This window comes from Litoribacter populi (genome assembly GCF_007483685.1).
GTDB lineage: Bacteria > Bacteroidota > Bacteroidia > Cytophagales > Cyclobacteriaceae > Litoribacter > Litoribacter populi.
Genome location: NZ_VMKN01000001.1, coordinates 1307639 through 1365309, shown reverse-complemented (window position 1 = coordinate 1365309; position 57671 = coordinate 1307639). Strand labels below are relative to the sequence as shown.

57 protein-coding genes (2 of these 57 running past the window's edge) are annotated in these 57671 nt (G+C 40.1%); 22 read left to right on the top strand and 35 right to left on the bottom strand.

What is annotated here, in order from left to right; translation table 11 throughout:
* From FPL27_RS05910 to FPL27_RS05895, 4 genes are all read right to left on the bottom strand, one after another.
* Positions 1 to 538, bottom strand: partial view of a DUF6266 family protein gene (locus FPL27_RS05910; RefSeq protein ID WP_143960205.1) — the 5' portion only. It extends 113 nt beyond the left edge of the window; the window shows 538 of its 651 coding nt (coding positions 1-538); the start codon lies at positions 536 to 538; its stop codon lies off the left edge, out of view.
* Between the two features lie 257 nt (positions 539 to 795).
* Positions 796 to 1005 carry a hypothetical protein gene (locus FPL27_RS05905; RefSeq protein ID WP_143960204.1) on the bottom strand — a complete coding sequence of 70 codons (210 nt, stop codon included), beginning with the start codon at positions 1003 to 1005 and terminating at the stop codon, positions 796 to 798.
* Between the two features lie 45 nt (positions 1006 to 1050).
* Positions 1051 to 1989 (bottom strand): terpene synthase family protein, encoded by a 939-nt coding sequence (locus tag FPL27_RS05900; RefSeq protein ID WP_143960203.1) that lies wholly within the window; start codon positions 1987 to 1989, stop codon positions 1051 to 1053.
* A gap of 71 nt (positions 1990 to 2060) precedes the next feature.
* Positions 2061 to 2666 (bottom strand): cyclic nucleotide-binding domain-containing protein, encoded by a 606-nt coding sequence (locus tag FPL27_RS05895; RefSeq protein WP_143960202.1) that lies wholly within the window; start codon positions 2664 to 2666, stop codon positions 2061 to 2063.
* A gap of 211 nt (positions 2667 to 2877) precedes the next feature.
* On the opposite strand from FPL27_RS05895, the gene FPL27_RS05890 reads away from it, so the two are divergent.
* Both FPL27_RS05890 and FPL27_RS05885 read left to right on the top strand, forming a co-directional pair.
* Positions 2878 to 3381, top strand: a complete 504-nt coding sequence (locus tag FPL27_RS05890) for a MauE/DoxX family redox-associated membrane protein (protein WP_185974309.1) — start codon at positions 2878 to 2880, stop codon at positions 3379 to 3381.
* 359 nt (positions 3382 to 3740) lie between these two features.
* Positions 3741 to 3992: a hypothetical protein gene (locus FPL27_RS05885; RefSeq protein ID WP_143960201.1), complete on the top strand. Its 252-nt coding sequence runs from the start codon at positions 3741 to 3743 to the stop codon at positions 3990 to 3992.
* A 43-nt stretch (positions 3993 to 4035) separates the two neighbouring features.
* Here the strand turns inward: FPL27_RS05885 and FPL27_RS05880 are convergent, their stop codons facing one another.
* From FPL27_RS05880 to FPL27_RS05865, 4 genes are all read right to left on the bottom strand, one after another.
* Entirely contained in the window at positions 4036 to 5370 is a 1335-nt protein-coding gene (locus tag FPL27_RS05880) for a RagB/SusD family nutrient uptake outer membrane protein (RefSeq protein ID WP_143960200.1), read from the bottom strand.
* 125 nt (positions 5371 to 5495) lie between these two features.
* A complete protein-coding gene (locus FPL27_RS05875; RefSeq protein WP_143960199.1) occupies positions 5496 to 8678 on the bottom strand; it encodes a SusC/RagA family TonB-linked outer membrane protein in 3183 nt (1060 codons plus the stop codon).
* A 47-nt stretch (positions 8679 to 8725) separates the two neighbouring features.
* The gene (locus tag FPL27_RS05870; protein WP_143960198.1) at positions 8726 to 10351 is read right to left on the bottom strand and encodes a TlpA family protein disulfide reductase; all 1626 of its coding nucleotides are present in this window, start codon (positions 10349 to 10351) and stop codon (positions 8726 to 8728) included.
* Between the two features lie 362 nt (positions 10352 to 10713).
* On the bottom strand, positions 10714 to 11007 hold the full coding sequence (locus FPL27_RS05865; RefSeq protein ID WP_143960197.1) for a hypothetical protein: 294 nt from the start codon (positions 11005 to 11007) through the stop codon (positions 10714 to 10716).
* A gap of 1043 nt (positions 11008 to 12050) precedes the next feature.
* Between FPL27_RS05865 and FPL27_RS05860 the strand changes: the two genes are divergently transcribed.
* Positions 12051 to 12332, top strand: a complete 282-nt coding sequence (locus FPL27_RS05860) for a helix-turn-helix domain-containing protein (protein WP_394348488.1) — start codon at positions 12051 to 12053, stop codon at positions 12330 to 12332.
* Between the two features lie 878 nt (positions 12333 to 13210).
* On the opposite strand, the gene FPL27_RS05850 is transcribed toward FPL27_RS05860, so the two are convergent.
* A complete protein-coding gene (locus FPL27_RS05850) occupies positions 13211 to 14992 on the bottom strand; it encodes an ATP-dependent nuclease (RefSeq protein WP_143960195.1) in 1782 nt (593 codons plus the stop codon).
* A 1010-nt stretch (positions 14993 to 16002) separates the two neighbouring features.
* Here FPL27_RS05850 and FPL27_RS05845 point away from each other — a divergent pair.
* The 5 genes from FPL27_RS05845 (at position 16003) to FPL27_RS05825 (ending at position 19549) form a co-directional block, all read left to right on the top strand.
* A complete protein-coding gene (locus FPL27_RS05845; protein WP_143960194.1) occupies positions 16003 to 16668 on the top strand; it encodes a hypothetical protein in 666 nt (221 codons plus the stop codon).
* Positions 16669 to 17025: 357 nt separating this feature from the next.
* Positions 17026 to 17379 carry a hypothetical protein gene (locus tag FPL27_RS05840; protein ID WP_143960193.1) on the top strand — a complete coding sequence of 118 codons (354 nt, stop codon included), beginning with the start codon at positions 17026 to 17028 and terminating at the stop codon, positions 17377 to 17379.
* Complete coding sequence (locus FPL27_RS05835; protein WP_143960192.1) at positions 17376 to 17759, top strand: hypothetical protein; 384 nt, start codon at positions 17376 to 17378, stop codon at positions 17757 to 17759. The genes FPL27_RS05840 and FPL27_RS05835 overlap by 4 nt, the downstream gene beginning before the upstream one ends.
* Before the next feature lie 240 nt (positions 17760 to 17999).
* On the top strand, positions 18000 to 18398 hold the full coding sequence (locus FPL27_RS05830) for a protein kinase family protein (protein WP_143960191.1): 399 nt from the start codon (positions 18000 to 18002) through the stop codon (positions 18396 to 18398).
* A gap of 479 nt (positions 18399 to 18877) precedes the next feature.
* Positions 18878 to 19549, top strand: a complete 672-nt coding sequence (locus FPL27_RS05825; RefSeq protein ID WP_143960190.1) for a DUF6932 family protein — start codon at positions 18878 to 18880, stop codon at positions 19547 to 19549.
* Between the two features lie 61 nt (positions 19550 to 19610).
* Here FPL27_RS05825 and FPL27_RS05820 read toward each other — a convergent pair whose 3' ends face one another.
* The 4 genes from FPL27_RS05820 to FPL27_RS05805 all read right to left on the bottom strand — a co-directional run bounded on the left by FPL27_RS05820 (position 19611) and on the right by FPL27_RS05805 (position 22338).
* Positions 19611 to 19955, bottom strand: coding sequence for a hypothetical protein (locus tag FPL27_RS05820; RefSeq protein ID WP_143960189.1), 345 nt, complete (start codon positions 19953 to 19955; stop codon positions 19611 to 19613).
* A 414-nt stretch (positions 19956 to 20369) separates the two neighbouring features.
* Positions 20370 to 20498, bottom strand: coding sequence for a DUF5131 family protein (locus FPL27_RS20110; RefSeq protein WP_262712070.1), 129 nt, complete (start codon positions 20496 to 20498; stop codon positions 20370 to 20372).
* Between the two features lie 226 nt (positions 20499 to 20724).
* Complete coding sequence (locus FPL27_RS05810) at positions 20725 to 20988, bottom strand: hypothetical protein (protein ID WP_143960188.1); 264 nt, start codon at positions 20986 to 20988, stop codon at positions 20725 to 20727.
* A gap of 36 nt (positions 20989 to 21024) precedes the next feature.
* Positions 21025 to 22338 (bottom strand): protein kinase domain-containing protein, encoded by a 1314-nt coding sequence (locus FPL27_RS05805; protein ID WP_143960187.1) that lies wholly within the window; start codon positions 22336 to 22338, stop codon positions 21025 to 21027.
* A gap of 864 nt (positions 22339 to 23202) precedes the next feature.
* Between FPL27_RS05805 and hxpB the strand changes: the two genes are divergently transcribed.
* The 4 genes from hxpB to FPL27_RS05785 all read left to right on the top strand — a co-directional run bounded on the left by hxpB (position 23203) and on the right by FPL27_RS05785 (position 26317).
* A complete protein-coding gene (hxpB, locus tag FPL27_RS05800; protein WP_143960186.1) occupies positions 23203 to 23859 on the top strand; it encodes a hexitol phosphatase HxpB in 657 nt (218 codons plus the stop codon).
* A gap of 188 nt (positions 23860 to 24047) precedes the next feature.
* Complete coding sequence (locus FPL27_RS05795) at positions 24048 to 24389, top strand: RDD family protein (protein WP_143960185.1); 342 nt, start codon at positions 24048 to 24050, stop codon at positions 24387 to 24389.
* A 555-nt stretch (positions 24390 to 24944) separates the two neighbouring features.
* On the top strand, positions 24945 to 25319 hold the full coding sequence (locus FPL27_RS05790; RefSeq protein WP_143960184.1) for a DUF3703 domain-containing protein: 375 nt from the start codon (positions 24945 to 24947) through the stop codon (positions 25317 to 25319).
* 179 nt (positions 25320 to 25498) lie between these two features.
* Positions 25499 to 26317 carry a KilA-N domain-containing protein gene (locus tag FPL27_RS05785; RefSeq protein ID WP_143960183.1) on the top strand — a complete coding sequence of 273 codons (819 nt, stop codon included), beginning with the start codon at positions 25499 to 25501 and terminating at the stop codon, positions 26315 to 26317.
* Positions 26318 to 26895: 578 nt separating this feature from the next.
* Here the strand turns inward: FPL27_RS05785 and FPL27_RS05780 are convergent.
* Positions 26896 to 27738, bottom strand: coding sequence for a DUF5694 domain-containing protein (locus FPL27_RS05780; protein WP_143960182.1), 843 nt, complete (start codon positions 27736 to 27738; stop codon positions 26896 to 26898).
* An 89-nt stretch (positions 27739 to 27827) separates the two neighbouring features.
* Complete coding sequence (locus tag FPL27_RS05775) at positions 27828 to 28793, bottom strand: HNH endonuclease (RefSeq protein WP_143960181.1); 966 nt, start codon at positions 28791 to 28793, stop codon at positions 27828 to 27830.
* Between the two features lie 186 nt (positions 28794 to 28979).
* On the opposite strand from FPL27_RS05775, the gene FPL27_RS05770 reads away from it, so the two are divergent.
* The 5 genes from FPL27_RS05770 (at position 28980) to FPL27_RS05745 (ending at position 34938) form a co-directional block, all read left to right on the top strand.
* Entirely contained in the window at positions 28980 to 29849 is an 870-nt protein-coding gene (locus FPL27_RS05770; protein ID WP_185974308.1) for a hypothetical protein, read from the top strand.
* A 38-nt stretch (positions 29850 to 29887) separates the two neighbouring features.
* A complete protein-coding gene (locus tag FPL27_RS05765; RefSeq protein ID WP_143960180.1) occupies positions 29888 to 33028 on the top strand; it encodes a DEAD/DEAH box helicase in 3141 nt (1046 codons plus the stop codon).
* A gap of 120 nt (positions 33029 to 33148) precedes the next feature.
* A complete protein-coding gene (locus FPL27_RS05760; RefSeq protein ID WP_185974307.1) occupies positions 33149 to 33529 on the top strand; it encodes a transposase in 381 nt (126 codons plus the stop codon).
* Positions 33530 to 33954: 425 nt separating this feature from the next.
* Positions 33955 to 34521, top strand: a complete 567-nt coding sequence (locus FPL27_RS05750; protein WP_143960179.1) for a transposase — start codon at positions 33955 to 33957, stop codon at positions 34519 to 34521.
* Positions 34522 to 34614: 93 nt separating this feature from the next.
* The gene (locus FPL27_RS05745; protein ID WP_185974306.1) at positions 34615 to 34938 is read left to right on the top strand and encodes a hypothetical protein; all 324 of its coding nucleotides are present in this window, start codon (positions 34615 to 34617) and stop codon (positions 34936 to 34938) included.
* Here the strand turns inward: FPL27_RS05745 and FPL27_RS05740 are convergent.
* Together FPL27_RS05740 and FPL27_RS19980 are read right to left on the bottom strand one after the other, a co-directional pair.
* A complete protein-coding gene (locus FPL27_RS05740; RefSeq protein WP_143960178.1) occupies positions 34935 to 35138 on the bottom strand; it encodes a hypothetical protein in 204 nt (67 codons plus the stop codon). The genes FPL27_RS05745 and FPL27_RS05740 overlap by 4 nt on opposite strands.
* Before the next feature lie 3 nt (positions 35139 to 35141).
* Entirely contained in the window at positions 35142 to 35393 is a 252-nt protein-coding gene (locus FPL27_RS19980) for a hypothetical protein (RefSeq protein ID WP_235893376.1), read from the bottom strand.
* Here FPL27_RS19980 and FPL27_RS05735 point away from each other — a divergent pair.
* The gene (locus FPL27_RS05735) at positions 35289 to 35600 is read left to right on the top strand and encodes an NUDIX hydrolase (RefSeq protein WP_235893467.1); all 312 of its coding nucleotides are present in this window, start codon (positions 35289 to 35291) and stop codon (positions 35598 to 35600) included. The genes FPL27_RS19980 and FPL27_RS05735 overlap by 105 nt on opposite strands.
* A 236-nt stretch (positions 35601 to 35836) precedes the next feature.
* On the opposite strand, the gene FPL27_RS05730 is transcribed toward FPL27_RS05735, so the two are convergent.
* The 8 genes from FPL27_RS05730 to FPL27_RS05695 form a co-directional block, all read right to left on the bottom strand.
* A complete protein-coding gene (locus FPL27_RS05730; RefSeq protein ID WP_143960176.1) occupies positions 35837 to 36406 on the bottom strand; it encodes a hypothetical protein in 570 nt (189 codons plus the stop codon).
* Positions 36390 to 36947, bottom strand: coding sequence for a hypothetical protein (locus FPL27_RS05725; RefSeq protein ID WP_143960175.1), 558 nt, complete (start codon positions 36945 to 36947; stop codon positions 36390 to 36392). The genes FPL27_RS05730 and FPL27_RS05725 overlap by 17 nt, the downstream gene beginning before the upstream one ends.
* Positions 36948 to 37535: 588 nt before the next feature.
* Positions 37536 to 37928, bottom strand: a complete 393-nt coding sequence (locus FPL27_RS05720; protein WP_143960174.1) for a hypothetical protein — start codon at positions 37926 to 37928, stop codon at positions 37536 to 37538.
* A complete protein-coding gene (locus tag FPL27_RS05715) occupies positions 37906 to 39438 on the bottom strand; it encodes a PIN domain-containing protein (protein WP_143960173.1) in 1533 nt (510 codons plus the stop codon). The genes FPL27_RS05720 and FPL27_RS05715 overlap by 23 nt, the downstream gene beginning before the upstream one ends.
* Complete coding sequence (locus tag FPL27_RS05710; protein ID WP_143960172.1) at positions 39435 to 40553, bottom strand: hypothetical protein; 1119 nt, start codon at positions 40551 to 40553, stop codon at positions 39435 to 39437. Before FPL27_RS05710 ends, FPL27_RS05715 begins: the two co-directional genes overlap by 4 nt.
* A gap of 469 nt (positions 40554 to 41022) precedes the next feature.
* Entirely contained in the window at positions 41023 to 41484 is a 462-nt protein-coding gene (locus tag FPL27_RS05705; protein WP_143960171.1) for a hypothetical protein, read from the bottom strand.
* Positions 41474 to 41881: a helix-turn-helix domain-containing protein gene (locus FPL27_RS05700; RefSeq protein WP_143960170.1), complete on the bottom strand. Its 408-nt coding sequence runs from the start codon at positions 41879 to 41881 to the stop codon at positions 41474 to 41476. The genes FPL27_RS05705 and FPL27_RS05700 overlap by 11 nt, the downstream gene beginning before the upstream one ends.
* 4 nt (positions 41882 to 41885) lie before the next feature.
* Positions 41886 to 42437: a hypothetical protein gene (locus tag FPL27_RS05695; RefSeq protein WP_143960169.1), complete on the bottom strand. Its 552-nt coding sequence runs from the start codon at positions 42435 to 42437 to the stop codon at positions 41886 to 41888.
* Between the two features lie 1250 nt (positions 42438 to 43687).
* Between FPL27_RS05695 and FPL27_RS05690 the strand changes: the two genes are divergently transcribed.
* Both FPL27_RS05690 and FPL27_RS05685 read left to right on the top strand, forming a co-directional pair.
* Complete coding sequence (locus FPL27_RS05690; RefSeq protein ID WP_143960168.1) at positions 43688 to 44179, top strand: hypothetical protein; 492 nt, start codon at positions 43688 to 43690, stop codon at positions 44177 to 44179.
* Between the two features lie 241 nt (positions 44180 to 44420).
* Positions 44421 to 45377 (top strand): hypothetical protein, encoded by a 957-nt coding sequence (locus FPL27_RS05685; RefSeq protein WP_143960167.1) that lies wholly within the window; start codon positions 44421 to 44423, stop codon positions 45375 to 45377.
* A gap of 169 nt (positions 45378 to 45546) precedes the next feature.
* Here the strand turns inward: FPL27_RS05685 and FPL27_RS05680 are convergent, their stop codons facing one another.
* Positions 45547 to 46014, bottom strand: coding sequence for a cyclic nucleotide-binding domain-containing protein (locus tag FPL27_RS05680; RefSeq protein ID WP_143960166.1), 468 nt, complete (start codon positions 46012 to 46014; stop codon positions 45547 to 45549).
* A 611-nt stretch (positions 46015 to 46625) separates the two neighbouring features.
* Between FPL27_RS05680 and FPL27_RS05675 the strand changes: the two genes are divergently transcribed.
* Complete coding sequence (locus FPL27_RS05675) at positions 46626 to 47072, top strand: transposase (protein WP_143960165.1); 447 nt, start codon at positions 46626 to 46628, stop codon at positions 47070 to 47072.
* A gap of 11 nt (positions 47073 to 47083) precedes the next feature.
* Here the strand turns inward: FPL27_RS05675 and FPL27_RS05670 are convergent, their stop codons facing one another.
* A complete protein-coding gene (locus FPL27_RS05670) occupies positions 47084 to 47947 on the bottom strand; it encodes a hypothetical protein (RefSeq protein ID WP_143960164.1) in 864 nt (287 codons plus the stop codon).
* Positions 47948 to 48209: 262 nt separating this feature from the next.
* Between FPL27_RS05670 and FPL27_RS05665 the strand changes: the two genes are divergently transcribed.
* Positions 48210 to 48401 (top strand): hypothetical protein, encoded by a 192-nt coding sequence (locus FPL27_RS05665; RefSeq protein WP_143960163.1) that lies wholly within the window; start codon positions 48210 to 48212, stop codon positions 48399 to 48401.
* Positions 48402 to 48704: 303 nt separating this feature from the next.
* On the opposite strand, the gene FPL27_RS05655 is transcribed toward FPL27_RS05665, so the two are convergent.
* The 8 genes from FPL27_RS05655 to FPL27_RS05620 all read right to left on the bottom strand — a co-directional run.
* Positions 48705 to 48920, bottom strand: a complete 216-nt coding sequence (locus tag FPL27_RS05655) for a hypothetical protein (RefSeq protein ID WP_143960162.1) — start codon at positions 48918 to 48920, stop codon at positions 48705 to 48707.
* A complete protein-coding gene (locus FPL27_RS05650; protein WP_143960161.1) occupies positions 48910 to 49749 on the bottom strand; it encodes a class I SAM-dependent methyltransferase in 840 nt (279 codons plus the stop codon). Before FPL27_RS05650 ends, FPL27_RS05655 begins: the two co-directional genes overlap by 11 nt.
* Before the next feature lie 860 nt (positions 49750 to 50609).
* The gene (locus tag FPL27_RS05645; RefSeq protein ID WP_143960160.1) at positions 50610 to 51338 is read right to left on the bottom strand and encodes a DUF4386 domain-containing protein; all 729 of its coding nucleotides are present in this window, start codon (positions 51336 to 51338) and stop codon (positions 50610 to 50612) included.
* Positions 51339 to 51937: 599 nt separating this feature from the next.
* Positions 51938 to 52705, bottom strand: a complete 768-nt coding sequence (locus tag FPL27_RS05640; protein ID WP_185974305.1) for a VOC family protein — start codon at positions 52703 to 52705, stop codon at positions 51938 to 51940.
* Positions 52706 to 52707: 2 nt separating this feature from the next.
* Entirely contained in the window at positions 52708 to 53385 is a 678-nt protein-coding gene (locus tag FPL27_RS05635; RefSeq protein WP_143960158.1) for a carboxylesterase family protein, read from the bottom strand.
* Positions 53386 to 53869: 484 nt separating this feature from the next.
* Positions 53870 to 54628 carry an ankyrin repeat domain-containing protein gene (locus FPL27_RS05630; RefSeq protein ID WP_143960157.1) on the bottom strand — a complete coding sequence of 253 codons (759 nt, stop codon included), beginning with the start codon at positions 54626 to 54628 and terminating at the stop codon, positions 53870 to 53872.
* A gap of 57 nt (positions 54629 to 54685) precedes the next feature.
* A complete protein-coding gene (locus FPL27_RS05625; protein ID WP_143960156.1) occupies positions 54686 to 57454 on the bottom strand; it encodes an ABC transporter permease/M1 family aminopeptidase in 2769 nt (922 codons plus the stop codon).
* Positions 57441 to 57671 carry the 3' portion of an ABC transporter permease gene (locus FPL27_RS05620; protein WP_143960155.1) on the bottom strand. It continues 609 nt past the right edge of the window, so the window shows 231 of its 840 coding nt (coding positions 610-840); the start codon falls outside the window, past its right edge; the stop codon is at positions 57441 to 57443. Before FPL27_RS05620 ends, FPL27_RS05625 begins: the two co-directional genes overlap by 14 nt.

Genomic DNA, 57671 nt, shown 5'->3' with positions numbered 1-57671 from the left:
AAATGGAGACAAGCTGTTGCTTTTCCCATCTGAAATTGCCCTCCAGGACAAAAAATACGGCTTTGTCCTCCACGTTGTAAAGGGTCACCATGACCTGGTCATCCCGCCGGGCACTGCCAAGGTTGGAATTGTCCTCCCATTCAAAGAGGACCTTCCCATCCCCGGCCCAGTGGACAGTGGGAGAAAGTGCGCCTGTGAGTGTTCCCCCGCTCACTTTGATCAATGATGGATCCAGCGTGCTGTCTTCAAGGCTACCCTTAAACCCGTTTTTGATGGCCCAGCCACAGGCAAGGTGGGTGCCCGTCCTCATGCCTGTGGCCTGTTGCTGAAAACCGAATTCCACGGGAATTTTAAGGGGTTTGAAAAATTCTCCTGCCAGCCGGAATTTCCGTTGCCCATATTCCTGCAATTTGGTGGGAGGTTTTGAAGCAATTTTTTCAACATGCTTTCTTACATAGGTCACCCCCTTCACCCGGTAGTAGACCCATGATCCTTTTTTGCCCCGGTAGTGTTTTTCGGGACCTTCTGATTTTGCCATTTTTTTGTCGTTAAAAGTGAATAAAAAATTGAAATGAATGCCATTCCGTAAGACCCAAGGCAGCCCTATATGTCCCTTTACCCTAGTCCCGTTTTGAAATTCTTTCGGAACAGGCACGGAGCACTTACAAGCCGGCTGTTTTGCGAATCTGATGGGCCCCTGAAGCGGACCTGATCGGGAGGAGGTCGGGAGTATATAGCCCTTTGGGTCGGCGGAGATACGGCCCCACAAAAACTCCCATGACCTCCTGGATTTTTTTATAAATACTCTTCAATTTCCTCCACGGGTATCCCGGAAAATTTTGAAAACTCCTTGACGGTCACAAACTGGTGCTTCCCCTTTTTGTAGTATTTTTTGATCCTGCACAGCAGGTCCTGTCCATAGCGCTCACTCATGTTGGTAATCCTGAGGATGTCATTGGCGGAAATGACGCACTTCTTCTTGATCTTTTGATTTTTCTTGTACATAAAAAGATGGGTTAAAAAGTAATACATGGATTGGCAACTTTGGGATCAATTGCCGTTTTGGGCCGAACGGTAACGCTGCGTATCGGCTTTTGACCATTCCGTGCTTCCGGAGATCAAAAATCTTAAGGCCATCAGAAATTCATGGCTGAATCCATCGGATCCCTCCGCACAGTTGCGGATTTCTTCTTCCATCCTGTGGAATCTTGCCACTTCCTCGTAATGCAGCTCAAAGACTTTTTTTAGGGCAGCCTCCGGCGGCACTTGATGATGGTGCGTGATCAGCAGGACAAGGTTATGACAGTCCTTCTCCAGTTTTTCCTTTTCATAGGACATCAGATCGTTAGCGATGTAAATAATCTTCCCGGCTACCTCCTGGATAGCTTCGTATTTTGATTTTTGGGTTAATTCAAAGGGAATGTCCCACACCGGAGGGATGAGTATAAATGCTATCTTCGCCCCGGAGAATTCCACTCTTTGCCTCATATACTCGCCAATAGCGGGAATCCTGTTTTTCTGACGGTTTCGTGCCTCCCATGATCCTGCTTGAAGAAATCTTTCAAAAAGTGTCTGTGCTTCCTTTTGCCAGAGGTGGCCGGTCCAGGAACTGATTTCCTCCCATACTTCCTGAAAAGCCCTGGAAAAGAAAAGTTCCAACTTCCCCTCCTCCCCCTTTATGGCCTTCATCATATCCCGCGAAAGTATTATCCAAAACTCATTTTTGTCCACGATCATATCCGTATAATCGTCCAATATAAAAAGCAGGCAAAAAAGCTTGGCCACTGCAGTAAGTTTACGCTGGGATGCTTCCGGATAAAGCCGCGCCGCAAACCAGGTGATTTTCATCTTCCGGTACTGGGTTACTTCAAAAGGCCCCTTCAATATCTTTTTTCTCTGCGCCCATTGGATCACCTCGGCATCCACAGCTTCCACATATGGATTGAGATAAGAGGGAAAGGCGTAGACCAGGTTAGTTTTCTTTTTCATTTTTTTGTGAAGTGGTTAAAAAATCATGATCGATCACTCTAGATAAGCGGGCATGATCTGCAGCATAATCCTTAAAATTGGTCTGGGCGGATTTTTTTTAAAGTGGTAGGCTTATATCGCAACAGTTGGCATACATCTTTCCTCAACATTTCACGACACATCCCTGGGTAAAAGGTGATAAATGCTCCCAGCCTATCGTCATGTGGCTCACTAATCAGTTCAATCCATCGTTCATCTTCATATTTGAGATAATCACTGACTAAAGTCGAGAATTTATTCATAATGGGGAAATCAGTCAGTATCCTGTTCTCAGATTTCCTGCTTAGCTCTGCTACTCGTAGCTTACTATATGCCATTATTATCTTGGAGGTCGGTTCCTTAGCGCGATATGAATATAGGTCTACCAACACATCGCCTGCCCCAAATACCCTTTTTAGCTGTAAATCCCCCTCTTCCCCTAGCGTATATACGGCACCTACACCCTCTAAAATTAACCTAGCGGTATTTTCAATTTCGCCTTCAGGTTTCAAAATTGTTTTGGGGGCTATTTCCCTGTCCTGCAAAAAGCTACTTAAATCCTCCATTACCTTTTCGGGAATGGGGAAATTTAAAGCTGGAAATCTGTTCAACAGAGTTCCGCAGAATGTTTTTACCATTCTGTCAAAATCATTATTCATAAAATCCTCCTAGCTAAAAAATAAAACTAATATCAAAGTAACTAAACGATAAACATTTGTCAAGTCCCAAATGAAAAAAGGCCAAAAACGACCTTTTTAAATCCTTCCAGTACTAAGGCCGAAATTGACAGCCTTTAGACTTTTCCTTTCCCTAAATTTGAAATAATACGATTAAGATTATTGCTGGTATTTAACTAAGAAAATTGACAGAATGGAGAAAAGAATAAAAATAACCCCGATTAAAAAGAGCATCATACAGGAAGCTACTTCACTCATTCTTGTTCTGCTCCTCACCTATACAGCATTCAGCAAATGGATCGATTGGACCGGAACCAAGAATGCACTATACAATCAGGTGTTCCCCACCAGGATGGCAGAAGGCCTCCTATGGGGATTGCCCGTCGTAGAACTGGCAGTGGCGGCCATGCTGGTGTGCAACAAATGGCGCTACTATGGCCTCTGGATCAGCGTCTTATTAATGTTGTGCTTTACAATCTATGTAGGCTTAGTCATGACCGGTATCTTCGGCCGCATTCCATGCAGCTGCGGTGGCGTGATGGGAAGTTTGGGATGGGGAGAGCATTTGGCAGTTAATATTGGATTTCTATTGATAGCCATGATTGGTCTCCATTTTCATAGGAAAATTGACAATGAATTTGGCCAGCCATCCCTAGAGGGAGGTAAACCTGCCAAGGAGGCGGGATTGGAGAAGTAATAGATTGGTTCTCGCAGCGAACGCAAGGATTAAAAACGCAATGGGCGCTACGTGGTCCTGTACAAAGATGTACAAAGAAGTCTAAAAGACTTCAACTATCAGTAACCCCGGGTGTCAACCCGGGGAAGAAACGACAGAATAATCAACAACTCTGAAGGGGTTGAACTATAACCGTAATCTTAATTATAGCCTATGAATCCATAAAATTACGTCAGTCTGGGATGCTGCCAGGCAGCTACCAGGCACCAGAAGGGGGCACAAAAAATCCGGCCGCCCCTCTCAAAAGATTCCTTCTCCCCAGCACGGGAGGAAGATCGAAGCGACCGGAATATTGTAATTATAACTATAACAACAAATTTATGAAAAATTCAGTAAAGAACCTCCTACGCGGAGGTGTGTTTGCCCTCGGGGCAACATTCGCTTTTGCTTTTACGCAGCCTATGGACAATGTTCAAACAGTTTGGGGTGAAGACCAAATTAATGGAGTTGTACCTGTCACCCTCAACAGCAATGAATATATTTGCGATCCGGGGACTATCCAATGCTTGTATTACGATGAGGCTATGGAGCAACCAGTTCCAAACAGCAGAGGACAGTTTAAGCTACAATAACAAGTAGGTAAATTTGAGCCCGGCGGTGACCGGGCTCTTCCAATTACCTGTGCAAAAATTCTTCTACAGGAAAAGGGAATGCATAATATGGGGACTCAAATCTAAAAATTTCACCATGTACTTCACGTACAAGCTTTGCGTTTGAGGCAGCCCCCCTTTTTATATCTGACCACCTCATACCTCTGAATAATAGCTCCTTTCTTCTTTCTTCCAAAACCAGTTCTAAGGTATTGGCTTCATCCTCAAGAAAAATAGGCTCAAATTCCCCGGCAGCAAATCTGGAGGACAATAATCGGTTAAGATCCTCAATAGCACCTTCGGCGTCTCCTAATCTTGCCCGGCATTCAGCCCTTATCAAATACAGTTCACCTACAGTTAGTCCAGAAAAGAACTCCGCATTTCCCGAAAAGCTACCACGGAAATTGATCGCCCCTGTTGGCCTTATTATGAAATAAAGCTGTTTTCTTAGGTCATTTTCAACATAACTTTGATAAAGTACAGAATCTATTCTCACTTCCTGATTCCGTTCAAAACCCCCAGTGGATAGAGAAAGGGCATGATAAATTACCTCATCATTTATTAAGGGAATAGGGAACATAGCAGAGGATTCCAGATTATTGAAATCCAATAAATTATCATACATCCCCAAAGCTTCAGTGCTATGTTTAGCAGCAAGACTAAATTCATTCATGCTTAAATAGACCCTAGCAAGAAGTGCGTGGGCAGATGTTATGTTCGGCTGGCTTTTATATTTTACTGAAGAAGGGAGATCTCTCAAGGCTTCCAACAAATCTGATAGAATAAAATTGTAGGTTTCTTCCAAACTCACCACCTCTGCAGGGTTATTCACGTCTGGCACTTTTGGCAGTGGCAATCCTTGAAGAGAACTAGCCTCTCCTTGCCTATATTGCTCAGCAAAAGTTTGAACTAAGTGATAAATTGAAAATGCTCTGGCAAACTTGGCCCATCCGGTCAATTGCTTTTTCTTTTGGGTTTGTGCCTCATTTGCAGGAACAATTTCATTGAGCCTCTCCAGGCAAACATTGGCATAAAACACCTGTTCATACGGCCAAGTCCAAGCACTGGGAAAGACCTCGTCTTCAAAAACGTTTTCAAGTTCACGAGTATAGGCCTTTTGGGTCATGTTTCTACCCAAGGAAACCCAGCCCGCATCCGTTAGGTAATAATCATCGGACGAAAGATTTTGAATCCCGGGAGTAAGATTAAAAACACCCACATTGTTCAATATAGCCTCCAGATCTTGCAAGGTATCAGCAGAGGATATACCTTTATTTGGAATAGCTTCCAAGAAGCTCTCACACCCTATCAGCACTCCGGCCGCTAAGATGGTTAATAGTATGTTTTTATATATTTTCATGATTAGTAAATTTTTAATTAAATGGGTTAACTTAACTGTGAACCGTGAACACTAAAATGCCCCGCCCACCGGAACCGTATAACTAAACCTTATGAAGAAAGTGGTGGAACGGGGCATTGAGATGGTTAAAAATCTATGCGGATTCCTGCAGCTATACTGGTCAGTGGCCTCATCGACCTAAAGTCAGGATCCAGCGGGTCATTTGAAGCCTTCCAAAGAATACCCAAATTGTTGGCATACGTATATACTTCAGCATTCTGGAAAGGAAGTCCAGGGAAACGTGAACGTTCAAATAGATAACTTAGCCTGATATCCTGCAACCTAACGTGATCTCCCCTTTCAACCAGATGTTCTGCATACCTGTAAAAATTGTTGCGCAAATTGTTATTGGTCAGAGGCAGACTAGGAACGGAAGTAAAAAGTTCATCACCTGGCTGCTGCCACCTTTGTGCGAAATCGGCATGTCCGCCATTGCCCGCGAATACCGTAGCATAGTTGATCGACTCTCTTCTGTAGAAATACCCAAGCCTATATGAGATGTTAAAGGAAAGTGAAAAACCGCCATAGGAAAAAGTATTTCTCAGCGACCCAAACGATGTAGGCCTCCTTGGACCATGATACTTGAGGGTTTCAGGGCTTGTGTTGTTGAAAATTGCAGAATAATTACTGCTGACTTCCCCATCCACATAACCTAGTGGATTGCCGTTGTCAGGATCAAGTCCAGCCCAAGGCAAGCTGTAGATAGCAAACAGGGGTCGGCCTTCCAAGGGCACCATTACACCATCGGATTGTGCTAGGTAATTTAGAACTGATCCTTGATAAAAGTAATCTGTCACTTTTTCGGAAATATGACTGTAAAGGAAATTTGTATTCCATTTCAATGCTCCTGTGAGGTTCCTGGTTTGTAGATCCAAATCCAGCCCCTTTCCTATTGTTCCAGAAGTGTTTCCCCTAAACCTCACCAATCCGGTGGATGGAGGTAAGGGAGCATCCCCGATTAAATCTACCCCGTTCTTGGAATAATATTCCAAGGAACCGGAGATCCTTCCGTTTCGGCTTTCAAAATCAGCTCCCAAGTTCCAGATCCTGATTTGCTCCCATCTGAGCATAGGATTTGCCGGATTGATGATCTGACCTCCCAATTCTCCCGCAGGAATATCAAACTGCCAGTTGGTATAATATTGTACGGTTGTTAGAGCAGAAAGCGACTTATCTATATTCCCGTTGACACCATAAGATGTCCTGAATTTTAGGTAAGGCAAAAGTCCCGAGTTATAAAAATCCTCTCCACTGATGACCCAACCTGCTCCTGCTGACCACAGCGGTACCCCCTTTTGGTTGGTATCCACTCCAAAAATATTGGAAGCATCTCTCCTCGCACTGATCGAAAGATTATATTTCTTGCTAAAGGAGTACCCTCCATTGAAATAATAAGATACAAACCTGTCAATATTGCCTGCATGCAGGATGTTTGAAGATATATTGGATTGTAACCCGTTATGAAACAATCTGAATCGGGTGACATGATCCACAGGCCGGCTTATCGCTAATTGGTCATTATAACCATAATAACGCATTGAATTTCTCTCCGCTTGCAAGTCTTTCAGCTCATATCCGCCCAATAAATGGAGTTCATGGCCAGATTCCCATTCTTTGTTATAATTAAGCTGACCTCGAAAGCTATGGCTATATGCTGAGGCAATACTCAGATCCAGGATATCCCCTTCAGGGATCGGTCTTTCAATAGAGCCATCACTGCCCACCTGCGTGAATTGATTAATTAAATCTCTTGTAAAAAACAAGTCACTGGATCTTAGGTTGTTGCCAACGGTTTTGTTTTGCCAGTATTGGTACAAAATTTCTCCTTTCAGCCCAGGAAGAAACTGGTACCCCAAGGAAAGGTTTATCCTATAATCATCTTGCTCATTCGTGTTCCTATGCCTTCCCAGTTCATTGAGTGGTATATATCTCCAATCCAACAGGTCTTCCACTATTTCGCTGTTAACAAAACGTTGATTATACCGATGGATAATCGGCATTGGATTCCCCATCTGATCTGTCAATGATTCAAACTGATAATATTCCCGAGGCATCTCGGTCCTTACATCCCTGTTGATTTTCGTAAAATATAGATTGGCATTCACATCCAACTTATCTCCCAACAGCTTCCATTGGTTTTGAGCCCCTATGGTTACCCTTTCATTGCTGTTAGCCTGTAGGTTTTCATTATTCCGGTCCATACCCAGGGAATAATTGTATCGATGAACCTTTGTCCCACCGGATACGCTTAGGGAATGTTGCTGATTCAGCTGGGGCCTATAAAAATGCTCCATGAAATCCCGCCTGATATCCTGATTGCGGTAACCCTCTAGTCGGGCGTTTGACTCAGCAGCATCTATCAACCCATTCCTTTCTGCAATGAAGGTTTCTAATACAGGGGATAGAACTGGCCTGTTTACGGAATTTTCCAAGCTGAGAAAGCTTCCCCTCTCAAACAGTGTCCGTTCTGCCCAAATCCTATCCTCATTGGACATGATTGGCTCATAGAATAAATCGGGCTTTTCGATGAGGTTGACATTGGAATTAAAGCTAACCCGTGGAGCAGAAACCCCTCCTTTTTTTGTGGTTATCACAATTACCCCATTGCCTGCCCTGGCGCCCCAAATCGAAGCTGCCGCAGCATCCCTCAGCACCGTGATGGACTCCACATCATTGGGATTGATGCTTTCCAAGGGACCGTCATAAGGGAAATTGTCAATCACGATCAATGGCTGGGTATTGGCAAACAAGGTATTCCGCCCCCTTATACTAATGGCATCTGAAGCAGGGCCTGTCCTGTTAAAGATTAGCCCGGAGGTAACATCCTCCAGCCTGTCCATGAGGTTGGTGCTTACCCTTCTGTTGACCAATTCCCGGTCAACTTTTACAAAAGATCCCGTGGCCCTTTCCTTCGGCAGCTTTTGGTAGCCGGTCGAGACCACTTCTATCTCACCCATGGATAGACCTGAAGGAATAAGCTTAAATTCCTCCTCCAGCTGCTCCGGAATCGAAACGCTACGAAGCAGGGAGTCATAGCCCAAATAGCTTGTTACAATGGTGTGAATGCCCGCTTCAAGATGAAGGGTAAATACTCCATCCCTATCGGAAATGGCATAAGTTTCTGAATCCTTTACCTTGATCAGAGCCCCTTGCAAGGACTCTCCAGAAATATCATCTCGGACCTTCCCTTGAAAAGGATACGTGTCCGATTGGGCTTGGACCTCACCCACCATGGCAAGGAACAGCCCCAAGAGTACAATTGCTCTCATACGTTTTTGATTTTAATGTTGAAATTGGCTTGTGAAATTTGGATGCATTAGAATAGCCCTGTCACATCCATTTTGAGTTGTTCGTAAATAAGCTTCTGATAGCCAGGGTTGACAATCCTACCCTCTTTGTCTATCAGCATGACATGGGGAAAACCAGATATATTGTACTTTTGAAGCAGGTCGTTCTTCACCTCCTCAGTGCCCGTATTTAGATGGATAGCTCCAGGTGGCGAATACTTTCCGCTTGCCAAGCTTTTTTTCCAAAGTGAATGATCCCGGTCAATGGAAATGGAAACCATGGCATAATCAGACCTTTCTGAGAATTCCTCCGCAAGCGGTCGGAGAATATTCGAATTCAGCGAAATACAGGCACTACACCCTGTAAACCAATAATCCACCAACACTACCTTCCCTCTTAAATCACTTAAGGCAATGGTATCGCCTTTGTCATTAGGCAATCTGAAATCAACAGCCAATTTACCAGTTCCAACACGCTCATACATGTCATTTAGAATATCCCAAATAACCGGGTCCTCGATCAAATCCAACCCATCCAATAAAGCCTCAGATGATTGAAGCCGACGATCCAACAGATGCCCTGCGACTACCCTGTCCCTCAGTTCAGGAGACAGTTGGGAATCTGCAAGTTCAAAGAAGGATTTGCCCTCCAATAGCTCTCCTATTTCAATTACTGCCATTTGCATCCGGATATATTGATAGGAATTTTTCCTTTCCGGATTCTCTGCTTCAAGCATCAAATAGCCCTGTACATACTTTGTAAAAATGTGCTCAATTCTGTCTTTTACAGATTCCATATCCTCCAATTTGGAAACCTGTTTCCATGCAAACGCAAGTCTTCGCGCAATCCTTTCTCTTTCGAAAGACAGGTAATTGGCCTTTAATATTTGATATGTCTGCCTGTCAATTTTATCCCCATAATAATCCAGGATTCCTAAGTAATGCCTATCCATCAATTCAGAGGCTTTTTTTTCAATTGAATTGACCATGTCAGTCATAGTCAAATGCACAATAGGCTGTCTTCCAAATGATTTTCTAGCCTCATCCAACATATTTTGCTGCTTTTCATTAAGCACTCCTACCTTCTGAAAATTGAAAATTTGGGGCTGGCTGAATTCTTGTTGAATCCTTATTTGCTCAAGATCATATTGACATTTGAACAGATCAGCGGATGGCCCGGAGAATACCATGCTATTGGTTAATTTGTCAATCCGGATCATGACACTATCCCCCGGTCTGACCAAGTAAGAATTGAGAAACTCATTATAGCCACTTGAAATGTCTATATGTCCAGGCCTCTCTACGTCCTCAATAATCAATTCAAACAGACGGTCTACACCAGGCTGACTGTTGGTGAAGAAATTGCCAGGATGGGTGTCCAAGTCAAACCTGATTGGTTTGGGGTTTGGACTCCCCGGTCGAAAGAGAATTGGACTAAACTTCACCTGCATCTTTTCCACAGGATCATAATCCCTAATCTCCCCATATATCACCACCGGAGCCGGCTCCCCGGAGGACCCGGGGAAGGCGGCATCAGAGCCGGAGGGGCCTGACTGGTGGGAATCAGGGTGGGCAACTCTCTCGCCGTATAGGTATATTCCACTCCCGACAAGGCATAGCAGTGCCAGGAAGAAAAAGATCGTTCTTTTTTTCATCAAATTATTAGTTAAGGTTAATTGTTAAATATTCAGGGTTCAATGTTCAGCCAACCGTGAACCCTGAACCATGAACTGTGAACTGTGAACCATCTTTCCTCGCCCCTTCCCTCCTGCCCGGCTTTGTTTATCGAGTTTAGCTAGGTTAGACATACATTGTCGCCAGACAGGAAGTTGGGGGAAAGAAGTTTAATGGTTTATAGGATTAATGGATTAAGGTCGAGAACTATTCCCCCTTTGAAGGGGGTTAGGGGGATGACAAGATTACAAATACCCTCCCCTGCAGCCTGGCTCCAAGCCAAAAAGCTCTTAATGAGCTTTTTTTAACGCTCGGCCCTCCCCTGCCCCTCCCGTTTCGTTCCTCACGGGACAGGCTCTTCGAAGGAGGATTTGTTTCCGTCCGGCGGCTCATCTCCTATCGGCCTTATCCTAACTTGGACCTGGAGCTGATTCCTCATCCCCTCCTCCTTCAAAATCACCCCTATCGCCTTGCATAGCAATATCGCCTCCTGCTGCTCCCGGCTCAGCAGCTTCGGTTTGGGATCAGGTACGTAGGTGCAGTTGGGTTTAGCTTTGCTGTGGAATCCCTCCTCCAGCCCCCTATCCCCCACCAGCAGCCATAGTATCCCATCAAATAGTTTCTTTATCTGTTTCATAGTTGTTGTTGTTTAAAGTTTACTTTTTCCCCTTGCTCAATTCCCCCTTTGAAGCGCTAGTCCCGATAAGAGTAGCGTTCGGGAGGGGGTCAGGGGGATGTCGCTACGCATTAACCCTTAACCGGCGAAGCCAATAACCAGCGCAGCCTGCGAAGCCCTTAGACATACCGCTCCCCCGAAGAATTGATGCATTCTTTTTTTTTAGTCAATACCGTTTTGGTTTAAAGCTTATTTTTCCCCTTCGGGAAAAGTTTATGGTTTAAAAATCCGGAATTCCTTAAACCATAAACCTTAACCGGCGAAGCCAAATAAACAGCGTAGCTATTCCTCCGCGATGCAGCTTGGTGCTACTTCTTTTGAACTTTGTGCTCCTTCGTGACCCATTTTCTTCTCCGCGAAGCAGCTTGGTGCCCTTATTTTTCCTTCGTGAAACTTTGTGGCCCATTTTGTCCCATTTCGTTTTCCGCGATGCAGCTTGGAGCTACTTCTTTTTAACTTCGTGAAACTTTGTGACCCATTTAATTTCTCCGCGAAGCAGCTTTGTCCCTGATCCTCATCGGTCATCCGACATCGGACATCCGACACATTGCTCAATCCGGAGATTTAATCAGATTTCTCTGTAGTTGCTTCAAGGTTTGATAGAAATTTTGGGAGCATGAGGAAACAGCACAGCAGCAGGCGGCCCATGCAGGAGAGCCGTAGCGCAGATATGAAGGTTTGAATTGTTGCTGTTCCATAATTATTATATAGGAACGCCTCTGCAAAAAATATAGCCATTGGAGTGGACCCTCTTTCTTGCTAGATACTGAGGCACGGCCAAGCGCCCTAGAAATGAGCAAGCGAGTAGCCCACGCCAATGGCGTGAGCATTCTCACTTTTAGTCTCATTTCATTGGTGAAAATTGGCCGTTTTCAGTATCGAGACGTAAAGTGCGATGCTTTATAACAATCGCTTTTAATATAAGTTGGTGTAAATATAAGAAGCTATTTTCAAAAGGACAAGTGTGTCCGAGAAAATAATTTCAATTAGTTCCATTTTCGAATGTGCAACAATACAAAAGCCAATATTTCATTGACAAGGTGAGTAAAAAAATTTCCAAGATAATGGATGATAAAAACCTTGACGACACCATAGTAGGTGATAGAATTGGGGTGGACCCAAGACACGTTCGAAGAGTTAAAGGAGGTGAGAGAAATTTTAGCATTAGTGAAATCGAACGTTTTGCAATAGGTTTAGGAGTACATCCAAAAGAGCTTATGGATTTTGATTTCGAACTCAACCCAGAATTTATTCCCCCATTACCAAAGAAAAAAGGTAAGAAATGATATAAGTTGAAAAGTTTTTGGTTTCAATTTATAGTAGAGGAATTTCTCTATTTTTACTCCTAAATTTAAAAAGTATGGATTTTATTTTATTCTGAAGTCATTTGTAAAATTGTGAATTAGTTGTATACCACCCTCCAGTGAGTAATTTGAGCCCTCGAGAGATCGAGGGCTTTTTAAATCAATTCACAACCAAAACTTTTTGTATGACAAATCCGCTAAATTAAAATCATTAATATGGATAAAACAAAACATATACAGGTAAAGGAAGTAGCCGTCCGTACCCTCCCTGTAAACGGAGAAGATTTTATCAGCATCACAGATATTGCACGTTAGAAAACCCCATTGAGCCAAAGGGTGTGGTCAAAAACTGGATGCGACTTAAAAATACATTGGAGTATCTGGGTCTCTGGGAGCAACTTAACAACCCTGATTTTAAAGGGGACGAATTCGACCCGCTTTTGAAAGATGCCGGAAGTTGTTTATTCCGGCGTTGATGGGCCAGTGATTCCGGAGCATACTGGGCCAGTGATAATGGGAATCATTGGGCAATTTTCCAATTGCAATTTTAGGATTGAAATTAAATCGACATCAGTGTTTCCACTTAATACAGCGCAGAGCGGTTTGATGGCTGTTCTCCCGATGCATCGGGACAATCGAAGGGCCTATATATTTATTTCTCAATAGTCCTCCATCCATCTCAGAGATTTCAGGCTCAAGAGGCTGATTCAAAGTTACACCCGTTTTGGCGCTTGTCTCAATGTGGGATGTAGGAATACGTCACGGTAAGCAAGCATACCTTGTCCCCCAACAGGGTGATAGCTTGATTTAACTACTGAACTGTCTCTTTTGAGTAGGTGCTGTGGCAGGTGGCATTCTTGTCATTCGTTAAGTGCATCTGTTAATTTTGCTTCTAAATCTTCAATGCTATTCCACTCCACACAATTTCCAGGAGGTTTAGAGTTATGGTCAATTAATGCTTTCAATAACTTTTCGAGTTTCTCAAACTTTTCATTGTCGTTAGATATAGTTCTAAGGGCATTGTAAGGTTTTTCAGTCTTAATCTCATCACCAAAATAAGCTTCTTCAAAATTTGGAAGTGAAGCTAGCAAGCGTGTGTCAGCACCATTTGGCTTGGAATTAACTGCCGCTAAAATATTTGGATTATTACCCCAAGCAGGATTTCTGTTTCCTGCTGCTGTTAACGGCCTATCACTGTCGTGAAGAACTGAATAACTTGAACCAAAATGATTTAGAATTTTCACTAATGAGACTATTGTTGCCTTACCCCTTGCTCTTATCATATGAACGTCTTTATATAAGCCGGGCTTTTTACTTTTAACATAGTTGAAAGCTGTATACTCAGTATCACCTTCAACAATTATTACTTTACCACCAAAGAAAAATTCAGCAACATACGGGTCACAGTGATTAAGTAACTTCAAATTTTGCTTGTCGTCTTCACTTAGTTGTACTTTATCTGGTCTAAAAACTGTTGTACCCTGGATTGTCCCGTTTTCTTTTCTTTCAACTCTTACAATTGTTGTGTTGTCTCGTGAAAAGTCAATAAATACAGGCGAATGAGTTGTAACCATTACTTGCCAATTACCCGAAGTGGGGAGTTCGTATAATACATTACAAGCGTCTCGAATTGCATTTGGATGTAAGCAGATTTCAGGTTCATCAATTAGTAGGAGGTGAGGTCTAACCTTTGCTAAATCTTTTCCTTTTTGGTTGTTTTCAGAAATGAATTTTAAAGCTGTCCAAAGTAAGGTTCTTCTAGCACCACTACCTTGTTTTTCAACTGACCCGAAATAACCACCTTCAGGTCCCATCAGTAATTGAGGATCAGATTTAAAGAGGTTTATGGTCTTATCAAGATTGTCTTCTGGTTTAGCGTCAAAGTCAATTCTATAGTTTGGAAAAACTTTATTTATCAAATCCGAAAGCTCTGTGTTAACTTCATCTATTTGCCCCTGCGCTTCTTGAACAATCTTATTCTGCAACTCTTTGACTTTGCCTAACAACTTATGATATTCGTTCTCCTCTTCTTCTTGATTGGCGGTTTTTAGATTTTTCACCCTTTCGTTAAGAGCGTTCATTAAAAGTTTTTTAATCTCGTCAGCCTGATCTTCGGGCGAGTCAAAAGCATCAACTCGGTGAGGCTCTGGTCTTCTTGAATTTGCAACATTTGGTGCTCCCCAAGGAACTTGCTCACTCCAATTATTTTCTTGTGCATTCCATCCTTGTCTTGTTGGTGCTCCTACACCTTTCCAAACCCAACGTTCTTTTACTAACCTCTCTCCATTAGGTAAATTGGTGAACCATTGCTCTCCTGGACTATTGTCATAAACAATTGTATGTAGCTCAATTTCAGGTAAATTGTCAGGGTCAATTTTGTTGTTGGGAAAATCATCTAGCTTAAGATTGGCTTTGGCAGAACCTTGAGACATTGCAACTTCATAGGCTTTAAGTATTGAACTTTTACCAACATTATTTGCTCCAACAAGAACTACAATTTCATCAAGGTCTATGTTTACAGGAGTAGAACCTATGCACCTAAAATTCTTTATGAGTAATTTAGTAAGCCTTGGTTTAGGAATTTCTGGGTTGTCTGAAACTAACGCAACTGCTGGTTCTGCTTTCTTTCTTGTCTTTGCCATTTTTTTATTTTCAAAATTCTGTTTTTGTTTTTGGTTTCGTTGTCTATGCTTGCAGCCAAGGTTATTCAGCTTTGAAACAACGGGCTATCCAAGCCCTGCCTTTTAAGTTTCATGGTTCCGCCGTTATCCGTAGGCATTCCCGCTGCCCGTGAAACTATGAATACCCCTTTCCTCTCTGATGGCCCAAAAGCCGTTTTAATAACTCCTTCAAGATTAAAGAATTAATTTATATAAAAAAATACCCTGATCGGGGTATTTTTTAATGAGATTGGTGGAAAGTGTCGGACGCAAATATGTCGGATGCCACATGTATGTTATGGAGATGTAGACTAATTAATGTGAAATGTAATATACCGGCTTTGAAAAATAAAGCGGCTTACCCCGCTCTACGATTTTTACCGAAACAGCTGGCACTGATTGAAATGGAAAACCTTGTAGTAATTGGGATTTAAAATTAAGGATTTGCTTCATTGAATGATGTTACCACCCTGGCACCCAAGGGATCGGGGACATTTTTTACATCCCGACTCAAGCCAGTGGCACCCTAAATCTCAGCCCCTCCTCCTCCAACCTCCTGACCACATATCCTGCCCGGAAAAGATTATCCTCCTTTATGGCCCATAGAGCCTCCTCAAGCAGCTTTATTGCTTGCTCGTGACTGTTAAAGGAAAAGGATCCTAATTTCAACTTTCCCCTACAGATCCCCCTTCAAGCAGCATTAGGACTTTCCTCTCAATTAAACTACTTACTCAGCAAAAAGTAAAAACAAAGGGAGAATACTATTTATACCCCTGGACCACAAGCTCAATAGCACTGTTCTAAAAAAAAGAAAATTATTTTTTTGGACTATTAAATGTTCAAAATTAACTGATCCTCAAATTAATTTTTAAAATTAAAGATTTCTCAGATATTTTTCGACATCCAAAATATGTCGTTCAAAACCAGAAAAAACGCCTTTGTGTAAATATTAAGAAAGTCTATTATATTGCATAAAACCAAACATCCATAAAATGAAAACAATTTCAATTAACCAATTCGTAAAATATCAAGCGGCTACAGAGCGCGGAAGACAAAGCATTATTAAGGCGCAAACGAACCCAAATCCTTACCGTACCCCATGGTATCAACTAGCCAAAGCTAGGATAAAAAAATATCTTCAAAATCCTATAGACGTGAGTCCCATAACTGCTGGAATTGAAGAATTAAAATCTCGAACTCCCCAAAATAAAAGGCAAAAGTCAGATTTTCCTTTTTCTATTGAAGCTTTGAAAAGGGTTGCCTCCATGAAATTACCCAAGCTTCTTTATGAGCACCCTTATGAAGTTATCATTCCTGAGGATAAGGCCATTAAATTGAATGGCCTTCAGATAAACATCAATCCTGAAGTTATTGTCAAAGCTACAATCAATGGTCAAATTGTTTATGGTGGAGTTAAAATCTACTTAGCAAAATCAAAAGCACTCACACTAACTCAATCAAAAACTCAGTCTACTCTCCTCTATCACTACCTGACAGAAAAAATAGCGATGAAAGGAGAAATAGTTCTACCAGAATTATGCTTCAGCCTTGATGTGTTCAACAATAGGTGGGTTGCTGCTTACGGAGATGATCAAGCCGCATTTGATGAAATAGAAAGACAATGCGAAGAGATTGTTAGAGGGTGGGATGTTCTGTAATAAACTCGAGAGTTATTAGTGAAAAAAATTAAAATTATATCCTGGTCATTATAAGGAAGGTTGGGATAGCCTACGCCATCAAATAATAGGCTTCCTCTCTTTTCCTTCAAAGAAATTAACAACTAACATATCCGAATCAACCAAATAAAACAAAATAAGTTATCATGGCTAAAAAGACAGTTCCTGTAGAAAAGCACCGACGATCAACTCCTTCTCCAACTCCAAGAAAAAATCCGAACTCACCTAAGCCGGGCCCCAAAACAGTACCGGTAAGAGAGCATAAACGAACTCCACCAAAATAAAGAGATTTTTGAATCCCCTTTAAAATTTCATTTTCACAACCTTAAATAATATCAAATGAGCAGTTACATAGAATCAATGGACTATGAGATATTTATCAGAAGAGCTTTCAATTGCGGCTACGATAAGCATAACTCCAAGAATGCAAACTTTAAAAACCTAATTGACACTGAAAGAGGTTCAACACATACCCGAATTTTGGGAAGCTTTGAAAAGCAATTGGCCCAAATAAAAAATAACATAGAAAAGGCAATTTTGAGGTTTTTAAAGCGAAGCCCAACTTCAGAAGAAAAGTCCCAACTGGATTATCTTCAAACGCATCTAAACCAAGCGCAGTCAACTGAGGAGCTAAAGCATCTACTTAAATTTGGCGTTGAGGTTACTGCAAGATATAAGGACTTAATTAAATGAAAACATTTAAATGGCTCGTTATAATAATAATTCCCTTACTATTTCTACTTGCGCCGACCCTGGCCTATGGTGTAGAAGGTATTGATATGAGTATGGCAACTAATGTGGGGATGTTCTTCCTAACATATTTTATGGTCATTTTTACTTGGGAAACACTCCAAAAGTCACGACAAGAATCATATTTGGAATCCAGACCTTACTTAATTGCTGATTTTGAAGCAGAAGAAGGTCTTCTATATTTTTATGTTCGGAATATAGGAAAAACACCTGCTCTAAATGTTAATTTACATATAAATCCTGACATCAAATTATTTGACAAAATCTCTTTTAACGAAAAGGTTTTTAGTAAAGAAATTAAGTATTCCCCCCAAATAAAATAATTAAAACAGATATTAACACAACTTCTCGATTCCTTCAAAGAAATGATGGTTACACCCTAAAAATATCATATACTGATTACCAGGGCAAGATCCTTGACGAGGTATTAGTTCTGGACCAAAACTACAGAAATGGTTTAGTTTACCATAAAAAGAAAAAGATAGATGATGTGGTACGCAGCTTGGATAAGCTAAATAAAACTATAGAACAGGTTATCCCCAATCAATATTAATTTAATTCTAATGGCTGATAATTTAGAGGATAATGAACGGGAAAAATCGCGGTACGAATTTCACCTGAAAGTTAGAGAATACGCTGGAAGAGAGTATGACAGGCTAATTGTGATTTTATCTGGAGGAGCCTTGACTTTATCAATTGGCTTTTTGGAACATTTTAAGGATGGCATTAACACCTGCACCAAATGGTTAATTATAGGAAGTTGGTCCTCTTTATTTCTATCATTAATTTCAATCTTAATATCTCAACTTACTTCCCTAAAATCTATTGATGCGGAGTTAGAGGAGAAAGAAATGTTGAGCAATATTTACAACAATTTCACAACAAAGCTGAATGTTATTTCTCTATTTTTTCTTATATTAGGAGTGATGTTATTCATAGTATTTATCTCCTGGAACCTTTAAAACAATATGACTAAGCAAAAAATCCATCCTACAAAACCGTTTGAAAGAGGAATCACAAAACTTCCTCAAAAACCTTCAACCACACCTCCACCGACGAAAAAATGACAAAGCCATCAACAACGCTTCCGAATTCAGAGCCCGCTCAACATGGCGGCCAACCTAAGCTTCCTTCTGTAAAACCAAGAAAAAGTCTTGCCTGATATTAGTGTTAGCAGTCCCCGATAGTGACCCACCTGCTACAGGTCCATTTGATTCTTCTATATTTCAGGGGAGCCGCCCTGTAAAATAGTCCTTTATAGCCTCAAAACGGGCTTTGGAATATTGGGGCCGAGGGATTGGGATGTTGGATGATTTTTCCAAATCATCCAACTTCGCCCCATCTTTATTAAAAAGAAAAACAAAATACTGACAGGTTTAACTCAGGCACTGAGAATACCAAACGCACATTTGGATCACCCTAGAGGGAATTTACCTAAAAAATGGACTTAGAACAATTAGAATTAATCAGCAAATTCAGGGTATTACCTGAGGCAGAGGTCTTATTAAAAAAAGAGATCAACAATTACTTTCAGAATTATGAACATGAAGAAGACATCCAATTTTTAAAAATCGCTTTTGATTATTTAAGAGAAAAGAAAGGTTTTTTACCGATTGAATACAGGTTCCTCTGTTGGTTATCAGAGTTTTACTCAAAAAATATTTCCATTAACAAACCACATATTGGCCAACCTCAAACAATTGATTTTGGTGATTTTGTTAAGGTTTTTTTAGTACAGGAAAGACGAAAAGAACTATTTAGCTCATTACAGGTTTTTGCTGAACAAATAAAAAACAAGCTTAAAGTTAACGAGTTAGAAGTTTTAATAGGAGGAAGTTTTACTGAAGTAGAAAACCCTCACCCAAATGACCTGGATGTAGTTATTCTTGTTGGTGAAAATTCCGATAGCGTGATACATGAAAACTATCTATATGCCTCTCAACAAGTACCTCCGGGGATTGATTTAAAAATATTACCAAAGAATTATAGCATTAAGACATACAAAGCCTATTCTAACATTACTCATCTTGGAAACAAGGCAGAAAATAAATCAAAAGACCCTTTAATAAATAATCGGTTTGAAAGAAGAAAGATATTCAAGCTAATCTTATAACTTTAAATATCAATATTAATTCAAGCAATTAGAACCAAAACCTACTTCAAACTGGCACGGTTTAATCCGAGACAAGTGGCAAAGTCGCGGAGTCTTCAGTAATTTGTTCCTTTTCAAACTTATACCATAATCTTTCGTAATCCAGATGAAGATCTTGCATTTTTAATGCACTTTCGCTTAATTCTTTTATATACTTGGAATAGGGAAAGTAAGGTTTTAGTATTGTAACAACATTGGCAGCTGCAATGATAATTGCCCAAACCATTTGAAATTCCTGCCAAATAGCCCAAGCAGCAATACTCCCTGAGGATGTTAGAGCAAGGAAAATATTAATAGTTCGATCATATTTTTGAAATTTTGTGACAGCATAGTCAAGATACAGGGCTTGAAACTTGCTATCGATCATGTAATACCAAATTTTCTCTCTCATCAATTATCATTTTTCTGCAAAAGGACTTCTGTGTCACCTACAGGCTACCCCCTTACCTCCTCCAAGATTAAGGAATTAATTACAGATAAAAAATACCTAAATCGGGGTATTTTTGACTGTCCGATGTATGGATGACCGATGCCTGCCGTCCCTTTGGGGAGGTAAACCTGACCGGCAGAGGCAGGTCCGATGTAGGGGTGCCGGATGTTGGATGTCGGTGTCAGATGGTGGGATGTCCGAGGCTAAAAATTTAGTATACTGGCTTTGCTTTGAAAAATTAAACGGCTTAACCGGCTCTTCGACCAATACCTGCACAGTTTAAACCGAAACAGGCTGAACCTCCGAGAATGCGGGGCTTTTTTAGGTTTTTGGAGCTCATGAGGCAAAACACTAAACACTCCTCTGCAGCTCCATCTCAGGCATCTCATCGACCGTCCTGCCCTTGAGCTCCCTTCCTGCCTTCTTTTTGTTTTTACCGCCCCACTGCTTGAAGAAGAATGCTACTCCGGACGCTCGCATTGGACCTTTATATCCAGTAGTCTGTCCGCATCCAACGGCCTAATGTGTCCGCTCTCCCCTCCTCCTATCACCCAGAATTGGTGTCATTATCCATAAACCCATCGTAAATCCAAATTAGTAACCTTATAGCAATCCAATAACTAAAAATTAAAATTAGGCAAGTTGCTACCGCGCTATCCAAAGCATAAAAGATTCCTGTCCTTCTTCTCTTGGAACAATATTTATTCTAATCATACCACCCATCCACGCCTTCATCTTGATTCTTGCTCTTACGATTTCTTCTATTTGATTTGTTTAAAAGCATTTCAAAAACTGGTCTTTTTTCATCCTCCCCTTTGAAGCGGTCAACACTACGTTGTATATAATCTCTAAATTCATCGGTAGTCATTTTGTTATGTCGACCATCATAGGTCGATGGATTTCTGTTGTAAATCGAACGCTTACAAAAAATAACAAAACTTCCCCTAAACCACCTTGTAACGTTTTTCATTTCTTTGGGTCGTTCATACTCGTAATCATCTTGTTCTCAGTATGAAGAATTCTCTAAGTAGTTATAGTCTTCGTATTGACCTGGGTAGATTTGAGTTACCTCCTCTCTGTCATTAGTTTTTTCATATGGTTCTTCACCCGGCTCAACTTCATAAACTCCAGATGGTTCAAGTTCATCGGCTTCAAGGCGGAAATAATTCCACTCATGGTCATAACCGAAAGATTCAAATAAAAGTCGCTTTGGTTTTACAATATGAATAAACTGAAAATCTAATTCTATACATCCGTCTTCATGGGAAATTCGAACATCTTCCAAGTCAAGGCCTCCGCTTCTCGGCATGAACAGATGATTTAAGTTGTCGTAAGTGCAAACAACTTTTAAAATTTTTATTATGTCATTAATGTCCTCCCAAACAACTCTCTTCGGTATTGACGTGGGGAAAAGGTTAGTTTGGATTTCAAACCATTGCTCTTGATTTCTTTCATGAAAATCTTCTGAAAGTTGTTTCCATTTACGAAGTGTAAATATAAATTCATCTATTGTTGGTCGTTTTATTGGATCATTATCGGTGGAGAGTAAAAGCAAGTTATCGAGTGGTGAGGTATAGCTTTTGGGGTAAAATTTCTTCAAATGAATAATTGATTCGGTAGAGTATTGACCATCAAACCCCTTATTGTTGCCAGTGAGATATATCCAAAGCGTTTTTGCTAAAGAATATACGTCAGCTTTTGCTGCATCCGCATTTGAAGATTCTCGCCTCATTTCGGGTGCCATTGTCCACTTAGCACCAATCTCTTCATTTCTTAAAGAAATTTCCTTTTTATTAGGAAAGTCCACCAAACCAAAGTCAGCTAATGAGAACCTTCCATCATAAAAAAGAATATTAGCAGGTTTGATGTCGCGATGATAGATTTTTCTTTTATGTAATTCAGAAAGCGTTTCTGCTACTTGAAGGATTGCTTCAATTTTTTTTTCTAAAATGGATAATTCTGACTCATACCCGTTATAGAAACCCATCCAATTCCCTTCTATTGGTAACCCCTGCAATATTTTTTCTGAAGCTTCTGCCAAAGGCATTACAAAATAGGGGGTTTGTCCCAGTAACTTTTTCGGAAGGTGTTTTTCAATTAAGGGAATAATTCCTTTGATGTCTGAGTTTTGTTCAATTACAAGTGTCTCGTCAATAAACCGGCTATATGGTTTTACTTTTATTTTTTTAAGCAATTTAATTGCATTAATCTCCCCTTTAGAATTTTTACATGCCCACACTTCCCCATTGCCTCCTCCTCCTAAAAAAGCAGTAAGTGTCCAGTCGCCAAATTTTGCACCTCGTTTGTAAAGTCGTTTCATAATATGCACAATTCTAATGGGGATTTAGAATGAGGGATTATGGAAATCGCCTTACTCCAGGTTAATTGCTCAGCGCTCTTTCCTCAACACCATTTACCCACAAATTCCCTTAACCACCCTAAACCCTGTAATCTCCTGCTTTGCATCCATTCCTCAGATAAGGATACTTCTCCACTTGAATTCCTTGACTCCTGACTATTCCATCCAATCGGTCCAGAACAGTTCGAGGATTTGATAGTCCGTTATGTATATAAGACTTATTACCTGCATGGTTCAGGACCGGTCATTGAATTCCATTGCCAGGATCTCTGCGTTTTCCAGGATGGGATTATCCACCAGGAAGGAACCTTTACCATCCACCTTAAGGCCGCGCCCTTTACCTCCTCCAAGATTAAGGAATTAATTACAGATAAAAAATACCTAGATCGGGGTATTTTACAAAGGGAATTGGCTAAAAAAACAAGTTTTTAGATGAATAATTATAGTTTTCTTTGATTTTTTAATTTGCGGGATGGGGATGCTTGGAAGCCGGAAGTCGGATGAGGGGATTAGAGTGACGGATGCCCGATGCTTGTTTCTAGTTAGAAAAATTCCGTGGGGGGGGTAAAAGCTGTTCCCCCTCCTCTTAAGACCAATTCCGGCACAGTTTAAACCGAGACAGGTGGCACACGCCAAGCCTTCCAATTGGAGGCGGTGGGTTTCGAGATGAGTCATTAATTTGCTTAATTATATATTCATACAATGTTGGTTTTGATAGGTCAGCAAAATAATCTAAAATCACCCTTTGGCCATGGTCTAGGGGAATTTTAGTGGTACCTTTGGACGATTGCGCTAAAAAGAAAAGTTCGGATTTTAGTAGAGAGTATGATTATTAACAAAGCAGTCATATTTGACATGGACGGGGTATTGATTGACTCCGAAGGATTTTGGAAACAAGCTGAGGAAGAAGTGTTCTCCTCTTTAGGAGTTGAGGTAACTGAGGAATACACCAACCTTACCAGGTCGATGACCACTTCTGAGGTAACCGAATTTTGGTTCAATAAATACCCCTGGAAGGAAAAGGCCTTGGAAGATGTGGAAGAAATGGTGATATCACGCGTCATTGAGCTTATAAAAACCCAAAGCTGCCAAAACCAGGGAGTAAAGCCCTTTATTGAAAAACTCAAAGAATACAATTATAAAATTGGTTTGGCTACCAATTCCCCATACAAAATCATTCCTGTGGTATTGGAAAAATTAGAGATACAACATCTATTTGACTCAGTATTATCTGCAGAGTTCGAGATAAAAGGAAAACCTGACCCTGCCATCTACCATAAAGCCGCAGCCATTTTGGACACCGACCCCAGTAACTGCATTGTAATTGAGGATTCCCACACCGGAATGATGGCGGCTAAGAATGCAGGTATGAAGGTGATTGCATTCACTAATGGAAATTTGGAAATCAATTTTGAATTGGCAGACTGCAGGATAAATTGCTTTGAAGAAAACGGTTTTGAAATGATAACCAGCCAAATTTAGTTACCATCTGAATTAAATTTTAATAGGAGGACTCTCCGTAATTTTGCCACCAACTTCCCAATAAAATAGATTCTACACGCTATTCCATTGCAACAAACCTTCTGGATTCTAGTAAGCATAAAAAGTCACCGGAGTTCGGGTCTATTTCTAAAAAACACATATATTTAGACCCTATTATTAATATTGATATGAATGCTCACCCTTTAAGGAGAAGTATAACCTTCCTAATAGATTTTCTGGTATGGTTGCTTTTGGCTGCTTTAGCCGTAGTCGTTTTGGACAGTTTATTTCCTACTGTCAGCCATTTCATGATCAATGCAATGGCTTATACTGCCATGGCAATATTGTTTGTCGGATATTACTTTATTTGTGAATATTATTTTCAGAAAACCCTGGGTAAAGCCATCACAGGAACAAAGGTGACAGACAGGTCAGGTAATAAGCCATCTGCTAAAATGGTCATTGTCAGGTCGCTCATCAGGCTGACTCCCCTGGACTACCTTTCATACCTCATTACCAGGGTTACATGATTCACTGTCAAAGACCAAAACTGTAAAGGCTAAAAGATAAATAAGTATTTTTCCGTGCATCTGTGGCTTTTTGTTTTTTCCTTATCTGTGAAAGCCGGGTAACCAGTAGATCTGTGGCTATATGGCCAATCTTCACCCCCACCCCTCCTCTATATTTTACTTTCGGTATTAACTGGGTTGGGAATAGCACCATTCTATTTTAAACAAATTCCTTATTTCTTTATAGAACCAAAAGAATGAGCTAAACAGTCTGCTATTTTAATGGCAATTTTGCCATCTCTATCCAAGGCCGGATTAAATATGGTCACGTTCATGCCTATTATTTTGCCAGTTTGAATCAATTGGTTCAATATGTATTCAATCTAGATAAAAGGGAAGTAGTGGCAAATCAATCATTGTTCATTAAATAGACAAACTAATGATCATAATATAAACATATTTCCAGAAGAATGGCCTATTCTTTCAAAAAGCGTTGGCATTAGTCTTTACTGCTTCCAAGGACCCAAACAACAACCATAAAGTTGCCGTGCCGTAAATAAGGAAAAGCCAAAGGAAATGAAACTGTACACTACTATTCCCACAGGTTTAAAACCGTATTTTAGAACCGAATTATCGGACTATCGAAAGGAACTTTCAAACGGTAAATTGGAAAAGGCCTGGTCCCACCTGGAACGGGCCCATATAATTGGCCAAAAATTCCCTTTCGCCCACACCTTGGTCCACTGGAAGATGTTGAAGTTCGGAATTAAGATAAAAAGCTATAAGGAAGTTTTGGGCCAGATTCCGCGCTTGATGGTTGGGGGAGTAAAATCCTTTGTAGGAAAAATCCCAACAGGAAATCCCGGTGGAGCCAACGTGCCTCCTCTCCAGCCGTTTCCGATCGAAAAAGAAATACAGGAAATATTTGATAAAGCCGGCATTTCTTATTGAATGGGGTTGTAAATCGCCGATTCTTCAGTATCTTTTAGTTTAGTTTGAAATAGACAACCCTGAGAGTTGTTTACCACCCAGTAAGTAGTAGTTAGGCCTCCGAGAGGTCGGGGACTTTTTAAATCAATTCACAACCAAAACTTTTTGTATGACAAATCCTCTAAATTAAAATCATTGGCATGGCTAAAACAAAACAAATAAAGGTAAAGGAAGTGGCCGTCCGTACCATCCATGTAAACGGAGAAGATTTTATTTGCATCACAGATATTGCACGTCAGAAAAACCCCATTGAGCCAAAGGATGTGGTCAAAAACTGGATGCGACTTAAAAATACACTGGAATATCTTGGCCTATGGGAGCAACTTAACAACCCTGATTTTAAAGGGGTCGAATTCGACCCCCTTTTGAAAGATGCCGGAAGTAATGCATTTACAATGAGCCCTAGCAGATGGGCTGAACTTACGAATGCCGCTGGTATCATTACAAAAAGTGGCAAAGGTGGTGGTACCTATGCCCAAAAAGACATTGCCTTTAAATTCGCCAGTTGGGTTTCTGTAGAGTTTGAATTGTATTTAGTCAAAGAATTCCAACGCCTGAAAGAAGAAGAACAAAAGCAATTGGGCTGGAGTGCAAAAAGGGAACTGGCAAAACTAAATTATCATATCCATACAGATGCCATTAAGCAAAATTTGATTCCTCAAGAACTCACACCTGCCCAGACTGCCATTATTTACGCCAGCGAAGCAGACGTGCTGAACGTAGCTTTATTTGGAAAAACAGCCAAGCAATGGCGAGACGAAAATCCGGAGCTTAAAGGGAATATGCGCGATTACGCAAGCATGAATGAATTGATTTGTTTGGCCAATATGGAAAATCTGAATGCAGTTTTCATACAGGAACAAATGTCACAAAAAGAACGACTGATAAAGCTCAATCAAATAGCCATACAGCAAATGAAAGTATTGTTGGAGGTTGAAAACAGAAAATTACTCAAATAGATGCAACAAATAGCCCAAGATAAGTTATGTAACCCCCTTTGGCGCCTGCCGATAATCTACATGGTGGCCTGAATGCGGATTCTTTCCGTGACTACATGCTTTCATTTTTGTTTTTGCGATACCAATTGGGTTTAATATGTAATTCCGGTAATTTAGAAGAGTATAAACACTTTAAAAAGTTGTTACCACCCTGTAAATAATTGGACCTCCGAGAGATCGGGGACTTTTTTTTGGAAATCAGGCCAAAGGCATCTTAAACTTGAATCCCTCCTCCTCCATCGCTTTTACCAGATAGCCCGCCCGAAACAGTTTATCTTCGTTGATTGCATGAAGGGTTTTTTCAATTAGCTTGAGTAAGGTCCTGGCATTCTAGAGGCGCTCAAATGGAAAACGGTTCAGGTTATGTGAGAGAATTCGGTCTCTCTTTTCATTTATCCGATCCCATTTTTCTTCCCGGTCGAGTTTTACTAAAGGCAGGTCTAGCATTGCTGATTTATTTAGTCATATTTATGTTGATAATTTAAACACTAGATTTTGATTTTGCAAATTGGTTTGAAGCTGAAGACCGGGGCGGAGATTTACTCTAAATATTCAGAGGGTTCTATAATATTGTAGCCTGGATGTAAATCATATAGTTGTCGAAGCATAAATGAATGTCCAGCTCCATAGATGATTAATATTTTTTCCGTGTCATCATCTACTTTAGTAAGAGCGTTTCTAAAAATTTTGTAATCCCTTTTTACTGCAATACTGGAAAGTTCAGCCCCTATGTCAGATAAATTAATCAACATTTCCCCAGTTCTCAGTATCAGATACAGATTTTTGATAGTTTCCGGATCATTCAAGGCCAGTAAATGGTCTTCAAGTGAGAGAGTATCATTTAGGTGTATAATAGGTCTGAGTTTTTGTAAATACTCTTCATAAAGGACAAAGCCTTCAATATCATGAATACTTTCCTCACGCGCTACACTTAACGCTCTCAAATCTTTCACATAATTGTAATATGACAATTTAATGGGATCGGAGGGCGCTTTTGATAAATCATTCGTATCGGGATCAGGCCAGTCGATACCTTGAACGCCATTATTAAGGTTTAATCTATTTGCCAGTTTCACCCCCACTTGGAAAATTTCATTATTTTTTAAATATGGATTTCTTGGCGCTTCTTGATAAACAGAATATGACCTATATATTTTATGCCAAAGGGAATCACTATCCGAAGATTGCTCTATAAAAATTTGATCTGGTTTAAACTTTTCCAATTTACTTAGAAGTGAATTCAGTTCCTCTTGTTTTTGCTCTGAAGAAATTTTTTCATCAAAGTGGACTGTTCCCAGAATCATCACTTCGCGTTGGTTTTGTTGTGCAGAGCAGAAATAAGAGTTAAGCAACAACACTGTAAATAGAACAAGTTTCATCATGTAATGTAAGTATTTTTCAAAGCATTATTTTACACTTTCTTATTAAACAGATTTGATGGACCTGCCATTTTTTTGAAAACTAGAAAGCCTTATCTCTTAAAAACCCTCTCCCTATGCCACCCCAGATTCTCCAGTGATGGAAAATATTTCCGATCCTCAGGCAATTGGATCCGCTGCCCTCTTAACTGCTCCAAACTATAAGGATGCCCCTCCTCTTCCACCAGCTGATCGGAAACCAGGATCCGGTAATCCCCATCGATGCTGACCATGCCCCTGTCGAAGGCTCTGTGAAGATTCGGACATAAGGAAAGCCCATTGGTCACCCTATCATCCTGGGACACGCTGAAGGGGATGATGTGGCAGGCATCCACAAAGTTGAACCCATAGGTAGATGTGAGCTTCATGCCAGTAAAGCTGCAGGTGTTTTGATAAACCTTGGGCACCAGTTTCTTGAAGAGCCCGTTCCGCACATACACCTCCTCCTCTACCCCTATCTTAATCCTTTTGAGCGGAACAATGGGTTCATTGAGGATATAATCCTCCAGTTCCTGAACATAGCCCTTTCTACCTTTGACCCTGAACTGCTGATAACGCTCTTTTGTCTCAGGAAAGTAAGTATCCAGCAATGACTGCCGCAGTAATTCCCTTGACACCTGATCTTGCATTAATTGGTACAGATCATCGGCAAAGCATCCGTAATCCAGCACCTCTTGTAGCGTATTCACGCTTTTGATGTGGGAATTGATGGAATAGCCGGGTTTGGGCACCAGCTGCCAGAACGGCTTCTTGTCCGCCTTGTCGTTTTGCAGGTAATAAAACGGCTGCGTAAAATCTGCCTGGTGCAGCGTGGGCACCAGAAGCTCCCACATATCTTGAAAGCTCCCCACCAGTTCAGCATCCACACTTACCCGATTTTCTACAATCATCCCCTTTTCCACCATCTCCAAAAAAACCATCAGCAGCACCGGCTTGTGCGGTGCGAGGCCGATCTTGGTGGAGCCCCGCTTCAGGGAGGTGAGGGCGTGGAGGTATTTGGAAAGGGACTTGAAAATCATTAGTAATAAAATTAGTTGAAAATCCTCCGATTCCAAGCAGAGCTGGTAAAAAAAGTCCTTAATTAAGTAATCATCCTCAAAAAAATACCCCGATTAGGGTATTGTTTTAAAACCAAAACCGAGCTAGGTTTAAATTTTTATACCTCGAAATTAACCCCGGTATACGAACAACAAAAAGCTTAATATATGAAACAAATTTCTACTACAGCCTTAGCGAAAGAAAGGGAATTGGAGCCGCAAGAATTATTTAAAGTGTTTACAGACAAGAATTGGATCTACAAAAAAGACGGTCAATGGCTGCTTACAAAAGAAGGCCGGATGGCCGGTGGAGACACCAAATATAACCCAAAGTACGGGGAGTATATTGTATGGCCGTTTAATCTGGAATTGGACCAGCAACCCAATTACCAGGATACCCTAAGTGCTACCAAAATTGGAGAGCATTTTAATATTTCCAGCCAGAAGATCAATTTATATCTGTCAGAGTTAGGTTGGATTGAGAAAGACAAAGGCGGTTGGATCGTCACAGGTGCAGGTCAAAAAAATGGAGGCATACAGTTGGAAGCCAAAAACAATAAGCCATATGTAGTTTGGAATAAAGACGTTGTCAGCAATAAACACTTGCTAAGGGAAATTCACGAGGCTACAGGGGAATTAACTCAAGAGGAGGAAAAAGAAAACCTGATCTCTGAATCAGACGATTTTAGAAAAAAATTCCCTGCTAATTTAAGGACGCCAGATGGTCATTATGTTCGTAGTAGAGCAGAACTGATCATTGACGATTTCCTATACAAAAATGGAATTGTCCATGCTTACGAAAGAAAGCTAAATATTGACGAGGATATGTATTGTGACTTTTACATTCCTTCTCAAAAGGTATATATAGAATTTTGGGGCATGGAGGAAAATGAAAAATATCTGGAAAGGAAAAATAGGAAGCTGGAAATCTATGCTAAATACAAGTTTAAATTAATTGAGCTTAATGATTCAGATATTGAAAATCTTGACGAGCGCTTTGCTGCCAAATTGAGAAAACATGATATTGTAGTGGATTAATAAATCTTACAGCTAAGTATAAAATATTTATTGCTTGCATGACAGAAGGCCTCTACGAATCCCTCATCAATCAGCTCATCAGCACCAAGCTTGATGAGCTGGACAGGAACCAATACCATATCCAAACCAAAGCCATTGACAGAGCCGAAGCAGCGCTATTCCTTTCCAAGTACCTATCGGCATTTCTACAAAAAGCTCTTGGTATGATCCCAAAGGAGGGGGCGCTGGACAGGCAGCTGGCCTTGGCCAACCGGATTATTTTATTGGTGAGAGATGAGTTGGAGCAGGAGGAGTTTGAGGAGGATTTGCTGGATGTGGAAGGAAAAATCCTAAAAGCCGTCTTTACCAAAATCATTGCGGACTTTACAGACCTGGACCTTCACCTGGCCCAGATCACCCCCGATACCCGCCTGGTGCACAGTGAGCTATTTACGGGTGGGAATACCAGAACTTCCCTCGATGTGGAGCTTAAGAAGGAGATTCTTTCCTCCAACAGGATTGACCTACTGGTCTCTTTCATCAAATGGAGCGGCCTGATCCTGATTGCCAAGGAGCTGGAGGAGTTTACAAGAAAGGGCGGCAAGCTCCGCGTGATCACCACCACCTATGTGGGGGCCACGGATGCCAAGGCCGTCAAACTGCTATCCTCCCTTCCCAACACCGAAGTCAAGGTATCCTACAATACGGGCAATGAGCGGGTGCATGCCAAGGCCTATCTGTTTTACCGCAATACCGGTTACCACACCGCCTATATAGGGTCTTCAAACTTCTCCAAGTCGGCCTTGACCAAGGGGCTGGAATGGAACCTGAAAGTGACGACCAAGGAAATCCCGCACATTATCGAGAAGTTTCAGAAAACATTTGAAACCTACTGGCAAAACCCGGACTTCGAAAGCTTCGAGGTGCAGCATCTGGAAAAACTCCAAAAGGCCCTGCAGCAGGGCAGGTTAAATGGCGCTTCCAATGTCAACCTGGCCCAGTTTGACATCAAGCCTTATGCTTTCCAAAATGAAATATTGGAGAAATTGGAGGTGGAAAGAAAGGTGCATCATAGGAATCGGAATCTGCTGGTTGCCGCTACGGGAACAGGTAAAACCGTGATTTCAGCATTTGATTTCAAGCATTTCAAAAAAGCCATGCCCTATGCCAGGCTCCTGTTTGTCGCCCATAGAAAGGAAATTCTGCAACAGGCGCAATATACTTTTCAGGGAGTACTGAAGGATCCCAATTTTGGTCAGCTCTGGGTAGATGGAATGGAGCCCAATAGCCATGAGGTGCTATTTGCTTCTGTGCAAACCCTAAACAACCGTCTTTCAGACCTCCAGCTTACGGACGATTATTATGATTTTATCATCATCGATGAGGTGCACCATATTGCCGCCGACAGTTACCGCCCAGTACTAAAAAGATTCAACCCGAAGGTGCTCTTAGGCCTTACGGCTACTCCCGAAAGGATGGACGGGGCGGATATTTTGGAAGATTTCTGCGGAAGGATCGCGGCTGAAATTAGGTTGCCCGAAGCCTTGAATAAGAAACTGCTGACGCCTTTCCATTACTTTGGTATCACTGATGTGGTGGATCTATCGGCCGTCACCTGGGCCAGGGGAAAATATGTGGCGAGCGAGCTGAGTAAAATCTACACCAGCAATGACCAGAGGGTGAGTCATATTTTGCACAACCTCGACAAATACCTGCGGGACATGTCGGATGTGCGGGCACTGGGATTCTGCGTCACCCAAGAACATGCCCGCTACATGTCCGAGAAATTCACACTGGCCGGCTTGAAAGCAGATTACCTGGTAAGCTCATCAAACAACGGCAACCGGGATGCCGTAAGGGAAAGGCTGGCAAGCAAAGCCATCAACTACCTCTTCGTGGTCGACATCTTCAATGAGGGCGTGGATATTCCGGAGATTGACACCGTATTGTTTTTGCGGCCTACGGAAAGTTTGACGGTGTTTTTGCAGCAGCTGGGGAGAGGACTGAGGCTGCATGATGAAAAGGACTGCCTCACGGTGTTGGACTTTGTGGGCAACGCCCGCCCGGAATATGATTTTGAGGGAAGGTTTCGCGCCATGATTGGCAAGACCCGTACCTCGATCAAGAAGGAAGTGCAGGATGATTTTCCCCATGTGCCCCTGGGCTGTTCCATCATCCTGGAACAAAAGGCCAAGGAAACCATCTTACGCAACATACAGCTGGCCACCAACCCCAACCGGAACCAGCTCATCCAGAAAATCCAGAACTTCGAGCATCAGTATGATCTCCCGCTGACACTGAAAAACTTCACCGAAGTCACCCATATTCCCTTGGCCGTTATATACAAAAAAGGTTCTTGGAGAAGGCTCTGCCAGGAGGCCGGAAAGGAAGCGGCATTTGGAAAGGAAAACGAGAAGGCAATCAGCAACTGCATCCTGCGAAAGTGGCTCTCGACCTCGGCCCCCTCCTATTTCAATTTCATACTCAAACTCGCCCGGAAAGACTTCAGGGTCCGACTGGCAGACCTCTCTCCCGTGGAGCAGCAGATGTGCCTGATGCTGCATTACGATGTATGGCAAAGTGAGGGAGGTTTTCCTTCTCTGGAGGCAAGCATACAGGCCATCGGCCGGAATCCGGTGATGGTGGCCGAAATCATTGAGGTACTTGGAATCCTGTGCGAAGGGGTTTCCTTCCTGGAAATTGAAGCCGACCTGCCCTATGTCCAGCCACTGAAGCTGCATGCCCGCTACACCCGGGACCAGGTGTTGGCGGGGTTTGGCCTGAGCACCTTTGCCAGCAAGTCCTCCAACCGGGAGGGGGTGGCAGAAAACAAGGAGCTGAACACCGAGCTGCTGTTTATCGACCTGATTAAATCCGAGGAAAACTTCTCCCCCACCACGATGTATAACGACTATGCCATCCGCGAGGACCTGTTCCACTGGCAGTCGCAAAACGCCGCCCGCCCCGACACCGGCAAGGGCCTGAGCTACATCCGGCACCAGGAGGACGGCAAGCACATCCTGCTGTTTATCCGGGAACAGAAGAAGGATGAGTTTGGCAACACCATGGGCTACGTCTTCATCGGCGAGGGCAATTTCCAAAAATCCACCGGCTCCAAGCCCATGAACATCCAGTGGGCCCTGGCGGAACCGCTGCCGCATTACCTGTGGAATGCATCGGCGAAATTGGCGCTGGGGTGATGGTAGGGGCGAAAAATTTTTCGCCCCTACCATCACCCCTACCACGTTATTATCATCAATAATTCTTATTTTTATATGAGGTATTGCTAACTATTTTTCATCTTACATCGGCTATTTTTTATGAACCGAAAAAAACGAAAGTCCACGAGATTAAAGGGATTTGATTATGCCAATCCCGGTTATTATTTCCTAACCGTCTGCACATACCAACGGGAACATCTGTTTGGGCGCATTGAAGATGGGCAAATGAAATTGAACGGTGCGGGGGAAACGGTAAAACATTGCTGGTTGGATATCCCCCGGCATTTCCCACATGCTGTTCTGCACGAACATGTCATTATGCCCAACCATATTCATGGGATAATTGAATTGGTACCGATAAATGGGAATGATGGGATCCCGCCCGTAGGGGTGAAAAATTTTTCACCCCTACGGGCGGGATCCCATCATTCCCATTTATCGGTACCAATTCAATTATCCCATGAATATGGTTGGGCATAATGACATGTTCGTGCAGAACAGCATGTGGGAAATGCCGGGGGATATCCAACCAGCAATGTTTTACCGTTTCCCCCGCACCGTTCAATTTCATTTGCCCATCTTCAATGCGCCCAAACAGATGTTCCCGTTGGTATGTGCAGACGGTTAGGAAATAATAACCGGGATTGGCATAATCAAATCCCTTTAATCTCGTGGACTTTCGTTTTTTTCGGTTCATAAAAAATAGCCGATGTAAGATGAAAAATAGTTAGCAATACCTCATATAAAAATAAGAATTATTGATGATAATAACGTGGTTGGGGTGATGGTAGGGGCGAAAAATTTTTCGCCCCTACCATCACCCCTACCACGTTATTATCATCAATAATTCTTATTTTTATATGAGGTATTGCTAACTATTTTTCATCTTACATCGGCTATTTTTTATGAACCGAAAAAAACGAAAGTCCACGAGATTAAAGGGATTTGATTATGCCAATCCCGGTTATTATTTCCTAACCGTCTGCACATACCAACGGGAACATCTGTTTGGGCGCATTGAAGATGGGCAAATGAAATTGAACGGTGCGGGGGAAACGGTAAAACATTGCTGGTTGGATATCCCCCGGCATTTCCCACATGCTGTTCTGCACGAACATGTCATTATGCCCAACCATATTCATGGGATAATTGAATTGGTACCGATAAATGGGAATGATGGGATCCCGCCCGTAGGGGTGAAAAATTTTTCACCCCTACGGGCGGGATCCGACCCTGTGCCTTTTGCGTCTCCAACAAAAACCATCGGCTCCATCATCCGTGGATTCAAGATCGGCGTGACCAAATGGTTTAGGACCGAAACCGATATTTACAACCCCTGGCAAAGAAATTACCATGACCGGATTATCAGGGATGAGGGGGAATATTTGAGGATATCCAATTACATCAGAAATAACCCGATGAATTGGGAGGGGGATGAGTTCTTTGGACCAAAACAAAACCTGGACAATTAATGACAACTGGAAAGCCGGAACAGCCTTGGTTCATAATTTTGTAAGAACGGAAACAATGGCAATCCTGAACTCTGAACCCTGAACCCCGAACAAATGAACCCCAAGAACATCCGATTCTACTACCTCTACCGTGACGCGGCCAACTACAAGCAATTCGGTTCCGTTGTCATTAGCAACCCCGAAGACCTTACCTTGGAGGAGCTTGACCTATTCCTAAAGGAAAATTTGATACAGGAAGAGTTCTTCGTTCCCTCGAACCTTGGCCTTCCCAACCTGCAAACCTCCCCCTATAATCCCGACCTGGACCATGAATGGCACCAGTACGAGCAGCTGAAGTGGACGGAGGAGAAAACGGAGGTTGAGGGCTTTTGGGAGTTGGTGAAGAAGAAGGGAGATTTGGAGACGGGATATATTTAAACGGTATATTCCTGCCCTTCAGGAGTCTGTCTAATCATGATCTCCCTAGCCTCTTCTAGCGACATTACATTCTTCTCCGGCTTTGTACCACTGCCTTTGATCCGCGACATATTGTATGACCGCTTCTTAGTGGTATAAAATCCATTCTCCTCACAAAATTTTGGCACCTGTATTTTAGGCTGGTGATAAGGTTTACTCATGATTCATCCTTTTAGGGACTGTGAAAAGAACCAGGAATTGGAAGAATTAGTGCCTGATTTGTAAATGGCTGTTATCAAGCCCTGGCCTGGATCCACATCCAAGACCACCGCATCCTGAGCACCCGAAGCACCGGCAAAGAGGTTTACTATATTCCAGGTGGAAAAAGGGAAAGCGGGGAAAGTGATGCTGAGGCGCTCATCCGGGAGATACAGGAAGAACTGAGCGTGCAATTGGTTAAAGACAGCCTGCATCATATAGGTACTTTTACAGCGCAGGCACATGGCCATCCCCAAGGCGTCATGGTCCAGATGACCTGTTATACCGCGAGCTATAAAGGCAAGCTTCAAGCTGCAGCTGAAATTGAAGAAATTGTCTGGCTCTGTTATGCAGACAAAGAAAAGGTAACGCCGGTGGATAAAATCATCTTTGATTGGCTGAAGGAAGAAAGGAGGATTAGATAAACCTTGTGAACTTGGACAATGGGCTCTCCCCCTCCTACCCTCATTTCTGGATGGGTTGAATTGCTGCTGGTAGGTATGGTTTATGTTATTTCTCTATTAACGGTTTGGCGCTTGGATCAGTGGCGGATTTCGGAGCACAAAACTGTCAATACACCAGCCCGAAAGCTTTCGGGACTGATGCGAGGTAGAATGTTCAATTAACCACATCACCCGCCATTGAGCCAAACGCCTGTTAGCTACAGTTTTTTTGAAAAATTTGATATTTTTCTAAATTCATTTATTTCATAATCAGCGAGTTGAATAATTTCCTTTTTGGACTTATTTTTAAATCGTTTTTTATACTTTTTAATTAAGATGTCTCTGATTTTCTTATTCCAGTCATTGTCAACGCCTGTGTTAGGAACTTCTATCAAAATGGCTCCATTTTTCATTTGTGAAATTTTGTCACCAGTATCACCGTAACTTATGTAAAGTCCTCTAGAATGTATAATTGCATCTATTATTCTATGCTCTTTTTCTAAGTCAAACCTTATTGCAAATTCACATTCTACAGGCTTTGCGAATTGTAAAAACAACTCCCAAAATTTGTTTCTGATTAGAGGATTTAAAGGTGAGCCCCAAGTAACTGTCACATCACCAGGTGGAGTGTCTAAATGTATTTTAACTAAGTTTTCTACTGTTTTATCTTCTTTGTTATTTTTTAGAATAACGGCAGGTATCATTCTACCTTCAGCCAAATCAAAATTTGAAATTAAACCCTCTTCCGCAATTGCATATAATGGAGAGTTATTAGTTTTTATCTTCATAGTAGATGTCTTTTAATAAGTAAAATTCAACTTTAGAAACATTTCCAGATGTGTCCGCGCATAACACTTCTAAATATTCTATCCTTTTATCAATTAACTCTGCGGGTATTTCACAAATTATCCAGCCGGATTTTTTACCTCTATCTTCTATACTAATATTTGATTCAAACTTTTCAATTTTAGAGTGATATTCTTGGAGAAACAATTCTTTATTATGTAAAAGTTTTATTTTACTTCCAATGTCTTTGAGCTTGACAATTACAAAGGGCGTTACCGTAATTTTAGAAGTTGATTTATTAGAAACATCAAGGTTAAAAAGTAAAAATTTAAGTTTCTTTTTCTCTTTATCATATAGTCTATATCCTTGGTGTAAGTAAACTGAAAAGTTTGATTTTTTATTTTCAAAATCTGTGTTGTCAATTTTGCCTTTTCGAGACATTATTTTTAATCTCTTATACCCAAAGTATAAGGCAACTAAAGTTAAAAATGTTCCTATTAGCCACTTCTTATTCGCTAAAATTAAGTCATTTATTTCTTGCATTGTTTTTCTTTAAAATTGTAGCTAATCGGGTCAGGCAAGGGAATCTCACTCTCACCTTCCCACAGAACCGTGCGTGAGACTCTCACATGTTGCAGCGGACTCTTCATGCCTGGCTGCCGACAGGTAGATTTATAAATCGCTCGGCACTTAATGTACCTAAGGTTAAACCAATTTCCAATGCTCAAACAAAGCCGGAGAGGTCTTGTATTGGAGCCTAAATCATCTGACTGCAGCAACTCTGTCGATTTGGAGGGCCTCTCTAGCAGTTACCTTTAGCCTCCATACATTCAAAGCATCAGCCCCCAGAGGGATTATTCAAAGCACACACGTTTTGCATTTACCAAAAGGTAACGATCTAAAAGCACTTCACGGTGAACCAAGTCCATACTCACAACTTGCCTTCCTTAGAGGAAAGCTTAATTTGTTGAACGGGTGCTTTCCCAACACTTCGGAACCATCAGAGGGGGGGTCGTTCTTATCTGCCATTGCTTGAAGAAGAGAGCAACTAAACAAAACTCACCTTGATACTGGATACTCAGCACATTTCGAATCAAAAGAAATAATCTGATATGATTTTCATCAACTCCCTCATGGGTTGAGCACATTTTCATTTGGCAAATACAGAAAAGATTGCGGTGGAGCTAAGTTGAAGTGTTTACGCAAACACAGCGACTCTTTATATCTTTTAGTCTTTTTTATTTTAATGGCAAAACCCAATGCTCGATCTGCAAAATACTCATTAAAGAAATCTTCCTCAATTCCGGCAAAATGCCTGGTTTTTTCCCAGAGTTTTTCGGGGCTATCGCTAAGGATCTTTTCAATTTCGAATTCACCAATTACCCGTTGCAATGGCGAAGAAGCATAAACTACCACGGTTTTGATTTCACTGTTTTTGAAAACAGCCTTCCGAAACTCATATTTTTTGGAACCGTTAAAGATAAGTTCCGCAAATTGCGGCTTAATCGACAATAAGACTTTCATTTGTTCCTGTTTCATTTACTATTATTTTAAATTGTTCGGGTGTAATTTTTTTCAATCCCCTTATTTCGTTTTCAGCCCCGCTTAATATTCCCCGCTCTAAAAGCATTTTCCTATTCATTCGGTTACCTAAGCCAAATGACCAAACATAGAGAAAATTGATTATAAAGGGCCGGAATCGGGGATTCCAGTTCCAAAATTCTTTTAACCCTTCATTACTAAAAACGCTTCTTTTCCGGCATCTGGCGATAAATTCATTTTCATCCTCGATATCCTCAATCACCTCTTCACATATAGCAATCGTGGTGATAACACTGCTATAATAAGCACTTTTACCTTTTTCAGCAGTCCGGTAAAAAATAATGATGTCACCCTTTTGAATGCCTCTCTCAATCGAACGGCAAATATAAACCTTGCTCAAAGCGTTCCGGTGAGGTTCATGTTCTATGAAGTTTTGCGGAGATTCAGTCTTTAGATAGGAATCGGGCAAAAGCTCAGTGTGGTAGTCCGGGTAAATGGGAATAAGAAAAACATTCTGATCGCTACTTAGGTATGGAAAGGTGAGTTTGGGGTTTTCTGAGTTTGCCTGTGGAGTAAAATCCCGTACAAATATTAACTCTCCATCCCCTCCCTTAGTGCCGTGTTTATAAAAACCCCATTCTTCCAATAAAGCAATAAGCCGTTGCTGCTCGTCCCGCTTTTCAAAGATGGTAACGTAAATTTCATCCACCTTTCGCGCCAGGGCATTGTCGAAAATAATTTTCATGAACCGTTCCCCCAACCGCACTCCATTGCTGATGACTTTGAAGGTACCTACCTTCAGTCTCTTTTTGGGTTTTAAAACAGGGTTTATATCAGGGTACGCTTCATCCCTTTCTTCTGTTTTGATGTAAAGAAAGGAAAGTAAGCGGTTGCTCCCGCTGTTGATCGTGACGTAGGCATTTTCATTTGCTTTTTTATGAAACCACCTTTCAAAACCAGGGTAGTCCTCTTTCAGTGTATCAAAAAATGGATCGTTTATATCTAGTTCACCAAACAGCTTTTGTTGAACTCCCAACACCTGGTATTTGACAAGTTCAGGGAATTCAGCAAAGACTTTTTCTAGAAAGGAGTTGATAGTAAATATCTGGTCTGAAATTCCAAGGGCATTTGCTTTTGAATGGATTTTCTTATCTTCAGAAATCAATATATCCACCCTACCAACAAATACCTCATTCAAAAGGACGGTATCGTTCCTGTCATTTTCGTTTTCATCAAACCTTTCGGAAACAGATCTGACTTCATCCTTCATTTTAGCCGTTGTAAGTAGTTGCTCATAACTGTCCATCTTGATTTTAAAAGTATCAACCGTACCGGTGTTGGGATTTTTTTCGATTTCCTGAATGGTCACCAAATGAATACACTTTTGATATTTAACCTTATCGAGCCATTTAAAAAGTATACCAATATCCTGATTGGCCACCCTTCCTGCTTCCCTGTGAATAATGATGTTGGTGTCTAAAAGAGCTTTCATTTCTTTGATCTTTTTAATTTACCACTTATTTTAAGAACATTAGTTATTAATGGCCATGAGAAATAGAGCAATGTTAAGGTCGCAATAATAAGTGCAATATACACTTCTGTTGGCAATTCTATGAGTAATTCAGAAAGACGAGCTTCAGGTATAACGGTTTTTCTATAAGCAGGAATAAACAGCAAAATTCCACAAATTAAATTAATCAAAATCGCCAAAGCAAATTGTCCAGGTCCTATTCGCTCTTTCGCAAATATAGAAAAAAATGAAAACGACTCTGCATCCTTTTTTTTATTGAAAACGACCATTAGTTCATCTTTTTTCACCCTCTTATCTTGTAAATATTTATTAAATGAATCATACTCAAGGGTCCTGACATTCTTAAGCGAGGAATCATCAAGAAAAATAATATCGTATTTATTAGGTATTATATTGAAGAAAAAACATGTGTTTATTTTGCAGAAAACCTTATTGCTAAAATATGACAGTTGATCATCAGGGATATTTCGCTTTTCATTGACCTTGGCATCATAGATAATAGTCGATTTGCCAATTCCTTTTTTTCTGGTTGAAAGAAATGGAAAGTTTGGCTTGACCAAAAATCTGAAGTAAACATTCGGTTTTTCTTCCAAATCATTATATGATTTCAGGTTTATAAGGATAGTTAAAATTTTGTCTTCACTCGTATCGAATTTAACAGGCAAAATACAAAGCTTATTTCTTTGACTAAATTTATGGATTACTCCTAATCGATTTCTGCCTCCATCTAAAGAATCTGTTCCAGCAAGCGAATCATTAAAAATGAACCTGCTGTTTTCTGCAATACTCAATCGTTCATATAAATCTTCAACTTTACATGCTGCTGAGAGCCAAGGAATAAAAATAGAAATGGATAGTTTGTCGGATTTTATAGATTTTTGGGAAATTTCTGCTCCAAATTCTAAAAGAGAACTATCCGCATTAAATTCCCAAGTACAAATATGGAACCTTTCGATATCAATGTGCTCATCTTGTCCCGTGAATATAAAGAATGAGTTTTCCATTATTTTAATCTTAATTTCATTTTTATTTAGGTTATTTTTTATCCTCTCATTGATATCATTCTTTACTTTCAACTTCCTTACGAGTTCGAACCCAAGATTATCAGCATCAAACCTTGAGGAATATCCATATGATGATATTTTGAATTGCTAACTTCGAAATTAGTCCTCCATTACGACAATTTCTCCAAATCACCTAGCTTGCCCCCTAAACTCTACTTAATTCATTAAAATCCACCAAGGTAAATAATTCTACAACCCCAGCTTATTGAAAGACGCCTTTCTCCATGCTCTATTCTCAGCGCCCAGTGCTCCACCCTCAGACCAGTATTTTGCACCCAAAAATTACTTCACCCCCATAAACCCCCAGAATCTCCTGCTCTGTATCCATTTCTGAGGTAAGCGTCCTTTTCATCTTGAATCTCCTGACGCCGAACTTTTTCATCCAGTCGGTCCAGAAATCGGTTGGGTATTCGGATGTCCGTTGGATTTACCGTGACACTACCCAACCATCCCCATTGAGATGGTTATTGGATGTGTCTTTTCAATCTTTTTTGTTGTGAAGTAGACTACTTGGATTAATGATGGGCAATACAAAGGTTTGCAGTGCGGTACCTTGTAATCTAGTCAAAAGGACCCCTCTTGATGTGGAATAAGTTACGGATGAAAGCGCATTGGCCAATCCCGGATGTAGTTCAATTAAATTATTATCGTCAGGTTTTGCCAAGTCGTGAATGTTTTCTACCTGGTAAATGAATACCAAATGGAAATTCCCGGTAGCTTCCTTTGCTTTTTTATCCTTACTTTCAGTTTTAATTTCAATCGTAAAATCGGCTTTTACCAGTTTTTCGTTTAGGTTAAACCCAAACTGTAGAGAATTATCCAAATGATGTCCCTCAACATTCGCAGTATCAAACTCTTCAGGCACCTCAACCTGGCCTTTCACCATCTTAAAATCAATGATGCTGATTTTCTCAGGGTCAAATAGGTTGCTGTTATCCAACATTGCTTAATGGTTTAATTTCTTTTACCTCCTGCCATTCAATAACTTTGGATGAGTAGGCTTGCTCTATTTTTTTATATACCACGAATGTATGTACACTACGACTGTAGCCACTTATAAACTTGGTGTGAGGTTTTCGCTTAGGCACCTCCAACAAGAGTTCACCTAGTTCAGCCGACAATTTAGCCAGCGAACGCAGCGTGAAGTTGTGCTCCCCGCTAAGCCACTTTGATATTTCAGATGGCTTTTTGCCCATCCTTTCTGCTAATTCTTTTTTGCTGATGTCATTTTCACGCAAAATTTGATTGATACGAACCACTAAGTCGGCATACCAATCCACAAAGATCTCTACGTCTTTGGGAGTGCTTTTAAGTAATCTATCTACGGTTTTGCTTCTCATTTTCTTATAATAATATGTCAGTTGTACCGTCAAAGTTTTGTAAATACCTTTCGTCTTCCGAGATTTCAATCATTCCAAACTGAATTGCCTCCTCAATTTTTTTGACAAAAGTTTGTGCTTCATAAAACTTCATGCTTAAATTTTCGCTGTCCTGGGTTGCCTGTGATTCCTTAAGGCCGCCGTTGAAAAGGATAACGATGTGTTCGGTTACCCGGTAGCAAAATAGCCTTAGTGGAAAATTAATACCCAATTCTTTTATTTCTTCTACCCATTGTTTTGGTTTTGGGGGCAATTCCTGTGCTCTGTTTACAATTCTATCAAAAAAATCATCCGTTGCTCCGTACCTGTTGCCAATGCTCTCTGTTAATAAGCGAAACAATTGCAGAGCCTCTTCCTCGAATGGATGTCCAGCCACGGCGTAGGTCTCAAAAAACCTATCCGTTTCGGAAATAGTCTCATCATCTTCATCATCATCATCATCTGCCACCAACCTGACGGTGTAGAATGTGCAAAGACGGCCTTCATCATACCATATTTCAAGTGCAAAGGTATTCACTAATAACAGAATTTAAAATTATTTGTTTCACTTTTAAGTTAATTTGTTTCTAGCAACCATTCTCATTCTTTTGGAGTGTAGTTTAAATTCTCCATTTTCGATTTCCAATTCCCCTTAAAGACAATTTATTAAAATAGCCCTGCTGGTTAACCCTCCAAGATTAAGGAATTAATAAGAATTAAAAAATACCGTGATTGGGGTAATTTGTGAGAGGATTAGTAAAAAAAGGCAAGTATTAAATTGAATTGTTATGTTTTACTTGGATTTTTTTGTTGTGAAATAGCGGTTGTTAGATGATCTATGGGAAAATTTGGGATGCGGCTTAGCATACATGTGGCTAACCCCACCCTAGGTCATAGCGATTCAGGTCAAAAGGAATGGAGAGCAGGTGGTCCATAATCATGTCACTCTCATTGCAATAATTGTCCCTGAGCTGGTATATCTTTTTCACACCTAATAAGCCTATGGAATCTGAATTAATATGTTTATTTTAAACGACGGGTTTTAACAGGTGAACGACGGGCTGACAACTGTAATATTAGAATCAACCTCAAATTCCGGTGAACCTCCAACTGAAGTTGGAGGAAAGTGGAGACAGCATACAAATCTCTAACATTCTTATGATCAACCACTTTCCACTTGCTTTAGCTAGGGGTGAATGGCTCCTCATCCCTGTTAAGGCTTTAGCCGCGATTCTTAGCCAGTTAAGTGCATAAAAGTGCAAATCACGGGGGGACTTCCGGTAAGGATGGAAGAAATTGGTTATAATTTTTCGTTCCCGGTTCGACCCCATTCGGGGTCGTGGGAATTGATAATGGGTGCGCAATCCATGGGTTGCACCCATGGTTATTGAAAAGTTGGACCCCATACGGGGTCGGTTAAGTAACCAGAGCTCTTTGTCGTCGTTTTGGCTCATGCGGGGAATCTACTCTCTACTATCTACACACAAATAGAAAATTGATGTCCCGAGGAGTAATTTGCGAAAAGTCAGATGTCTGTTGTCCGATGACCGATGTTTGGATGTCGGATGATTGCAGAGGGGAGAATGCTTGTTTGGGATTGCAAATCCCTATTCATCTGGACCGTTGCACTTATCGGGACCTCCGGAAATGGTGATCTGGATTCGAGTTTGAAAATCTAGAATAGCCGGGGAGCTCGTATAATGGCATCGCTGGAACGAGAATGAAGGGTGAAAAATACCGTGATCGGGGTATTGCGCGGAATACCCTGAATGTCATATTTTTAACCATATGGAAATAACTACTAAATATCGAAGGCCGAGTCCAATAATCATCCTCTTCTTGACTTTTATTGGAGCGTATTGGTATCATCAATTTACCCATGGATTTAGGGATATGCTGAATAACGGGATGTATATAGCAGGTGATCCTAATTTTGAATTTCTGTTTTCAAATCTGGGATGGTGGCCCAAATACATTCTCTTCCCTTTTCTGCTCGCATTACTCATCAGCTATAGGCTAAGATTCGTCCATATAACGATCAGTGATTCAGATAATCTGAGTGATACATATAAGTTAGTACTGCATAAGTTGAATAAAGGCCCCATAAAATTTCTTGTATTGAGTGAAGATATTGATAAATGCCATTTTATAACAGAGAAAATAACAATCTCTGGAAGGGTACTGGGCACCGATAAAGTAAAAGTCTCTTTGAGAAATGGAAAAATAGAGATCGTGGGAAGGCTTAAACACCTTACTGGTCTCCTAATAAATGTACCCTAAAGGAATTAGTCTCTGTCATATTTAGCAGCAGCGGTCGGAAAGGAACCTAATGAGGATACGGAGGGAGAATTAAACGAAGTTAGGGATGGTACCTAAGCCTGAAGGGCAAAAAATACCGTGATCGGGGTATTTTTTAAAAGAATTTTTCTAAACATATTTGGATCACATTATAACCCTCTAAAAACCAGACCCGTACCCCTTTAAAATTTACATAATTCATTAATTCATCAAACTCAGCCCTATGTTCCGCACATTTAACCCCCCAGACTCCAAACCCTTACCTGCTGTTTTTGAAAATGAAATTCTTCCCAAACTTTTCAAAGAAGCTCCTACCGTTATCAAAAAAGTCTTTCCCGACACATTTGAACAATCTCCTTATTTTCCAATGATGCTGAAAAAAATAAAAAGAAGGAAGGTACTTCTCAGGGCAAGCAATATTGACAGAATAAGATTTCGAAAAGAACATCCTTATGAATTTCATAACGAAGAAATAGAAGAAGTAGATGAAGAGGAAGCTGATTTAATAAAAAGTATGGACGAGGAATTTACCCTAGAGGGGGTAGAAAAACTTTACTTAGGGGATATCATGCCAGGCATTCTCCCTGCCGCTTATTCTCTATTTGCGGATTCAGTTTCGGATATATTCCAGACTCTTGAACTTACCTATCAACTGGAACCCCTAAATTTCGATGGGGTTTACGAAATAAGCAGCAAAATCCATATTTCGGCTTTCAACAAAAAATTTATAATGAAGGATTTCCACAATCAATTCCTCCATTCAAATTCTATTTTCCCCATAATAACGCATGGTACTCAAATGCGCATGAAAGTAGCTCTGCTGGAAGCATTGGATTTACCTAGAGAAGCTTGGCAGTTTAATCAGAGGAAACTGATAAAGTATGTTGACGATATAAAGGGAAATGTAAGCAGTATAAAAAAATTGGAATTGGATTTACACAAAATCTATGACCCAATCAGTGCTTATACGGGACATAAGAATGAAGAGGAAGTCAATTTGCTTAACAGCTTAGAAATAAAAAAAAGATTTCTAAAGTATGCTAGCGGGTTATTCCACCAACCTCTTCAAAACCCCAGCACTACCCTTAAAGCATTTAAAAAACATTACGGCAGCTGGCCCATAGGCTTCCCCTATAGCTTGGAAGATTTCGGCGTGGACCTAGGAGCATGTGATTGGTAGCCCATGTTCCCGTTGTGCGATTGCTTCCGGCTCCCCACCAATGGTTTTTCCATTATCCCTTGAGGCCTTTGTTATCGTAATTGCGGATCCTCATGCCAAAAAAACCGGAAGAAACCATGAGTCACTGGACCCAACCCTTATCCTTAAGGTGCTTATCTACTCGATTGGTTTACTCCATATCCGATTTCTTTAAAAGCCTGATTCTCTCCCAAGCATATACATATTCTCTTTTTAAAAATGCCCTCGATAATTCACTGAACTCAGGAACCTTTTGGAGAATTTCAATTCTCCTGTCCCGGTGAAACTCCACCACTTTACAGGGGGTAAGGGTTATCAAATAGGAAGATGACACCTTCTTTTCAAGGTATGAAAGCAAGTCAAAGGCCAAATACCCGGAAGTAAAAATATTATCACAAATCTCCTTCTTATTATCAAAATAAAACAAACCTAGCTTCCCTTCTAATACAAACCGGACCGTTTTCTCTTCCGAATTGACTGGCTTGATTATCTGTTGTGCGGAATAGGATTTTACTTCAAGGAAGGGGCTAATTTTCTGCAATTGCTCTCCAGTAATGCTGCAATAGGGATCAATGGCTTCTTTGATCCTTTCCAAAACCAAATCATCTAATTTCTTCATAAGGCGATATGTTTAAATTTAATATGTCAACTGTTAGAGGTTCAAATTAATCGAATCAAAGTTCACCACAGTCATAATATTTCAGCACCTCCAACTTTAAAAAGGATTATTATAAATTATTTTTAATAAAATTATCAAACATTTTAATGATATATAAATATAATTAATTGTAAAAGTTCAATTATAAAAATTTTTCTCTAATTCCATTTTAATGATAAATATCAATAAAATTTATTTTTGGGAACAATCAAGTTTTTACCTGGAGACAAAAAACCACACACCATTGTGTAAATGTATCTGGCTTCGCACTTCAGTTTTGCTATTCCACCGGCAATCCAAAAACCCCGCCCACACCGACATCGGCGAGGGCAATTTCCAAAAATCCACCGGCTCTAAGCCCATGAACATCCAATGGGAGCTGGCGGAGCCCCTTCCGCATTACCTGTGGAATGCATCGGCGAAATTGGCGTTGGGGTGATTGTAGGGGTGATGGTAGGGGCGAAAAATTTTTCGCCCCTACCATCACCCCTACCACGTTATTATCATCAATAATTCTTATTTTTATATGAGGTATTGCTAACTATTTTTCACCTTACATCGGCTATTTTTTTATGAACCGAAAACAGCGAAAGTCCACGAGATTAAAAGGATTTGATTATGCCAATCCCGGTTATTATTTCCTAACCGTCTGCACCTACCAACGGGATCACCTATTTGGGCGCATTGAAGATGGGCAAATGAAATTGAACGGTGCGGGGGAAACGGTAAAACATTGCTGGTTGGATATCCCCCGGCATTTCCCACATGCTGTTCTGCACGAACATGTCATTATGCCCAACCATATTCATGGGATAATTGAATTGGTACCGATAAATGGGAATGATGGGATCCCGCCCGTAGGGGTGAAAAATTTTTCACCCCTACGGACGGGATCCGACCCTGTGCCTTTTGCATCACCTACAAAAACCATCGGTTCAATCATACGTGGATTCAAGATCGGCGTGACCAAATGGTTTAGGAGCGAAACCGACATTTATAGCCCCTGGCAGAGGAATTAGCAGCCATAAAATTAGACCTGAGGAATGGATATCAATTCTGACTTTGAAAACTTCTTGTAGTTGCCATTTTTGATTCTTGAAATGGTTTTGTCAAACCTTTCGATTTCAACAAGTTCAAAGCCCTTGGATTTATCTTTCCTGATCTTATCCAAAAGCTCTTTGTTTTTTGTAGTTTCCGGATCATTGAAGTATGCTTCATAAACCCCCAATCCCTTGTTGAATTTGGCGGCAAGTGATTCAATACCTCTAACCATTATCCTGAAGGTAAGTATACTCTTGTCTACCTCTTCAGGGCTTTTTGTAAAATCAATTCCTACCCCTGCAAAAGGACTTCCGTTTACCCCAATGAAATCTACCTTGTGAGGGGCATAGATTTCCGGAGCAATATCTGGATGGATAGTGTAATTGACATCTACCGCTTTAAATGCTTCATTTTTTAGCAAGCCATTGATTTCTTTTCTAAAACTAGTTACAGGTTTCGTAGATCTTCCTGGCTCAGCCCCTACAAAGTGTTTGAATGCTTTATTGAAAGTCTCCTCATTTAATTCAATAGCAAAGCCTTTGGGGCTCTCGAACCTTATTAGCCCTTTGGAGTATTTCGTCAAATAGTCAAGATAGTTTTCATTCAGAATCGGTCTGTCTAGTTCAAGTTTATCAGGAGTGAAATCCGGGATAAGAGATGTTCTGAAAGTCTCCAGTGATTTTTCCAGATACTTTCTGGAATTCTCATCCAGAAAAGGACCCACCAATTTTAATTTATCATATGAATAGTCATAATAGCTATCAGTTTCATTAAATGCCAACATCCCGACAGTGACATGGTCATCTGTCATGCTGTTAGGTCTCACAGAAATGGGTACAAGAAAGTTTTTCATGATTTCTTTTTGATAGAATGCAGCTTATCCAATAACAATAACCGTGTCAGCTTATTTCTGGTTTCGTCCAGAACATACTCCAACACCCTTTTTTTTAACCCCATACTCACAATCCATCCCTTTGGCAAGATATCAAAAACTTCCCTCAATGGAAAGTCTTAAGGATTTGTCACATCCGGAAAAGTAATTGTTGACTTCGCTTTCAATTTGCTCGAAAGATAAATATTTCAGTATATTTTTCAATAAAAAGGATCCCAATAACTTGTTACCAAGTGCCGGATCACCTTTGGGAGAAAAGCTTTCCTTTAGTGCGGGTCCACCAAACTATAATCCCCACCTGGACCACGAATGGCACCAGTACGAGCAGCTGGAGTGGACGGAGGAGAAAACGGAGGTTGAGGGCTTTTGGGAGTTGGTGAAGGAGAAGGGAGGATTGGAGACGGGATATATTTAAACAGTATATTCCTGTCCTTCTGAAATATGCCTAATTATGATATCCCTAGCCTAGCCTAGCGCAAAGGGGTTTAATGGTTTAAGAGATTATAGGTTTATGGAGGTTGGATTACTGAAACAGGGATTACAAATCCCATTTATCTGAGTTCGAGATTGCAAATCACTAACCGAACTCTCTTCAAGACTGACACAGGACTTTGGTAAAGGTTTCTCTGCCACAAACCTTGAGATGCGTTCCTTTTACCTGATGTATTCAAAAGGTCAGACACTGCCTGACCTTTTGAACTAAGCTGGTCTTATTACCTTAAACTCTGCTTTTATTTTTTCTTTTCTGGGCTTTCATCAGGCTATAATTGCAAGCTCTATTTTCTTTATATTCAATTTTATGCTCGGATAGAAGCTGTACAATTATTTCTCTTGTTTCATTTTCATCAAGATCAAATTTTTCTCCAAGGTCAATTTCATTTAGCTGACCATCGTTTTCTATTAACCCGTTGTAATATCTATCCTTATTTTCCATAGCTCAATTGTTTTTTTACAGCTATCATCATATGTGGACTAAAGGGTAAAAGATAACTGTCGTTTTCTGTGACCTGTATAAGTTCTAATAATGTTTTTTGTTTTTTCTCATTCAGCATATTGGCAAGGTAATCTTTGTCCAACCAAGCCATACCTTCAACTGCGTAAGTATTAAGATGGGTTAACTCTTGATTTAAAAACTCGTCTTTCAACTGTTCAGGTTTATGATAATATGCCTCAGCCAAAAGCCAAGGAAAATCATCTGGTGGATTATGAATTCCCGTTGTTAATTCCTTCTTGCACATTTCAAAAAATGGCTTTTTGTGAATTAGTCCATTTAGAAGTCCTACCAAAGTTGATGCAGTATAATTAATTGCAAAACCCAAAATAATTCCATTATTTTTTAGGACTCTTTTCGCTTCGCAAATGGTTAAATCCCTGTCTTCCTTTTTTTGAAGATGGTAAAGAGGTCCATGTAAAATTATAAGGTCTGCAAAATTATTAGGGAATTCCAATTTTCGTGATTCTCCCAAGTGCACAGAAAACTTATTTTTCAATTTATTAGCCCTGTTTTGAGCCATTTTAATATGCTTAGAAACTGGTTCTACCAAATGAACCTGATGCCCTTTTTTGGCAAGCCATTCAGAATATTTTCCCGTTCCGCCACCAATATCAATTATTTTTGAAACTGAAGTTGGGATATGTTTATCTATGAGGGATTTAACTCTTTCAAATTCAAATACCCCCATTCCTTTATCAAGCCTGGTTTCTTCTGACGCTTTATTGTAAAACACTTCGATGTTTCTGCTTATTAACTGTTTCCTATTCATTTTTAATCATTGGATTATCATCACGATGTGAAAATGCAGAGCACATTGTACCGTGATAAAGCAATCGATTTACAATCAATTGCAATTGTTTAAAATTTGATGAAATAACTGGATATGATTATCTGCGCATTAAAAAATCGGATGATTCTATGCGTTAGGTACTCGATTTGTCGAGTTTATCCTTTTGAGAAGGACACAGATAATATGTTATTTTAGTAAAACAGACTGCAAAGATAAAATTCTTGATTAATATTATTTAATATATTGGTTTTAATTGCAGGTAATTTAAAGATCCCCATAAGTTAATGGAGGCTTGTCCACCCGGATTAGGAGGGATTTTCTAGGATGGCCCCAGATTTTAAAGGGGTCGAATTCGACCCTCTTTTGAAAGATGCCAGCAGTAATGCATTTACAATGAGCCCTAGCAGATTGTTAAAGTCTGAGAAAGGTTGACCGTTTAATTAAGGTAGTTGGAAACCTCTACCACTTCAATATTAGGATGGGTTTCCAAAAGATATTACAGGCTAACGACATGCCCCTCCCCAATAAGAAGCATGACTCTGGCTGTTCCTTCAAAATGTCCTGGATAACGTTTTGGTAAATTATTACATCTCTCGCCATTTGGTTCTGGCTCCAGAAGGTCCAAAAAAGCCTACTCCAGCTGGGTACTCAACGCCATCTTCCTATTGGTAGCGATGGTGGCCCTCGGTAGGGTTTACCTACTCTAGTGGGTAAGATGGTCGAGGAGGTTTTACCTCCCCGGTCCGAAGACTGCCTCGCTGAATTAATAGGAAAAGGATTTCTTTGGAGTTATAACAGGACTATTTATCGAAGCAAAGCCGAATATTCACCACCCTGATTTATCTTTCAGGAATGTTTTCAAACTGTCCATTTGACGCACGTATCCCATAAATCAACAGATAGCCAATCATCCAGAATTCACCCACAGTGGCTGGTATGACCAAAGCATCTACCAAAGCGTGTCCCAAGCCCATGTAATTGAGAAACGTATTGAGAAGATATCCCGCTCCCCCGATAATCAATATCCGTCCCATCCAGACAGGCATCCTTTCCGAACTTACCACAATATACCCCATTGGAATCAGCCAAAGGCCGAAGAAAAGGCTTCCCACTCCCCAGGCGTTACCTCCCAAGGATTGTAATAGCTGTATCAAAACAACCTGTTGTTCAAATGAAAGGTCGGCGGTATTTGCGATTTTCAAGGCAGTTGCCATTGAAATAGCGCTGATCATAATCAGGCCCGAATTCATTGTTCCCCAGATGCCCAATGTCCAGCCCCCCCATCCGTTGATTTTCCTGAACAGCCTATAAAACCAAACTGCCGTGAGCGCCTGGGCTATAATAACTGCAAATTCCAGCAAAAGCCGGATCCGGGCAAGTGACTCCTTCTCAGTCAAATTTCTGAGTGTCTCTGCAGGTTCATTGGTGACATATATCTGAGGGTGAAAAACCAGAAACCCGAAAATTCCCGAAATTGCCAGACACAAATACCACAAGCCCGTCATACGAGCAGTTTTCACCAAAGAGTTTTGGTGGTCATTGATTTCTCTTTCAGCTTTACAGGTCATAATGGTTAGTGATTAAAAATAACTCCCTAACAATATACCAAAATTGGTAATTTTGACCAAATATAGATACAGGTAAGAACTATTAGGAATCAGTTCACTCCAGCTTCCTGTTCCATTACCCCGAATTCGGGGTGGGGATTACAAATCCCATTTATCTGAGTTCGAGATTGCAAATCATGGACAGCGTGGTTTAATGGTTTATGAGATTATAGGTTTATGGAGGTTGTATTACTGAAACGGGGATTACAAATCCCTTTTATCTGAGTTCGAGATTGCAAATCTCGAACAGCGTGGGTGGATCCGCTAGTTGCCAACCGCAAAGAGAAAAGAAGAAGCGCAAAGGGAAATAAAGGGAAGGAGTTTTTTGTGCTTATATTTAGCTTTAGGGCAACTTTCAGAAATTGAGAACGCAAAGGGAAGCGTTATGTGGGAGCTCCGCTCCTAGTTAATATCGTTGATTCCTTGATACGGGGACCTTTATTTCCTTGCTTAATGAGTCGGAAGACCGATAACCGAAGTGGCCATAAACCTAGCTTTTAGCCAAATTTTGATTAGTTGATGTTACTTACTGGCAAAAAAGCGGATATAGAAATTAATTATTACTGGACAAACTCGAACCAAACATCATGGGCATATTCTTTTGGTAGCAAAATACTTTTTCTTCCACCCTTCTCTTGAATTTTAAGCCTAATATTTAAACGATTTACCAACACTTTTTTACAACTTATAAGATCTTGGACTTTGAAAGTAATCCCTGTAATATGTGTTTTTGCATTAACATCAGAACCTATATTTTTCTGGGGACCAAATAACTTTTGAAATTGATCAAACTTCTGTTGGGATAAATGCACTTTTTCGATACCTAGAACCTGGTTATCGTGAATTAGTAACCTTGGTTCGTCAATTACGTCAGCATGATATTTAATGAAAAAAAGCCAATCAAACTCAGAAGAGTCTATTTGCGTTATAGTAAAGACCTTTGGAAAATCAAACTGTTTCAAAGGCCAATTTTTATATGATGTAGCATTATCTTCGAAATCAGCTGACAAACATAAGGCTGCACCACCTTCCGACTTTTTCAAAAAATCCGCATAAAACTCGGTTGTTGAATCCTGGACACCTTTGCTGGGTGAAATGATTTCTATATACGTACCGTCTGCAAATTTTAAGAAGAAGTTTATTAGTCCATTTGAATGCATTTTACCATTTTTTATGGAAAATCCCAGATTGAGGAATGTCTTTTCGGCCTCGATAATATCCATTACAGCAATGGGTACGTGATCCAACCGCGTGTCCTTAGATTGACAAATACCCATAAACCAAGTTAGCAAAGTCAATATTAGAACTAATGTAATTTTTTTTGTCATATTCATTTCTTTTGGTCAAACAACCATTCTAAATATTTTGGGTTACCATATTCTTCAAGGATATAGTGGTTTTTATTTTTCAGTATGGATAATACTGCTTTTGGATTTTCATTTTTTATCAGGTCATATAATTCTGTTGAGCTTTGCAAAGGTGCTTGAAAATCATTTTCCCCATGAACCAGCCAAATGGCAATATCCTGTAGCACTGTACTCCAATAAGCAATGGGGAAGACTGGGCTAAAAGTTAAGACAGCTGCGAATTTTTCAGGATGTTTAAAAGCAAAACATAACGCACCCCTTCCTCCCATGGAATGTCCTGTAATATAAATTTTGTCCTTATCAATATCGTAAGTGGCCACAATTCTGTCAACCAAATGAATAACTTCCCTGTCATTTGTCCATATTTCACCTTCCGGACAAATTGGAGCTAAAAAATAAAAAGCATTCTCCCCTGTAAATTTTTCATGATATAACGGTAGACCCGCACTCTTTAAATTCTCCGGACTCTTCCCCCTAAAACTGCCTCCATGAAGATACACTACCAGGGGAGGGGATATATTATTGTCATTTGAATGCAAAGCGGGTTCCAACAATAAAAAGTCAAGTATGTCTTCCTGTGAGACTGTTTTGCCACTTTGGAATAATATGGCCATACATAATATATAATTTACAATATTCATTTTCGTATGGGCTATTTTATATGATTTTCAAATTATTCAAAACAATATTTATTATTTTTACCCTCTTTTCCCCAAAATTATTCGAATATATTCCCCTTACCTGAGTGATTCTTATAGCAAGGAGGAAGACAAAAAGCAATAACATGATGAATCTCGGTGACGAAAACTAGTACCATTGCCATCGTAAAAATATTTAATATTCATACTATGGTTTAAAAGGATTCTATAATCCGAAATATTTGGAATATTTTATATTTCAAACTCGCAAACAAATATTCCACTTTCACGGTTAAGCATTACAGTACCTGATAAATGAGTTTGAGCTATAACCAAATGACTATTTATCAAAAAAACAAATAACAAAACCATATAAAAAATATACAAAATCCGAGTAATTTTTCTCCTCATATATTTCATAATTTTGTTTGTTTTAAAACCTACCCAAATATTTTTACTTTTCAATTTAATAGGAATGAAATGATCTTTACCTTCTAATATTGGTGGGATTTAAATATTTATTAGGAATATTAGTTGGAAAATAATCGACTCCATACTCTTTTTTCATTAGAACTGAAACAACTTCATAGATGTCTTTTTCAGTTCTTTGAAATTGTCTTAGTAACCCCATCATTGAATAACTTATCGGATTAACAGCTGGAATAAAAGTTTCCCATTCGTAATTTTCGCCCCATATGAGCCCTTGAACAGTTATATTCAAATCAGCGTTTTTGGAAACAAGATATCTCATTACATCAACACAAACGTTTTCATTTTGATTGACTGTATGAAAAATGGGGGTGTGTCCTCCAAATCCCCATTGATCAAATCCAGCTTTTGAATTAATATCTATTCTATGCTTTACAAGTATTTTAGCGCAAGACAAGTGATTATACTCAGCACAGATATGCATTAGGGTTGCATCCTTTAGAGGTGTAAAGGCACAGTCCAGAGAATACTTTCTTAGGAGTATTTTTTTATCTTCATTTAGAAGTTTATCAAGAGAAACAGAATCATCAACTAAAACATTTAATAAAGCTTTATCTTCGAATTCCAATCCATAGTCCATAAAAACTCTTATACAATCTTTAAATAATGGTCCTCGGGAATACATATTAATCAGTTCATATATAAGAGGTTTTTCATTATACACGAGATTGGGGTCTATTCCACGTTCAAAACACTCTTTAATACCTTCAACAGAATGTAATTCAAAGTATTCAATTATTTTAGTTAAATAACTCATATTTATAAAGTTTATATATTTGAAAAATAATCCAAAGGTAGCCTCAAACTTGTAAGATCAATTAAATAAATTAACTAGCTTTATATTGTCCTCTTTTTTATTAGAAATCATTAAATTGTTCGGATCAATTCCTGCATGTGTGGGTCTAGATTCGACCAACACAGTAATCAACTGTTTTCCAGATTTAATAATATGTTTTTTTAAATGCAATGTTTTGTCCATGACTTCTCCTTTGTCACTTTCAGCATATACTCCTACCTCAATCCAGTCTTCCATAGGAATTACAGCCTTTCCCCCCTTTTCATCTAATACAATCTTATTGGCTTGAATTTCAATCTCAACTTCCCACAGACCATCTCCATTTTGTTTAGCTGAGACTTTAACGGTTTCTAGCTCCCAATAAGTATTTTTTTCAAATAGATCATGCATTAAATAGTGAAGGGAATCAGGGGTTACCTCTTTTAATTCTCTGTACAAATCCAGTGTGGTCAATAAATGAATCCCCTTTGACCCTTGAGTTTTATGCATACTTCTCAATGCTTGATTTATTCGATCCCTTCCAACATATTGGTCTATTGCATACAAGGCTAGAGGGCCCTTATAGTAAGCTAAAAAATCGTTGTTTGCCCTGAGTAAAGAGGTATTAATTTGAGGGCGTGAACCTTCTAGCTTGTTACGTATATGTTTTAAATATCTTTCCAGATGTTTTTTCCCGTAAGTATATTCCAAAACTTGCATTGCAGAGTATTCTGCCAGACTTTCTGAAAGCAAACCAATCCCCTCCACATTTGAATAAGCTGTATAGCTATTCCAGTATTGATGAGCTATTTCGTGGGCCACTACTACAAAAGGAAAGTCGAAATTTTCTAAATCTTCTTGAGGATTAAATAATGAATACCCCTCTTGAAAAATGATCATTCCCGGCTTTGCTACCATTCCATGCAATCCGGGTCGTTGAACTAAGTTGAGGCTACTAAATGGGTAGGAAGCATAATTATTGGTATAGTAATCCAGGGAAGCATGTACGCTTCTTAGCATTCGGTCAAGGTTAGCTTCATGACCCGGGTGATAAAAAATATTAATAGAAACATTTTTCCATTTAGATTGAATTGTCCTGTATTGAGCGGAAAATAAAGCAAATTCGTTCCAAATTGGTTGTTCTGCTACATAGTGAAAATAATTGCGATTCTTATCCTTCCATGAAGACTTCAATATTCCGGGAGCAACTGCGGTCTGATCTGATGATGTCCCAATAATGGCTTCAAAATAAACTTTATCCTGATTAAAATTGCTATTCTGTTTTACTTTTTCGAAGAGCCCAGTAAATGGCTCAAATCTAGAGAGTCCGTACGCTCGTCTATCTTGCTCATTTTTTATTTGTCGGCTTGGCAAATAACCTAAGGTGGGTAAAAAAGTCTCACTAGTAAGATAGCTTCCGTTGCATACTAAAAATGTGTTCACGCCATTATTTTCAAAACCTTGGGGTTTGGACTTTACAACAAAATCAATTTCAATGGAATCTCCATGCTTTAAAGGACTGGCCAATTTAAATATATAGTATTTCAGCTCTTCGTCCAAAAGTACTTTGGTATGATTTTGGGTAATTTTGATTTCAGTTTCCATCCCTAATGCGGGTGAAAAGTGAAGTGAATCTAAAAACTCAAGATGATCATTTACTATCATATATGTGCCTTTAACTTCTACTGCATATTTTTCCGGATAAAATTCAATTTGAAGTTTGGTTTCGAGTAACCTAGGCTTCAAAGAATTTGTATACTGGCTGTACTTTTGTTCATATTCAGCCCGATATTGAGTAACCTCTGCGATGCTTGTATATTTATTTAGGTAATTAGTGTTATATAGTATAATTCCGCCTACTAATAACAGGGCCACAAAAGGCACTCCACTAAACCATATGTTTGTCCTCTTGAATCTCTGCAAAGCATGGTGAATCCGAGTTAAAACACCAACTTCAGTACCTCTTACCCAAAATAGGGAAGCAAAAATTGTTAGAAGAATTGCCCATAGTATCCAATAAGTTTTAAACCAGAGCCAAGGTGCAATAAATGGATCTAATCCACGCATATCTGAATAATCCCAACCAGGATCTCCTCCATAAATTAAAAGATTATGTTCTATCCCCACTTTAGATGCGAAGATTATAGTTCCATAAAATAAAATCGCAACAAGATGCCCTATGTATTTTTGGTTTACTATAACATGAACAACCAAGGCGAACACAGCTAAAATCAGGTAGTCTATTAACTTTAGAAATAGAAGTACCTTAAGGTATACCTCTATTTCAAAATTGTGATAACCTAAACTGATCTGAACAAACAATCCAATAAAAATTAAAATAATTTGCCACATAATAAGGACAAGTGCAAGGCCAAAAAATTTAGCAATGAGAAAAATAAATTCTAGCACTGGAGTAGTATTGACAATTTCATTAACACCATCTTCCCTTTCTTGCCATATAAGTTCTCCTGCACAAAAAATAATAAAAAGTGGCATAATTACCCAAGGGGTTTTAAAAGTATTTATAGGAGACGAAAGTAAAGTCAGCAGATAAGATGTCCTAGGATATAATGGCAGACCTTGAAGTTCTAAAAACTGGCTTGTAAAAATGAAAGTAAGCAATATTATGGCTGCTAAAGTCACGATCCCGAGCCTGCTCCTAATTATGCTTAAGAAGGTCATCCAAGCAATAGTAGCAATTTGCAAGGTGAATTTATTAATAGAATGACCATGCCTAGAATGGGTTGAAAAACAAACAATATTGTTTTTTGAGTCTGGCTCTAATAAAATTTTTTTAGACCTCATCATTTTTATCAAATCCTTTTCCCAAAAATATGACAGACTTTAAATACTTATCCTTAATAACTTTATTAAGCCAAAAAGAAGTATTCTCAACAGGATAAACGAACCTAAACCGATAGTAGGCAAATACTAAAAGACATATTGCTAAACCAAGACCTAAAAGCCGGTTCCATAGCAATAACCCCTCAAATTTTATTTGATAAGTGTTTTTTTGATTTAAGTC

Bases quoted from the DNA above. Each gene is read 5' to 3' on its own strand.
- FPL27_RS05905 (WP_143960204.1), bottom strand. From the start codon at position 1,005: ATGTACAAGAAAAATCAAAAGATCAAGAAGAAGTGCGTCATTTCCGCC.
- FPL27_RS05900 (WP_143960203.1), bottom strand. From the start codon at position 1,989: ATGAAAAAGAAAACTAACCTGGTCTACGCCTTTCCCTCTTATCTCAAT.
- FPL27_RS05895 (WP_143960202.1), bottom strand. From the start codon at position 2,666: ATGAATAATGATTTTGACAGAATGGTAAAAACATTCTGCGGAACTCTG.
- FPL27_RS05890 (WP_185974309.1), top strand. From the start codon at position 2,878: ATGGAGAAAAGAATAAAAATAACCCCGATTAAAAAGAGCATCATACAG.
- FPL27_RS05885 (WP_143960201.1), top strand. From the start codon at position 3,741: ATGAAAAATTCAGTAAAGAACCTCCTACGCGGAGGTGTGTTTGCCCTC.
- FPL27_RS05880 (WP_143960200.1), bottom strand. From the start codon at position 5,370: ATGAAAATATATAAAAACATACTATTAACCATCTTAGCGGCCGGAGTG.
- FPL27_RS05875 (WP_143960199.1), bottom strand. From the start codon at position 8,678: ATGAGAGCAATTGTACTCTTGGGGCTGTTCCTTGCCATGGTGGGTGAG.
- FPL27_RS05870 (WP_143960198.1), bottom strand. From the start codon at position 10,351: ATGAAAAAAAGAACGATCTTTTTCTTCCTGGCACTGCTATGCCTTGTC.
- FPL27_RS05865 (WP_143960197.1), bottom strand. From the start codon at position 11,007: ATGAAACAGATAAAGAAACTATTTGATGGGATACTATGGCTGCTGGTG.
- FPL27_RS05850 (WP_143960195.1), bottom strand. From the start codon at position 14,992: ATGGCAAAGACAAGAAAGAAAGCAGAACCAGCAGTTGCGTTAGTTTCA.
- FPL27_RS05845 (WP_143960194.1), top strand. From the start codon at position 16,003: ATGAAAACAATTTCAATTAACCAATTCGTAAAATATCAAGCGGCTACA.
- FPL27_RS05840 (WP_143960193.1), top strand. From the start codon at position 17,026: ATGAGCAGTTACATAGAATCAATGGACTATGAGATATTTATCAGAAGA.
- FPL27_RS05835 (WP_143960192.1), top strand. From the start codon at position 17,376: ATGAAAACATTTAAATGGCTCGTTATAATAATAATTCCCTTACTATTT.
- FPL27_RS05830 (WP_143960191.1), top strand. From the start codon at position 18,000: ATGGCTGATAATTTAGAGGATAATGAACGGGAAAAATCGCGGTACGAA.
- FPL27_RS05825 (WP_143960190.1), top strand. From the start codon at position 18,878: ATGGACTTAGAACAATTAGAATTAATCAGCAAATTCAGGGTATTACCT.
- FPL27_RS05820 (WP_143960189.1), bottom strand. From the start codon at position 19,955: ATGATCGATAGCAAGTTTCAAGCCCTGTATCTTGACTATGCTGTCACA.
- FPL27_RS20110 (WP_262712070.1), bottom strand. From the start codon at position 20,498: ATGCGAGCGTCCGGAGTAGCATTCTTCTTCAAGCAGTGGGGCGGTAAA.
- FPL27_RS05810 (WP_143960188.1), bottom strand. From the start codon at position 20,988: ATGAAAAACGTTACAAGGTGGTTTAGGGGAAGTTTTGTTATTTTTTGT.
- FPL27_RS05805 (WP_143960187.1), bottom strand. From the start codon at position 22,338: ATGAAACGACTTTACAAACGAGGTGCAAAATTTGGCGACTGGACACTT.
- hxpB (WP_143960186.1), top strand. From the start codon at position 23,203: ATGATTATTAACAAAGCAGTCATATTTGACATGGACGGGGTATTGATT.
- FPL27_RS05795 (WP_143960185.1), top strand. From the start codon at position 24,048: ATGAATGCTCACCCTTTAAGGAGAAGTATAACCTTCCTAATAGATTTT.
- FPL27_RS05790 (WP_143960184.1), top strand. From the start codon at position 24,945: ATGAAACTGTACACTACTATTCCCACAGGTTTAAAACCGTATTTTAGA.
- FPL27_RS05785 (WP_143960183.1), top strand. From the start codon at position 25,499: ATGGCTAAAACAAAACAAATAAAGGTAAAGGAAGTGGCCGTCCGTACC.
- FPL27_RS05780 (WP_143960182.1), bottom strand. From the start codon at position 27,738: ATGATGAAACTTGTTCTATTTACAGTGTTGTTGCTTAACTCTTATTTC.
- FPL27_RS05775 (WP_143960181.1), bottom strand. From the start codon at position 28,793: ATGATTTTCAAGTCCCTTTCCAAATACCTCCACGCCCTCACCTCCCTG.
- FPL27_RS05770 (WP_185974308.1), top strand. From the start codon at position 28,980: ATGAAACAAATTTCTACTACAGCCTTAGCGAAAGAAAGGGAATTGGAG.
- FPL27_RS05765 (WP_143960180.1), top strand. From the start codon at position 29,888: ATGACAGAAGGCCTCTACGAATCCCTCATCAATCAGCTCATCAGCACC.
- FPL27_RS05760 (WP_185974307.1), top strand. From the start codon at position 33,149: ATGAACCGAAAAAAACGAAAGTCCACGAGATTAAAGGGATTTGATTAT.
- FPL27_RS05750 (WP_143960179.1), top strand. From the start codon at position 33,955: ATGAACCGAAAAAAACGAAAGTCCACGAGATTAAAGGGATTTGATTAT.
- FPL27_RS05745 (WP_185974306.1), top strand. From the start codon at position 34,615: ATGAACCCCAAGAACATCCGATTCTACTACCTCTACCGTGACGCGGCC.
- FPL27_RS05740 (WP_143960178.1), bottom strand. From the start codon at position 35,138: ATGAGTAAACCTTATCACCAGCCTAAAATACAGGTGCCAAAATTTTGT.
- FPL27_RS19980 (WP_235893376.1), bottom strand. From the start codon at position 35,393: ATGATGCAGGCTGTCTTTAACCAATTGCACGCTCAGTTCTTCCTGTAT.
- FPL27_RS05730 (WP_143960176.1), bottom strand. From the start codon at position 36,406: ATGAAGATAAAAACTAATAACTCTCCATTATATGCAATTGCGGAAGAG.
- FPL27_RS05725 (WP_143960175.1), bottom strand. From the start codon at position 36,947: ATGCAAGAAATAAATGACTTAATTTTAGCGAATAAGAAGTGGCTAATA.
- FPL27_RS05720 (WP_143960174.1), bottom strand. From the start codon at position 37,928: ATGAAAGTCTTATTGTCGATTAAGCCGCAATTTGCGGAACTTATCTTT.
- FPL27_RS05715 (WP_143960173.1), bottom strand. From the start codon at position 39,438: ATGAAAGCTCTTTTAGACACCAACATCATTATTCACAGGGAAGCAGGA.
- FPL27_RS05705 (WP_143960171.1), bottom strand. From the start codon at position 41,484: ATGTTGGATAACAGCAACCTATTTGACCCTGAGAAAATCAGCATCATT.
- FPL27_RS05700 (WP_143960170.1), bottom strand. From the start codon at position 41,881: ATGAGAAGCAAAACCGTAGATAGATTACTTAAAAGCACTCCCAAAGAC.
- FPL27_RS05690 (WP_143960168.1), top strand. From the start codon at position 43,688: ATGGAAATAACTACTAAATATCGAAGGCCGAGTCCAATAATCATCCTC.
- FPL27_RS05685 (WP_143960167.1), top strand. From the start codon at position 44,421: ATGTTCCGCACATTTAACCCCCCAGACTCCAAACCCTTACCTGCTGTT.
- FPL27_RS05680 (WP_143960166.1), bottom strand. From the start codon at position 46,014: ATGAAGAAATTAGATGATTTGGTTTTGGAAAGGATCAAAGAAGCCATT.
- FPL27_RS05675 (WP_143960165.1), top strand. From the start codon at position 46,626: ATGAACCGAAAACAGCGAAAGTCCACGAGATTAAAAGGATTTGATTAT.
- FPL27_RS05670 (WP_143960164.1), bottom strand. From the start codon at position 47,947: ATGAAAAACTTTCTTGTACCCATTTCTGTGAGACCTAACAGCATGACA.
- FPL27_RS05655 (WP_143960162.1), bottom strand. From the start codon at position 48,920: ATGGAAAATAAGGATAGATATTACAACGGGTTAATAGAAAACGATGGT.
- FPL27_RS05650 (WP_143960161.1), bottom strand. From the start codon at position 49,749: ATGAATAGGAAACAGTTAATAAGCAGAAACATCGAAGTGTTTTACAAT.
- FPL27_RS05645 (WP_143960160.1), bottom strand. From the start codon at position 51,338: ATGACCTGTAAAGCTGAAAGAGAAATCAATGACCACCAAAACTCTTTG.
- FPL27_RS05640 (WP_185974305.1), bottom strand. From the start codon at position 52,705: ATGACAAAAAAAATTACATTAGTTCTAATATTGACTTTGCTAACTTGG.
- FPL27_RS05635 (WP_143960158.1), bottom strand. From the start codon at position 53,385: ATGAATATTGTAAATTATATATTATGTATGGCCATATTATTCCAAAGT.
- FPL27_RS05630 (WP_143960157.1), bottom strand. From the start codon at position 54,628: ATGAGTTATTTAACTAAAATAATTGAATACTTTGAATTACATTCTGTT.
- FPL27_RS05625 (WP_143960156.1), bottom strand. From the start codon at position 57,454: ATGATGAGGTCTAAAAAAATTTTATTAGAGCCAGACTCAAAAAACAAT.